Genomic DNA, 55,425 nt, shown 5'->3' with positions numbered 1-55,425 from the left:
TGACGTGGGCGGCTTCGAGGTCCGCCGCGCCCTGCCGGCGCGGGGGCGGCAGATGGTCGGCCCCTTCATCTTCTTCGACCAGATGGGCCCCGGCGAGTTCCTCTCCGGGCGCGGGCTGGATGTGCGGCCACACCCGCATATCGGCCTCTCCACCGTCACCTACCTGTTCGAGGGCGCCATCCAGCACAAGGACAGCCTGGGCAGCGACCAGCCCATCCGGCCGGGCGACGTGAACTGGATGACGGCGGGCCGCGGCATCGCCCATTCCGAGCGCACCGCCCCGGCGCTGCGCGCCAGTGGCAGCCGGCTGTTCGGCATCCAGTCCTGGGTGGCGCTGCCGAAGGCGCAGGAGGAGCGCGCGCCGGATTTCGCGCATCATCCTGCCGCCGCCCTCCCCGTGCTGGAGGAGCCGGGGCTGCGCCTGCGGCTGATCGCCGGCGAAGGCTGGGGCGGGCGCTCCCCCGCCGGCGGCCAGGACGGGCTGTTCTACGCCGATGCGGTGCTCGCCGCCGGGGCCGCCCTGCCCCTGCCCGACCACCATGAGGAACGCGCCGCCTATGTGCTGGAGGGTTCGGTGAGCGTGGCGGGCGAGGCGTTCGATCCCGGCCGCATGCTGGTGTTCCGCGCGGGGGACCGCCTGGCGCTGCGGGCCGGCCCGCGCGGCGCCCGGCTGCTGCTGCTGGGCGGCGCGGCGATGGACGGGCCGCGCTACCTGTTCTGGAACTTCGTCTCCTCCTCGCGCGAGCGCATCGAGCAGGCCAAGGCGGACTGGAAGTCCGGCCGCTTCGCCAAGGTGCCCGGCGACGAGCAGGAGTTCATCCCCCTGCCGGAGGAGCGCCTGCGGGTGCGGGCCGGCGTGCAGTCTCCCGCCGCCGGCTCCCCGACAAGCTAGAGCGGATCGCAAGCGGGCCGCTTCGCCTGACCGCGTGAAGATGCTCGTGGAAACGACGAGCCAAAAGCCTTTTCCGTGAGCCGGTGCGAGCGGAAAAGGCTTCAGGCCGCCGCCCGGTCCGCCGGGGCGGCGTGCAGCGCGATGGCGCCGAAGGGCGCGGCCTGGGACAGCGTTGCCTCGCCCAGCCGCTCCAGCTCGAGCCCGGCCAGGAAGGTGCTGGCCCAGGCCGAACGGCGGCGCAGCCGGCCCGCCGGGCGGCCGGCGGGCGCGGCGGGCGGCAGCGCCTCGGCCAGCGGCAGGGGCATGGGGCGCCCGGCCAGCAGGGCCCGCAGCCGCTCGAGCGCCTCCGGGATGCGCCAGAGGTCGAGCGGCGCCACGCGTGCCGGGGCGGCGGCCTCCGCCCCGCTGCCGGAGCGCGGGCGGCCTTCCAGCAGCACCAGCGTGGCCTCCAGGAAGGCCAGCAGCAGCTCCGGCTGCGGGCGCGCGGCACGCCGGACATCGCCCCGGCCATGCACCTCCTGCCGCAGCTGCGGCCTTGCGGCCAGCCAGGCGGCGGCGGCGCGCATCCGTGCCAGCTCGCTCAGCATCTCCAGTCGGCGCTCCGCCTCCTGCTCCGCCTGTGCCGCCTCGGCCAGGCTCGCCGGGGTCAGCAGCTGCGACCGCAGCAGGATGAGGTCACTGGCCATGACCACCCAGGCGGTGCGCCGCTCCAGCGGCACGCGGCCGGCGCTGGTCTCCAGCGCGGCGACGAACTGGTCGGTCAGTGTCACGATGGACAGCCGGCCCAGATCGACCCGGTGCCGCCGCACCATCTCAAGCAGGAAATCGAGCGGCCCCTCGAAGCCTTCGACGCTGAGCGCCGGCGCATCGGACATGGCCGCCTCGGGAACCGGCGCCTCAGCCATGCCACGCACCGGAGCAGCTTCGCCTCTGTGCCATGCGGCCCTCCTTTGTTCCCATTCTGCCCGCAGGCGGGGCGCGGCGAAAGTCCGTCCGCCTGGCGGGGCGGCTCAGGCGTCGCAGGCCTTCTCCTGCCGTCGATCCTGCTGCGGGCCATGCACGCGGCTGGCCGCCAGCAGCACGCCCACCTGCGCAATGACGGCATCCGGCGAGGCCGGCTTGCGCAGCACCGCGAAGGGGCCGGAGCGCGCCGCATCGGTGAAGGCCGCGACGCTGGCATCCCCGGCGAAGCCGGTGAACAGCAGCGCCGGCAGCGCGGGCAGGCGCTGCCGCACCGCATCCAGCAGGGCGAGCCCGTCCATCCCGGGCATTGCCAGATCGGTGACCAGGATGTCGATGTGCCGCGCGGCGGAAAGCTGCGCCAGGGCGGCGACGCCGGACTCCGCCTCCAGCACCGCATGGCCCTGCTCGCGCAGGCAGGCGGCCAGCGTCTCGCGCAGGCTGGCCTCGTCATCCACCAGGAGGAGGCGCCCGGTGGGCGTTTCCGCCGGCGCTTCCGCGGGGTCCTCCGCCACGTCGCCCTGGCCGGTCAGCGGCGCGCCAGGGGCCGGCCCGGAGGCCGGCACCTTAGGCACCGGCACCTCAGGCACCGGAATCTCGGGCACCGGCAGCCAGAGCCGCACGATGGTGCCACGCCTGGGCTGGCTGTCGATGACGAGCATGCCGCCGGATTGCTCGGCGAAGCCCTTGGCCATGGCCAGGCCGAGGCCGGTGCCCTTGCCCTTCGGCTTGGTGGTGAAAAAGGGCTCCATGGCGCGGCCGAGCGTCGCCGCATCCATGCCGATGCCGGTGTCGGCCACTTCCAGCCGCAGGTAGGGACCGGACCTCAGGCCCGCTGCCTGCGCGCGCGCGGCCGCCAGCGTGTCCATCGAGACCGCCAGGGTCAGCTGGCCGCCGCCCATCGGCTCCATCGCGTCCCGCGCATTCACCGCGAGGTTGATCAGCACCGTCTCGAGCTGCCCGCGGTCCAGCAGGGCGGGGGGCAGGTCCGGGGCGATGGACAGCCGCACCTGCACGGAGGGTCCCAGCGTATGGCTGAGGATCTCGTGCAGCCCGGCCAGCAGCTCGCCCACCTGGACGGGCGTGGCATGCAGCTCGGCCCGCCGCGCGAAGGTGAGCAGGCGGCGCGAGACGGAGGCGCCGCGCTCCGCCGCCTCGGTGATCATCCGCGCCAGCCGCTCGACCTGGGCGGCGTCCTTGGACCGGCGGCTGATCAGCTTGGTGCCGCCCAGCACGGCCTGGAGGATGTTGTTGAAGTCATGCGCGATGCCGCCCGCCAGCCGGCCCAGCGCCTCCATCCGGTCGGATTGGGAGAGGCGCTGCATCGCCGCCTCGTTCTCCCGCCGGGCGCGCTTCAGGTCGCGCAGGGCACGGCGGCGGTCGAGCCACAGCAGGCCGAGCGCCATGGTGGCCAGCAGCAGCGCCGCGAAGGCCGCCGCCGCGACCCGCAGGGAGGGCGCCACGAAGGCCGTCGCCGCCATCTCGGACTCAACATCCATGGCCGCGCAGACAATGATCGGCGCCTCCGCCAGCTTGCGGAAGCCGACGAATTTGGGCCGGCCGTCGATGATGCTGACCGTCTCGAAGCTGCCTGCCGGACGGGCGGAATGGAGCTGGAACAGGGCCGATTTGGCGCCGAGGCTCTTTCCCAGCAGGGGCCCGACATCGTGGCTGTAGGCCAGCACCCCGCCATCCTCGCGCAGCAGGAGCGACGAGCCCTCCGTGCCTTTGCGCAGCAGGGCGAGATCCTCCGACAGCTTCAGCGGATCGATCGAGACCACCACCACGCCGCCGAAGCCGCCGGTCAGGCTCTGCAACGGCCGGGTGAACTGCACGCTCCAGCGCCCCGAGGCGCGCCCGACCAGCGGCTTGCTGACGAACAGCGCCGGAGGACGGTTGAGATGGACGGTGAAATGCTCCCGGTCGCCCAGATAGACGCGGTCCCAGCCCGGCACGGAGGACCAGGCCAGCCATCCATCGGCGCCGATCACCCCCACCTGCAGCAGCCCGAAGCGACCGGCCTCGGCGACGGAGGCGAGGTGCTGCTCCAGCATGACGGCCATCGTCCCCCGGTGCTCCGCCACCAGGTTCTGGCGGGTCTGGGCGAGGTCGTACAGGCCGTGGACGGCCTCCAGCAGCCGCAGCATGTTCTGCTGCACCGCCTCCGCCGCCACCTCCACCCGTGCCAGCGCGGCGCTGCGTGCCTCCCGGTCGATCCGGGCGGCCGAATGCTCCGCAACCCACCAGGCCGCGAGGGAGCAGAACAGCCATCCGCAGAAAGCTCCGCTCCAGAGCAGGCGGCGGGACAGGAGGTTCCGGCTTCTGCTGCCGAGATCAGGCATGTCGCTCCGACCCACACGCTCCACGAGGCATCCCCCTCCCCCAATGGCGGATGAACGCGGATATCACTGCCTATGACAGCAGATTATTCCATCAATGGCCTTATAAGGCAAAACGCGCGCTGTCACAGCCGGCGCTGCGCCTCACCCGGGCGGCGTTGCCACGGAGCCCGGCCGGCGCGGCTCCCGCAGCGCAAAGGTGGCTACAGGGAGCCGCGCATGCGCTCCACGCCCCTGTCATGGTGGCGGCCGACCACCGCGGCCAGCCCGGCGCCGTCGCGCCGCGCGAGGCATTCCATCATCTCCTCATGCTCGGCCATGGCGGCGGCCCATTTGTCCGCCCCCTCATGGCCGATGAAGCGGATACGCTTCATCTGCGCCTGCAGCATGTCGTAATGCCGTGCCAGGGTCTGGTTGCCCGAGGCGGCGACGATGGCTGAGTGCACGGCCTGGTTCAGCTTGAAGTAGGGCAGCCGGTCGCGCGCCGCGTAGCGCTCGCGCATCATCGCGTGCAGCGCGAGGATGCGGCCGATCTCCGCCTCCGGGGCGTGCTCGCAGGCGCGGCGGGCGGCCTGCTGCTCCAGCACCTTCAGCACCTCCATGCTCTCCGCCACGTCCTGCATGGTGAAGGCGCGCACCACGGCGCCGCGCGCCGGCACCAGCTCCACCAGCCCTTCCCCGGCCAGGGTCTTCAGCGCCTCGCGCAGCGGCGTGCGGGAGACGCCGAGCGTCTGGCCCAGCGCCACCTCGTTGATGCGCTGGCCAGGCGCCAGCCGGCCATCGGTCACCATGTCCCGCAGCCGGCTCGCCACCTGCTCGTGCAGCGTCTGCCGGGCGATGGGCGCGTTCTCGGCGGCCCCGGCGGAAGAGGCGGCAGTGCTGGGCGCGAGGTCGGCGTCTTGCATCGATAGGGTCTTGTTCCTGCAGCGGAAAGGGCGCCGCCCGGCGCATTATGCCGCATCGGCGGCGGCGATGCGATGCCTCTTGCAATCATACTACATACAGAGCACAAAACTCCGACAAAAAATTCCTCCGCCACGCACCGGACGAACCGGCCCGGCCGCATGGGAGGAGGGGAGACATGGATGCGTGGTCCGGGGCAGCCATTCCCGCGCCACCCGTCATGAGGAGGAGGAACAAGAATGATCTCACGTCGTGGTCTCGCCGGCCTGGCCGGAGCCCTCGCCTTGCCGGCCCTGCTGCCGGGCCGCGCGCGGGCGCAGTCCTGGCCTAGCCGGCCCGTCACCATGGTGGTGCCCTGGGCGGCCGGCGGCGGCGCCGACACCGTCACGCGCATCCTCGCCTCCGGGCTGGAGCCGGAGTTCGGCCAGCCGGTGAACGTGGTCAACCGCACCGGCGGCAATGGCATCGTCGGCCACGCCGCCATCGCCAACGCCGCGCGCGATGGCTACACCATCGGCTGCGGCACCTCGGAATTCGTCAACTTCAAGACGCTGGGCCAGTCCGACATCGGGCCGCAGAGCTTCGACCTGATCTCGCGCATCGCCAGCATCCCCGCCGGCATCACGGTGAAGGCGGACGGGCCGTGGCAGGACTTCAAGTCCTTCGCCGCGGCGCTGCGCGAGGCGCGCAAGGGACAGTTCACCGGCTCGGGCGTCTCCACCGGCGGCTCCTGGCACCTCGCCGCCGCCGGCCTGGCCAAGGCGCTGGGGATGGAGGCGGACAGCATCCGCTGGATCCCGAGCCAGGGCGGCGCGCCGGCGCTGCAGGACTTGGTGGCGGGCGGCATTTCGGTCTTCACCGGCTCGCCCATCGAGGCCAAGCCGCTGGTCGAGGCGGGGCAGGTGCGCGTGCTGGCGGTGATGGCGGAGAAGCGCGTGACCTCCTTCCCCGACGTGCCGACGCTGAAGGAGCTGGGCGTCGACTGGATCTATGAGAACTGGTTCGCGATGGTGGCGCCGCGCGGCCTGCCCGCCCCGGTGCGCACCCGGCTGATCGAGGCGGCCGGCCGCGGCCATGCCCGCCCCGAGGTGCGCCAGACCATGACCGCGCGCGGCATCGTGCCGGTCTGGGAGACGCCGGAGGCCTTCGCCGAGTTCACCACCCGCTTTGGCCGGACGGCGGCCACGCTGCTGGGCGAGCTGGGCCTGGCGCGGGGCTGAACCACATGCGGCTGAACGACCGCGCGCTGGGCGTGCTGACGCTCGGGCTGGGGGGGCTGCTGCTGGCGGCCTCCCTGCGCCTGCCGGGCGTGCCGGGGCAGGAGCTGGGGGCGGGGTTCTTCCCCGCGCTCCTGGGCGGCGGCGTGATGGCCGCCGGCACCGGCCTGCTGCTGGCCGCCGGCCGGCAGCCGGGGGAGCCGTGGCTGCGCGCCCCCGCCTGGATGCGGGACCGCTGGGCGGCCACCAATGTGGCGCTGCTGGTGGCCAGCATCGTCCTCTTCGCCCTGCTGGCCGAGACGGTGGGCTTCATCCCCCTCGCCATCGCCATCCTGCTGGCGGTGCAGCTCCGCCTCGGTATCGCGCCGGTGCGCGCGGCGGTCACGGCGGTGCTGGGCGCCATCGGCTTCCACCTGCTCTTCGTCATGGTGCTGCGCGTGCCGCTGCCGCCGGGCCTGCTGGAGGGCTGGCTCTGATGGACAGCCTGCTGCTCGCCTTCGGCCATGTGCTGAGCCCCGGCACGCTGGGCGTCATCCTGCTCGCCAGCGGCCTTGGCATCGTGCTGGGCGCCGTCCCCGGGCTGACGGCGGTGATGGGCACGGCGCTGCTGGTGCCCTTCACCTTCTTCATGGAGCCGGTGCCGGCCATCGCCTCGATCGTCGCGCTGACGGCCATGGCCATCTTCTCGGGCGACATCCCGGCGGCGCTGCTGCGCATCCCCGGCACCCCGGCCTCCGCCGCCTATGCCGACGAAGCCTACAAGATGACGCAGCGGGGCGAGCCCTGGCGCGGCCTTGGCATGTGCATGGTCTCCTCCGCCATCGGCGGGGTGTTCGGCACGCTGGTGCTGATCATGGCGGCGCCGACGCTGGCCATCTTCGCCACCCGCTTCTCCTCGCCCGAGTATTTCTGGCTCGGCATGCTGGGCCTCACCTGCGCCGCCTTCCTGGCCGTCGGCTCGCCGCTGCGCGGGCTGCTGGCGCTGCTGCTAGGCCTGTTCCTCTCCTGCGTCGGCATCGACGTGGCGACGGGCGTCACCCGCTTCGCCTTCGGCTCCACCGAGCTGATGGGGGGCGTGGATTTCGTGCCGGCGCTGATCGGCTTCTTCGCCATTCCGGAGCTGATCCGGCTGATGACGGTGCGCGGCGGCGCGACGGTGCGCGTGCCGCCCTACAGCAGCCCGCTGCGCGGCATGATGCGCGACGCGTGGACCTGGCGGAAGCAGATCCTGCGCGGCAACATCGTCGGCACGCTGATCGGCGCGCTGCCTGGCGCCGGGGCGGACATCGCCGCCTGGATCTCCTACGCCATCAGCCGCAAATTCTCGCGCACGCCGGAGAAGTTCGGCACCGGCCATGTCGAGGGGCTGGCCGAGGCTGGCGCCTCCAACAACTCGGCGCTGGCCGGCGCCTGGGTGCCCACCATCGTCTTCGGCATCCCGGGCGATTCCATCACCGCCATCGTCATCGGCGTGCTGGTGCTGAAGGGGATGGAGCCGGGGCCGGCCATCTTCGTCAAGTCACCGGACCTGATCTACGCCGTGTTCATCGTCTTCATCCTGGCCAACCTGCTGATGATCCCGCTCGGGCTGCTGGTCATCCGCGCGGCGCGGCACATCCTGGCCGTGCCGCGCGGCATCATCGCGGCCTTCATCCTGGTGGCCTGCATCGTCGGCGCCTACGCCATCAACAACGCGCTGTTCGATGTCGGCATGATGCTGGCGATGGGCGCGCTCGGCTGGTTCATGGAGGAGAACGACATCCCCGTGGCGCCGGCCATCCTGGGCCTGGTGCTGGGCAAGGTGGTGGAGTTCAACTTCATCCAGACGCTGATGAAGGGCGAGGGCGATCCGCTCACCCTCGTCTCCCGCCCGATCGCGGCCGTGCTGGCGCTGGCCGTGCTCGGCCTCTGGCTCGGCACCGCCTGGAAGACCTTCCGAAGCCGCCCCGCCCATGCGTGACCTGCCGGTCATCGACGCGCACCACCATTTCTGGGACCCGGTGCGCAACGACTACCCCTGGCTGGACCCTCGCCGGCCGATGATCCCCTTCCGCTATGGCGACTATGGCGCCATGCGCGGCCGGCCCTTCCTGCCGGAGGATTACGACGCGCTGACCGGCCACCACCGCGTCGTCGCCAGCGTGACGATGGAGGGGGAATGGAACCCGGCCGACCCCACCGGCGAGAGCCGGTGGATGGCCGGGCTGGCGGCGCGCACCGGGCGGCCGGCCGCGCATGTCGCCCAGGCCTGGCTGGACCGGGCGGATGTGGAGGCGGTGCTGGCCGCCCAGGCCGCGCTGCCGCTGGTGAAGGGAGTGCGGCACAAGCCGCGCGCCGCCCCCTCCCCCGCCCAGGTGGAGCGCGGCGCCCCCGGCTCGATGGGCGACCCGCGCTGGCGCGCCGGCTATGCGCGCCTCGCCGCGCACGGGCTGCACTTCGAGCTGCAGACGCCCTGGTGGCATCTTGACGAGGCGCTCGACTTGGTCGCGGCGCACCCGGAGACGCCGCTGGTGCTCAACCACACCGGCCTGCCCTCCGACCGCAGCGAGGAAGGGCTGGCCGGCTGGCGGGCGGCGATGCGGCGGCTCGCCACGGCGCCGCAGGTCTGGGTGAAGATCTCCGGCCTCGGGCTGCCAGGGCGGCCCTGGCGGCTGGAGGACAACCGCGCCATCATCCGCGAGACGATCGAGATCTTCGGGGCCGGGCGCTGCCTGTTCGCCTCCAACTTCCCGGTGGACGGGCTGTGCGGCAGCTTCGAGACCATTTTCGACGGCTTCCGCGCCGCCGTCGAGGACCTGCCCTGGGCAGAGCAGCTTGCGCTGTTCCACGACAACGCCATCCGGCTCTACCGGCTCGGCCTTCCGGCAGCGGGATGAAGAAAGGCTGGGGGAGAATGAATTCTCCCCCGGTGCCCCCTCTTCTTTTCTCTGCCCGTCTTCAGCGCATCCAGCGCAGCGGGCCGAGCACCAGCCAGGGCATCATCACCAGCGCCAGCAGCACCACGATCTGCGCGGTGAGGAAAGGCATCACGCCCCGCACCACCGCGCCCATGCGGACCCGCCCCACCGAGCAGACCACGTTCAGCACCGTGCCCACCGGCGGCGTCAGCAGGCCGATGGCGTTGTTCATGATGAACAGCACGCCGAAATAGACCGGGTCGATCCCCGCCTCGCGCACGATGGGCATCAGCACCGGCGTCAGGATCAGGATGGTGGGGATGAAGTCGAGCGCCGTGCCCACCACCACCACCAGCAGCATGATCGCCAGCATCAGGAGGATGCGCTCGCCCATGAAGGGCTCGAGCAGGCCGCGCACCTCGCCGGGGATGTCGGCGATGGTGATGAGGTAGGCGGAGACAGCGGCCGCGGCCACCAGGAACATCACCGCCGCGCTGGTCCGCACGGCGGCCAGCATGACCTTCGGCAGGTCGCGCGGGTGCAGCTCGCGATAGACCAGCATGCCCACCGCCAGCGCATAGACCGCCGCGACCACCGCCGCCTCGGTGGGCGTGAAGATGCCGAAGCGCAGGCCGCCGATGATCAGCGCCGGCAGGCCGAGCGCCAGCCCCGCCTCCTTCAGCGCCTGCAGTCGCTCGGCCCAGCTCGCCCGCGGCAGCACCGCCGCCCCCTCGTTGCGGGCGCAGACCGCCCAGGTGACCGCCAGCGCCAGCCCCATCAGGATGCCCGGCACGATGCCGGCCAGGAACAGCGAGGTGATGGAGACATTCGCCGCCACGCCGAAGACGATGTAGCCGATCGAGGGCGGGATGACGGGGGCGATGATGCCGCCCGCCGCCATCAGCCCGGCCGAGCGCGGCACGTCGTGCCCGGCCTGCTTCATCACCGGCAGCAGCACCGCCGCCAGCGCCGCCGTGTCGGCCACCGCCGAGCCGGAGAGGGAGGCGAGGAAGATGGCGGCGATGACCGCCACATAGCCCAGCCCGCCGCGCACATGGCCGACCAGCTTCATCCCCAGCCCGACCAGCCGGCGCGAGAGGCCGCCGGCGTTCATCGCCTCGCCGGCCAGCATGAAGAAGGGGATGGCCAGCAGCGGGAAGCTATCCGCGCCGTTGATCATCTGCAACGCCAGGCCCTGCGCGTCGAAGGCGTCCAGGTGCCACATCAGCGCCAGGGATGAGACCATCAGCGCGAAGGCGATCGGCATGCCGAGCGACATGGCGGCGAGCAGCACGCCGGCGAAGATGAGGAGCGTCATGCCCCCGCCTCCCCTTCCATGTCGCGCGCCGGCGGCTCGCGCCCGGCCAGGGCCGCGGCGAGATCGGCCAGGGCGACGAGGCCGAGGCCGGCCCCAGCCACCACCGCCGCCGCATAGGTCCAGCCCAGCGGCACGCCGGAGACGGGCGCCAGGTTGCCCATGTTCATCGCCGCCTGCGCCCAGGCGCCCCACAGGAAGACGCCGCAGCAGAGCAGCATCAGCAGGTCGGAGACGATGCGGCAGACACGCCGGCCCGCCTTCGGCAGCGCGTTCGTCACCAGGTCGAAGCCCAGATGCCCGCCCTGCCGCAGCACCACCACGGCGCCGAGGAAGGTGAGCCAGACGAACAGCAGGCGCGACAGCTCGTCGCTGACGGTGATGCCGGAATCGAAGGCGTAGCGCAGCACCACATTGCCGAACACCATGATCACCATGGCCCCCAGCGCCAGCACCAGCAGCCACTCCGCCAGGGAGAAGGCGCGGTCGGCCAGGCGCCCGATCATGCGGGAAGGCCCTCCGGCAATCCCTCGATGGCGAAGATCCGCGCCGGCGCGCCATCGGCGCCCGGGATCAGCAGCGGCGCGGCGCAGAGGAAGGTGCGCGGCCCGGCCAGGGCGCTGGTGTTCACCAGGTACTCGATGAGGGTGACGCCGTGGCGCAGCAGCACGTCGTGCGTCACGTGCTGGTCGAAGGGCACCTCCTGCTGGTCCAGCAGCAGGCGGATGGGGAAGTCCTGCGGGAAGTCGAAGGCCACCGCCTTCGGCCGCAGCGTGGCGAGGTGCTCCGCCGCGTCGCGGGTCAGCCAGGGGGCCTCGGTCCAGAATTCGCGGGTGTTGTAGTCCCGCTGGCGGTCCCAGCCGGCGGAGAGCAGCAGGATCTCGCCCTCCGGCCCGCCGGGATCGGCGGCGCGCAGCCGCGCCGCGTCGATCGCCGCGTTGGCCGGCGCGTCGCGCAGGTTCAGGATGCGCGCCGGCCCCACCACGCGGTCGAGCGGCGTGCTCTCGATAGTGGGGGCATCGGCCAGGATGTGCGCCTGCGCGTCGACATGGCTGAAGCCATGGCAGGGGCCATCCAGGCGGCTGATGCGGAACTGGTCGCCGGCGGCGATGTCGCCGGCGATGGCGATCTGCGTACGCCAGCGGAAATGCGGCGCGATGGGCATGGAAAGGTCGATCAGGCGCATCGCGCCGCTACTCCCAGGCTGGTGCGGCGATTCAGGCGCCGGTGGAGAGGATGGCTTCGGGCAGCTCGGCGCCGTAGCGGCCGGCGTAGTCGTCGCGCACCGCCTCGGCGACGATCTTCGCCATGGAATCGCGGTCCGGCGCCTCCACCACCTGCATCCCCTCCTGCTTCAGCTTGGCGATGGAGCCGGGCTCGGCCTCCTCGTTCATCTGCCGCTGCTTCGGCGTGACCTCGGCAGCGACGGCGCGCACCAGATCCTGCTGCGCCTTCGGCAGCGCCTCCAGCCGCTGCTTCGACATCGCCAGGATGCCGGCGGTGTAGGCATGCCGCGTCAGGCTGAGATGCTTCTGCACCTCGTGGAAGCGCGCGTTCAGGATCAGCGTGGTCGGGTTCTCCTGCCCGTCCACGGTGCGCGTCTCCATGGCGGTGAACAGCTCGGTGAAGGGCATCGGCAGCGGGTTGGCGCCGAGCAGCTGGAAGGCCTTGATGTGCGCCGGGTTGGGCGTGGTGCGGATCTTGAGGCCGCGCACATCCTCGGCGTTCTGCACCGCGCGCCGGGAATTGGTCAGGTTGCGGAAGCCGATGTCCCAGAAGCCCAGCGTGACCAGGCCGGAGGCTTCCAGCTCGGGCTTCAGCTTGTCGCCGATCGGGCCGTCCAGCACGGCGGCCACATGCTTGCGGTCGCGGAACTGGAAGGGCAGGTCGAGCACGTTCAGCTTCGGCGCCAGGCCGGTGAAGAACGGGTTGCCCGTCAGCGCGATGTCGAGCGTGCCGCCGCGCGCGGAGGAGATGGTGGTGGGGTCGCTGCCCAGCGCGCCATTTCCGAAGACCTGCACGGTCAGCGCGCCGTTGGAGCGTTCCTTCAGCGTCTGCGCGAAGAGCAGCGCGGCGCGGTGCCAGCTGTCGGATTCGGGGTGGGGGTGGGCGAAGCGCAGGCGGGTGGCCTGGGCGCGGGCGGTGCCGCCCAGCCATGGCAGGGCCAGGCCCGCGGCCAGGGCCGCGCGGCGGGTGATCTTCGTCATGAACGTATCCTCGTCTTTTGGCCTGATACACTCGGCGGTATACAGAATAATGCCATTCTGACGCGGCGATGCAAGCGTGCTCCGGGACCGCGAGGCCAGCCGGCGCCAGGATTCACCAGCCTGTCGCGGCCGGCGGAAGCAAAGTTGATGGAGATGGCGGCGCTGTCATCCGGCCCGCGCCGCCCACCACCTGCCGCCTGCCACGCCGGCAGCGACATGGCGGGGGCGGCGCGAAAGGGCCGCCGGAGGCGGCATGGCCTCTGGCAGCCTCGGGCGGCCGTACGAGAACCGGGAAGCGCGCTTCGCCCCCCGGCGACCCTCTACCCGCGGCCGGCGTGATCCGGCGCGGGCACCGGATGCTCCAGCCGGAACACCGTCACCGGCTCCTGCGCGACGGGGCGCGGCACCCGCAGCAGCTTCGCGGCCGCCTCCAGGTCCATCACCATGCGCTCCAGCGGCGCGATCTCGCTCTCGGGCACGGAGAGGCCCAGGGCGCGCAGGCGCTGCGCGAAGCCGTCGCTCATGCCGCCATCTCCGCCATCGCCAGCGCGGGGCGCCGCGCGCGGGTGCCGAGCGCCCGCTCCACCGCGCTGCCCACCTTCAGCACCAGCGGGTCCTCGAAGGCACGGCCGCCGATCTGCAGGCTCACCGGCAGCCCCTCCGCCGAGAAGCCGCTGCATACCGAGACGGCCGGGCTGCCCGTCAGGTTGAAGGGCCGGCTGAAGAAGGGCGGCAGCGCCGCGCCCAGCATGTCCACCCCCATCGGCCCCGCCACGTCGCGCGCCGAGGGGAAGACCAGCACGTCCACCTCGCGCAGCGCCGCCCGCACCTCCTCCACCAGCCGCCCGCGCTCGCGCTGGGCGTTGATGTAGTCGGCCGAGGAGACGAAGGCGCCGGCCATCAGCCGGCGGCGGCCATAGCTGCCATACAGCTCCGGCGTCGCCTTCAGCGATTCCGCGTGCACGGCGTAGGATTCGGCGCGCGAGATCAGGTTGCCCACCGCGCTCCACAGGCCGAAGGGCGAGAGCCGCACATCGGTGAGGGTGGCGCCGAGGCCGCGCAGCGCGCGCAGCGCATCCTCCACCCCCGCCAGCACCGCCGGCTCGCAGGGCACGTCCTCCTCGTAGAAGTGGCGCACCACGCCGACGCGCAGCCCGGCGAGGCTGCCCGGATCGCCGAGCGCGGCCGAGAAATCCGGCACCGGCACGTCGGCGCTGCCGGGGTCCAGCGGGTCATGCCCCGCCAGCACCGCCATCATCAGCGCGCAATCCTCGGCGGTCCAGCACATCGGCCCGGCATGATCGAGCGAGAAGGCCAGCGGCAGCACGCCGCGCCGGCTGACCAGCCCGTAGGTCGGCTTGTGGCCGGCGATGCCGCACCAGGCGGCGGGGGCGCGGATCGAGCCGCCCGTGTCGGTGCCCATGGCGCCCGGGCACAGCCCCGCCGCCACGGCCACCGCCGAGCCGGTGGAGGAGCCGGTGGGGTCGCGCTCCGTGTCCCACGGGTTGCGCGCCGGCGGCCAGGGCAGGTCGAAGGAGGTGCCGCCGATGGCGAATTCCCAGGTGGAGAGCTTGCCGAACAGCACCGCCCCCGCCTCGCGCAGGCGGCGGATGGTGGTGGCGTCCTCCGCCGGCACATGGTCGCGGAACAGGGCGGAGTGGCCGGTGGTGGGGATGCCGGCCGTCTCGTAGATGTCCTTGATGCCGATGGGAATGCCGTGCAGCGGCCCGCGCCAGCGCCCGGCGGCGATCTCCGCCTCCGCCTGGCGCGCCGCCGCCAGGGCCGGCTCCTCCAGCAGCAGCAGCACACTGTTCAGCCGCCCGTCCAGCGCGTGGATGCGGTCGAGGCAGCTCTGCATCAGTTCGACCGGCGAGAGCCGCCGGTCGCGGATCAGCGCCGAGAGCTCGGCGATGGTCCTGAAGTGCAGCGGGGTCTCGCCGCTCATTTCATGTCCACCCGCGTCAGGTCCTGGAACCAGGACTGGGCCGAGACGAAGCCGGTGACGCGGCTGGACATGGCGCGCGGGTTGAGGTCGTGCACCACGTAGAGCCAGGGGGCGCCATCGACCAGGCGCTCATGCGCGGCGCGGATGGCGGCCTGGGATTCCGCCGGGTCGCTGGTGGTCTCGATGCGGCGGAACGCCTCGTCGAAGGCCGGGTCTATCCAGTGGCCGGCATTCGAGCCGCGCGGCGCGGCGTTGGCGCCGAGGAACCAGCGCGCCATCTGCGACGGGTCGGAGGAGACGAGCGAGATGTTGACCGCATCCGCCCCCAGCCAGGCCGGCTGGTCCGGTGCCGCGCGCTGCGCGCCGAGCAGCGTGTTCCACTCCACCGTGCGGAAGCTGACCTCCACGCCGCAATGCTCGCGCAGCGATTCCTGCAGCGCCTCGTTCATCGGCAGCGGCAGCATCTGGCCGGAGCCGGAGGTGGAGATGCCGACCACCAGCTTCAGCGGCTTCTGCGGGCCATAGCCGGCCTCGGCCAGCAGCGCGCGGCCGCGCTTCGGGTCCAGCGTATAGGCGTTCTCAGGCTTGCCGAAGAGAGGGTTGCTCTTGTTGTAGAAGCCCACCGCCGGCTCGGCCGTGCCGTTCAGCAGGCCCACCAGCCCCTCGCGGTCGAAGCAGTAGTTCAGCGCCTGACGCACCCGCACATCGGTCACCGGGCTGCCCGCCTTGCCGGCGGCGAAGACCCAGGGCCAGACATGCGGGTAGGAATTGGTCACCACCTGGAAGCCGGCCTGCTTCAGCGAGGGGATGCCATCCGGCGGCGGCACCTCGATCCAGTCCACCTGCCCGCTGCGCAGCGCGGCCAGGCGCGCGGTTGCCTCCGGAACGGGCATCAGCACGATGCGGTCGAGCTTCGCGCGGCGCGCCGTGTCCCAGTAGTTGTCGTTGCGCGTCAGCTCGACGCTCTGGCGCGGCACGAAGCGGGTGATGCGGAACGGCCCCGTGCCGGCCGGGGCGAGCGCCACCTTCGCCCAGTCCCGCCCCGCATCCTCCCACGCCTTGGGCGAAGCGAAGAGGATGTAGACGGAGAGGTAGGGGAAGTAGGAGATCGGCCGCGCTGTCTCGATCTCCACCGTGAAGTCGTCGATCTTGCGGTAGGCGGCGAGGCCGGCGACACGGCCGCGCGTGATGGCGGCGCCCTGCGCCTCGGCCTGCGGCGCGCCTTCCCGGAAGAAGCGGTCCATGTTCCAGATGACGGCATCGGCGTCGAACGGCGCGCCATCGTGGAAGCTGACGCCGCGGCGCAGGTGGAACACCCACTTCTTCGGGTCGGAGGGGTCCTGCTCCCAGCGCTCGGCGAGGCCGGGGCGCAGGCCGGCCAGCCTGTCGGGGCTGGAGAGGTCCCACAGCACGAGGCTCTCGAACACCGGGTAGCCGAGGAAGCGCATGCCCTCGTAGCCATTGTTCGGCATGCCGGTGGTGGTCGGCACGTCGGCGGCGGTCATGGCGATGCGCAGCACCTTCTGCGGTGCCTGCGCCTGCGCGCCGCCCATTCCAGCCCAGCTGGCCGCGGCCATCATGGCGGCGGCGGCGATGATGCTCGTCTTCATCACGTGCGGTCTGTCCCTGCATGAGGATACGCAGGGCACAGCAAGTTCCATGCCGCCGGTCGCGGCGCCGCGCGTGAAGCGGCCGTTCATAAACGGCCAAATATATAAGCGCTCCGTTCTGAAACTTGATGCAGCGCAAGGCCCCCGCCAAGCCCAGGTTCTAAAGCAGCGCCGCGCAACCAAGGATGTTCCGGCGTGGCCCCGCGCGAGACCGCCTCCCTCAGCTTCGAAGCCCCTCTCCTGCCGCAGGCGCCGGGGCAGGTCCCGCAGGCCGCGCCCGTGCCCGCGGCGGCCCCCTCCCCCCCGCGTCGGCCGCGCGCCACCCCGCTGCCCGCCGGCGTGCGGCGCGGCGCGCTGCTGCAGGCGCTGGCCGGGCTGCTCTGGCTGCCGCAGGCGGCGCTGCTGGCGCTGGCCGTGGCACGCCTCGCCGAGGGTGGCGGGCTGGCGGAGATGCTCTGGCCCGCCGGGCTGGTGGCGCTGCTCGGCCTCGCCCGGGCGGGGCTTGAGGCGCGCGGCGGGCGCATCGCCTTCGCCGCCGCGCGCGCCCTGCTCGGCACGCTGCGGGCGGAGGCGCTCACGGCGCTGGCCACGCGCTCGCCGCTCGACGCCACCCGCCCCGCCTCCGGCGCCGCCGCCAGCGTGCTGGCCGAGCAGGCCGAGGCGGTTCTGCCCTACCTGCTGCGCTTCCGCGCCGCGCGGCTGCGCGCCACGCTGCTGCCGCCACTCATCCTGCTCGCCATCCTGCCCTTCTCCTGGCTGGCGGCGCTGGCGCTGCTGCTGGCGGCACCGATGATCCCGCTCTTCATGGCGCTGATCGGCCTGCGGGCGAAGGCCGCCAGCGAGGCGCGGCTGCTGGAGCTGGGCGGCATGAACGGCTTCCTGCTGGACCGGCTGCGGGGGCTGGCCAGCATCCGTGCCCTCGGCGCCGTGGAGGCCACCGCCACCCGGCTGCGCGCCCAGGCGGAAAGCCTGCGGGAGCGGAGCATGGCGGTGCTGCGCATCGCCTTCCTCTCCTCGGCGGTGATGGAGCTGTTCTCGGCGCTCGGCGTGGCGCTGGTGGCCGTCTATGTCGGTTTCCACCTGCTCGGGCAGTTGGAGGCCGGAAGCTGGGGCGCGCCGCTCAGCCTCGGCGGCGGGTTGTTCATCCTGCTGCTGGCGCCGGCCTTCTTCGAGCCGCTGCGCGAGATGTGCGCCGCCTGGCACGACCGCGCCGCCGGCGAGGCCGCGCTCGGCGCCCTGCGCGCCCTGGCCGCGCCTGATGCGCTCGCCCTGCCCGGCGCGCTGGAGGCCGCCCCCGCGCCCCGGCCGGCCCCGCCCCCCGCCCTCCTGGCCGAGGGCCTGCGCTTCCGCCACCCCGGCGCGGCGCGCGATACGCTGGCGGAGATCTCCCTCTCCCTCGCGCCCGGCGAGCATGTGGCGCTGCTGGGGCCGAGCGGCACCGGCAAGTCCACCCTGCTCGCCCTGCTGGCAGGGTTGGCGGAACCCGGCGCCGGGCGCATCCGCATCGGCGGCGTGCCGCTCGACGCGGCGAATGCCGCCGCGCTGCGCCGCCGCATCGCCTGGGTGGGGCAGCGGCCGCACCTCTTCGCCGGCTCCCGCCATGCCAATGTGGCGCTGGGCCGCGCCGGGCTCGGCCGCCCGGAGACGGCGCGCGCCCTGCGCCTGGCCGGCCTCGGCGCGGAAGGCGGGGTTGGCGAGGGCGGCGCCGGCCTCTCGGGCGGCGAGGCGCTGCGCCTGGCGATGGCCCGCGCCCTGGCCGACCCCGCCGCCACCCTGGTGCTGGCCGACGAGCCCACCGCGCATCTGGATGCCGCCACGGCGGCCGCCCTCACCGAGACGCTGCTGGCGCTGTGCCAGGGCCGCACCCTGCTGCTGGCGACGCACGACCCCGTGCTGGCGGCGCGCATGGACCGGGTGATCACGCTATGAAGGCACTCCTCCCCCTGCTGGCGCTGTTCTGGCGGGAGCGGCGCGACGCGCTGCTCGGCGGCGCGGCGCTGGCGGCGCTGACCACCCTGGCGGGCGCGGCGCTGCTCGGCCTCTCCGGCTGGTTCATCACGGCCACGGCCCTGGCCGGAGGAGCCGGCGCGCTGGGCTTCGACGTGTTCCGCCCCGCCGCCGGCATCCGCCTGCTGGCGCTGGTCCGCACCGCCGGCCGCTATGGCGAGCGGCTGGTGACGCATGACGCGACGCTGGCCCTGCTGGCGGCGCTGCGCGAGCGGCTGTTCCGCGGCTGGGCCGCGCCCGGCGCCGCGCGCCACCTGCTGGCCCGCCCCGCCCGGCTGCTGTTCCGCCTCACCGCCGATGTCGATGCGCTGGACGGGCTCTATCTCCGCCTGCTGGTGCCGGCCGGCGCGGCGCTGGCCGTGGCACTGGCCACCGGTCTGGCGCTCGGGCTGCTGCACCCGGCGCTGGGGGCGGGCATGCTGGCGCTGCTGCTGGGGGCGGGGCTCCTGGTGCCGCTGCGGGCGGCGCGGGCGGGGGCGCGGCCCGCACGCCGCCGTGCCCTGGCAACCGAGGCGCTGCGCGCCCGCGCCATCGACCTGCTCTCCGGCCAGCCGGAGCTGCTGATGGCCGGCCGCCTGCCGGCGCAGCACGCCGCCACGCTGCGCGCCGAGGCCCGCCTCGCCGCCGCCGAGGACACCGCCCACCGCATCGAGACCCAGGCCGGGCTCGGCTTTGCACTGGCCGGCACGGCGGCGCTCTGCGGCACGCTGCTGGCGGTGGGCGCGCTGGCAGAGGCCGGGCGCATCACCGCGCCGCAGGCGGCGCTGGCGCTGCTGCTGGCGCTTGCCGCGCTGGAGCCCTTCGGCGCGCTGCGGCGCGGCGCGGTGGAGTTGGGCCGCACCTTGCTGGCCGCCCGCCGCCTCGCGCCGCGCCTGGCGCCCGCGGCGCCCCCCGCCCCCCTGCCGCTGCCCGCCACGGGCGAGGCGCTGCGGCTGGAGAGCGTCACTGCCGGACACGAGGGCGCCGCCCACCCGGCGCTGCGCGGCATCAGCCTGCGCGTGGCGCGGGGTGAGCACGTGGCGGTCATCGGTGCCAGCGGCGCGGGCAAATCCACCCTGCTGGCGCTGGTGGCCGGCGAGCTGGCGCCGTGGGAGGGGCAGGTGGCCGCCCTGCCCGCCACCCTGCTGACCCAGCGGACCGAGCTGTTCCAGGACACGCTGCGCGGCAACCTGCTGCTGGCCGACCCCACGGCCGACGATGCCCGCCTCTGGCGCGCGCTGGCCGATGCGGGCCTCGCCGCGCATGTCGCCACCCTGCCCGAGGGGCTGGAGGCGCGCCTCGGCGAGGGCGGCGCCGGGCTTTCCGGCGGCCAGTCCCGCCGCCTGGCGCTGGCCCGGCTGCTGCTGCGCGGCGCCCCCCTCTGGCTGCTCGACGAGCCGACCGAGGGGATGGACGGCGCCCTCGCCGCCGATGTGCTGGCCCGCCTCGCCGCCCGGGCGGAGGGCGCGAGCCTGCTGATCTGCACCCATCTGCGCCGCGAGGCCGCGCTGGCCGACCGGCTGCTGCTGCTGGAGGAAGGCCGCCTCGTGGGCGAGCACCGGCGGGGCGAGGCGGGCTTCGCCGCCGCCCTCGCCGCGCTGCGCCCCGGCTGAGGCGCCGCCCCGGGCTTCACGGCCGACGCGCTCCGGCGCCGGCCGCAACATCGAGAGGACGCCGGCTGCACCCCGGCGGGATCGGATGGAACTCGACGTCGTCGCGTTGTCACGGCTGCAATTCGCCCTGACCGCGCTCTACCACTTCCTCTTCGTGCCGCTGACCATCGGCCTGTCGATCCTGCTGGCCATCATGGAGACGGTCTATGTCATGACCGGCCGCGCCGTGTGGCGGGAGATGACGCGCTTCTGGGGCACGCTGTTCGGCATCAACTTCGTGCTCGGCGTGGCCACCGGACTGACCATGGAATTCCAGTTCGGCATGAACTGGAGCTACTACAGCCACTATGTCGGCGACATCTTCGGCGCCCCGCTCGCCATCGAGGGGCTGATGGCCTTCTTCCTGGAGGCCACCTTCGTCGGGCTGTTCTTCTTCGGCTGGGACAGGCTCTCGAAGCTCGGCCACCTCGCGGCCACCTGGGCCGTGGCGCTCGGCTCCAACCTCTCGGCGCTCTGGATCCTGATCGCCAATGGCTGGATGCAGAACCCCGTCGGCGCCGCCTTCAACCCGCAGACCATGCGGATGGAGGTGGCCGACTTCTGGGCCGTGCTGTTCAACCCGGTGGCGCAGGCGAAGTTCGTCCACACCGTCTCGGCCGGCTATGTCACGGCGGCCCTCTTCGTGCTCGGCGTCTCCGCCTGGTACCTGCTGAAGGGGCGGCACGTGGCGCTGGCGCGGCGCTCGATGACGGTGGCCGCCTCCTTCGGCCTCGCCGCCTCGCTCTCCGTCGTCGTGCTCGGCGACGAGAGCGGCTACCTGGCCACTGAGCACCAGCAGATGAAGCTCGCCGCCATCGAGGCGATGTGGGAGACGGAGCCGGCGCCCGCCGCCTTCACCGCCTTCGGCTTCCCCGACCAGGAGGCGCGCGAGACGCACTACGCCATCCACATCCCCGGCCTGATGGGGCTGATCGCCACCCGCTCGCTCACCACCGAGGTGCCGGGCATCAAGGCGCTGGTGGCGCGGGCGGAGGAGCGGGTGCGCCAGGGCATCCTGGCCTATGACGCGCTCCAGCAGATCCGCGCCCTGCCGCGCGGCGCGGCGGTGCCGGCGGCGTTGCAGCAGGCCTTCGAGGCGCATGGCCGCCAGCTCGGCTACGCCTACCTGCTGCGCCGCTACCTCGACGACCCCCGCGAGGCCACGCCGGAGCAGATCAGCCGCGCGGCCTGGGACACGGTGCCGCAGGTGGCGCCGCTGTTCTGGTCGTTCCGGATCATGGTCGGGCTCGGGATGTTCTTCATCCTGCTCACCGCCACCTTCTTCTACCTCTCTGCCCGGCACCGGCTGGACCGGCACCGCTGGCTGCTCTGGGTGGCGGTGTGCAGCATCCCGCTGCCCTGGGTCGCCGCCGAGTTGGGCTGGATCGTCGCCGAATACGGCCGCCAGCCCTGGATCATCGAGGGCGTGCTGCCCACCGCCATGGCGGTCTCGCATCTCGGCGTCACCGAGGTGCTGCTGACCATCGCCGGCTTCACCCTGATCTACAGCGTGCTGGCGGTGGTCGAGATGGGGCTGATGCTGAAGGCCATCCGCAAGGGACCGGCATCCTCGGCTCCCGCGCATCCCGCAGCTCCCGCGGCGCCGCTGCGCGCCCTGCCGGCGGAGTGACGTGCCATGATCCTGCATGAACTGCTCGACTACCCCACCCTGCGGCTGATCTGGTGGGCGCTGCTCGGCGTGCTGCTGATCGGCTTCGCCGTGGCCGACGGCTTCGACCTCGGCGTCGGCGCGCTGCTGCCCTTCGTCGGCCGCACCGACATGGAGCGGCGCGTCGCCATCAACAGCATCGCCCCCACCTGGGAGGGCAACCAGGTGTGGCTGATCCTCGGCGGCGGCGCCATCTTCGCCGCCTGGCCGCCGCTCTACGCGGTGTCCTTCTCGGGCTTCTACCTCGCCATGTTCGTGGTGCTGGCGGCGCTGATCCTGCGCCCCGTCGGCTTCAAGTACCGCGGCAAGCGCGACGACCCGCGCTGGCGCATGGCGTGGGACTGGGCGCTGTTCACCGGCGGCTTCGTCCCCGCGCTGATCTTCGGCGTGGCGGTGGGCAACGTGCTGCAGGGCGTGCCCTTCCGCCTTACCGAGGAATACGGCATCCGCTACGAGGGCAGCTTCTTCGGCCTGCTCAACCCCTTCGCCCTGCTCTGCGGCGCGCTCTCGCTCTGCATGATGGTGATGCATGGCGGCGCCTGGCTCTCGCTGAAGGCCAGCGGCCCGGTCGCCGAGCGCGGCCGGCGCTACGGCGGCGTGGCGGCGCTGGCGGCGATCGGCCTGTTCGCGCTCGGGGGCGTGTGGGTGGCGCTGATGGCGGGCTACCGCATCACCAGCCCGATCGATCCCGCCGGCCCCTCCGCGCCGCTGCTGAAGGAGGTGGCGCGGGAAGGGGCGGCTTGGCTCGCCAACTACGCCGCCCACCCGTGGATGCTGCTGGCCCCCGCCTGCGGCTTCCTGGGGCTGCTGGGCGCCCTGCTCGGCCTGCGGGCGGGGCGGGAGGTGAGCACCCTGCTGTGCAGCAAGCTCGCCAATTTCGGCATCATCAGCACGGTGGGGCTGTCGCTCTTCCCCTTCCTTCTGCCCTCCTCGCTCGACCCCCGCTCCAGCCTGACGGTGTGGGACAGCTCCTCCTCGCACCTGACGCTGTTCATCATGCTCGTCGCCACGGTGCTCTTCCTGCCGCTCATCCTCGCCTACACCGCCTGGGTCTACCGGGTGCTGTGGGGCAAGGTGGACGAGCACAGCGTGCGCGGCAGCGCCGACAGCTACTGACCGGAAAGGAAACCGCCCGATGTGGTACTTCGCTTGGCTGCTGGGCCTCCCCCTCGCCGCCGCCTTCGCCGTGCTGAACGCCATGTGGTTCGAGCTGATGGAGGAAGGGCGCGGCGCGCCGGAGACATGAGCGGGCGGGAGGCCATGCCGGCGCAGGCCGAGGCCCTCCAGCTGCAGGCCAGCGCCACCCAGGCGGCGGCGCTGCTGCGGCAGCTGGCCAGCGAGCCGCGCCTGCTGCTGCTCTGCCACCTGACGGAGGCGGGCGAGATGACGGTGGGAGCGCTCACGGCACGCCTCGGCCTGTCGCAGCCGGGTGTCTCGCAGCATCTGGCCCGGCTGCGCGAGGATGGGCTGGTGGTGGCGCGGCGGGAAGGCACCACGCTCCACTACCGCGTGGCTGACCCGCGCGTGGCCCGGCTTCTCGCCCTGCTGCGGGACATGTTCTGCACCCCGCGATAACGGCTTCCGAAGCCGCTCCGGCGTCGTCCGGGCACGGAAAGGACTCTTTGTGCCTCTTTAACCAATTGGAGCGGGCACTTGCCTACCCCTGCCTCCTGCACAGCAGGCAGGAGGCAGGTGGTGGCACAGTCCTTCAACGACCCCGGATACGCCGCGCAGTGGGAGCTTCAGGACGGCACGGGCATCAACGCCACACCGCTCTATGCGCAGTACACCGGCGCCGGCATCCGCATCGGCATCGTCGATGCCGGCGTCAACTACGCGTTGCGCGATCTGGGCGGCCAGATGGACGTGGCGGCAGATTACGACGCCCTCGAGGGTGATGACGACGCCAGCACCACCTCCGGCGACCAGCATGGCACCACGGTCGCGCTCATCATCGGCGCGCGGGCCAACAACGGCATCGGCGATATCGGCGCCGCCTTCGGTGCAAGGCTGGTCGCCTACCGCTTCGACACGCGGGATGCGCGCACCGTGGCGCAGGAGACGGCGCTGCTGGCCCTGCAGCATCAGGTCGATATCTCGCAGAACTCCTGGAGCCGCTCGGGCGAGTACTTCCGCGACGATTTCGGTAGCGCGGAGTATGCCGGGGCCGCCGCCGCCATCCTGCACGCGGCGTCGGCGGGGCGTGGCGGCCTCGGCACCGTCATCGTGCGCTCCGCCGGCAACAACGGCGCCACGGGCGACGACGTCAACAGCCACAGCTACCTCAACAACCGCCACAGCATCGCCGTCGGCGCCACGGATTCCACCGGCGCGGTGCAGCCCTTCTCCAACCCCGGCGCGGCGTTGCTGGTGGTGGCCCCGGCCAGCGCCACCTCCTGGGCGGCGCCGCTGGTCTCGGCCACCGTGGCGCTGATGCTGGAGGCCAACCCCGCCCTCGGCTACCGCGACGTGCAGACCATCCTCGCCCTCAGCGCCAGGGTGACGGACGCCGCCGGCGCCGGCTGGCTGGTCAATGCCGGCACCGGCTGGAATGGCGGCGGCCTGCATGTCTCGCGCGGGGCCGGCTTCGGGCTGGTGGATGCGCAGGCCGCGGTGCGGCTGGCCGAAAGCTGGCGCACCGCCCCGGCCACCGAGGCCAGTCTCCACACCGCCAGCGCCACCTCCGGGGGGGTGCTGGACCTGCCCGATCTCGGCACCGCCAGCCAGGGTGTGACGATCGAGGGTGATCTGCTGGTCGAGCGGGCGGAGATCTCCGTGGACCTCCTCCACGCCAGGCCCGGCCAGCTCCGGATCACCCTGATCTCCCCGGGCGGCACGGAGAGCGTGCTGCTCGATCAGCTCGGCCTCGGCCGCTACAAGGAGGTGGATGGCCATCTGGTCTTCACCTTCAGCAGCGTGCAGTTCCTCTGGGAGCAGGCGCGGGGCGAATGGACGCTGCGGGTGGAGGACCTCGCCGCCGGGACGGGCGGCCGGCTGGCGAGCTGGTCGCTGACGCTCTACGGCGCGCCCGCCAGCGACGACACGGTGCATGTCTTCACCGATGAGTATGCCGCGCAGGTGGCCGCCGATCCAGGCCGGACGCTCCTGCAGGATGACGCCGGCACCGACACGCTGAACGCCGCCGCCGTCACCACCGCCTCGCTGATCGATCTCTCGCCGGGCGGGGCCAGCCGCATCGCCGGGCAGGTGCTGGTGCTGGCGCCCGGCACGCGCATCGAGAACGCCGATGGCGGCGATGGCGGCGACACGCTGATCGGCAATGCCGCCGCCAACCGCCTCGACGGCCACCGCGGCAATGACACGCTGCGCGGCATGGCGGGCGACGACACGCTGATCGGCGGCGAGGGCGAGGACCGCCTCGATGGCGGCAGCGGCAACGACCTGATGGCGGGCGGCGCCGGCAACGACACCTACATCGTCGATTCCACGGGCGACCGTATCGAGGAGCGCGCCGGGGAAGGCCTCGACACGGCGGAAGCCAGCGTCAGCCACGTGCTGTCGGCGGGCGTGGAATGGCTGCGCCTGATGGGCGCCGAGCGGCTGAACGGCACCGGCAATGCCGGCGAGAACGTGCTGATCGGGAACGAGGCGAACAATGTGCTGGATGGCGGGGCCGGCGACGACTGGCTGCTGGGCCGCGGCGGCGACGACACGCTGATCGGCGGCGCGGGGAATGACCGGCTGGATGGAGGCGCCGGGCGCAACCGCCTGGCCGGCGGCCCGGGCGACGATCTCTACCTGATCGCCGCCGCCGGCAACGAAGTGGTGGAGAAGGCCGGCGAGGGCACGGACACGGTGCAGAGCTGGGCCAGCTTCGTGCTGCCGGCGCATGTCGAGCATCTCCAGCTGATGGGCAACGCGAAGATCCACGGCACCGGCAACAGCCTGGCCAACACCATTGCCGGCAATGCCCAGAACAACATCATCACCGCCGGCGCGGGCGACGACACCGTGCACGGCATGGCGGGTCACGACACCCTCGATGGCGGCGCCGGTGCGGACCGGCTGGAGGGCGGCATGGGCGACGACATCTACATCGTCGACGACAACGGCGACCTGGTGGTGGAAAGGCCGGGGGAAGGCCTCGATGCGGTGCGAAGCTGGATCAGCCACATCCTGGCGGCGAATGTCGAGCAGCTCCGCCTGATGGGCGAGCAGGCGCTCGATGGCGCGGGCAATGCCGGGAACAACATCCTCTACGGCAATGCGGCCGGCAACATCCTCTCCGGCGAGGATGGCGACGACATCCTCTATGGCGAGGGCGGGAACGACACGCTGTTCGGCGGCGCCGGCAACGACCAGTTCCATGGCGGCGCCGGAACCAACCAGATGATCGGCGGGCTTGGCGACGACATCTTCCACGTCGCGCACTCCAAGGATTCCGTGATGGAGAACGCCGGCGAAGGCTGGGACACGGTGCAGAGCTGGATCAGCCACACCTTGCCCGAGGCGGTGGAGGCGCTGGTGCTGCGCGGCAGCCAGCCCCTGCGCGGCACCGGCAACGCGCTGGACAACCTCATCCTCGGCAATGCCCAGGCCAACCGGCTGTCCGGCGGGGGCGGCAACGACACGCTCGACGGGGGGCATGGGCCGGACATCCTGACAGGCGGCAGCGGCGCGGACCGCTTCATCCTCCAGGCCGGCCAGGGCACGGACCACATCACCGATTTCCGCCCCGCCGAAGGCGATGTGGTGGTGCTGCAGGGCTTCCCGCCGGCGGCGGCGGACGGCTGGCCGGCGGGCTACTGGCTGCAGCAGGCCGGCGCGGACGTGCTGCTGCAAGACGCCAGCGGCACCGCGCTGGTGCTGGACGGCATCCAGCTCTCCGCCCTCTCGGCGCAGGATTTCCTGCTGGGCTGAAGCGGCCGTGGGTCAGGCGGCGATGCGGGGCTCCCGCAGCTTGGTCGACCAGGCGAACTGGTCGTCCGAGCCCTTCTCGTCGAAGCCGGAGGCGAAGCAGCCACGGCGCAGCACGAACTCCGCCGCCCCGTCCTGCAATTCCAGAGGGATCTCCACCCGCTCCTCCGCGGGCCCGGCGGTGAGCAGGCATGGATAGCCCTCCGCCTCCCCGCCGAACACCTCCAGCGCGCGCCAGCCCGTGGCGTTGTGGAGCTGCGGCGCCTCGGCGCGGAAGGACAGGGTGCAGGCGCCGTCCGGGCCGGGCACGGTCCGCCGCAGGCTGCCCAGCACCAGCGGGCCCAGCACGGTGGTGCCGCCGATCTGCCGTGCCTCGGAACTCCGGAAGCTCAGCTCCCAGCCTTCCTCCACGGGGACGGCAACGCTGCGCCCGGGAAGATGGCGCGCCTGCCGGGCCACGGCTTCCACCGCGCTGCCCTGCGGCGCACCGAGGCCGAGGCGCAGCAGGGACAGCAGCGACAGATGCGGCGAGGCCTCCCCCACCGCCCAGCGCGCCAGGTTGAGGCAGTGGTCGGCCTCGACCATCTCGCCGCGGTAGAGATGCGCCCGCGCGCGGAGCATCTGCACCGCGTGGCAGGCGCCATAGGCCGGGTAGGCCCCGGCCACGGCCGCCAGCTCCTCCAGCGGCGCGGCAGCGGCCAGCCGGTCCATGAACAGCGACATGCGGCGCTGGCGCTGCAGCGTGGCGCCGATGTTGTGCTCACCCCCCGGGCAGACGAACAGGCCGGGAAAACCGACCGCCTGGAACCGCTGGAGGTTGAGGATGTCGATCGGTTCCGCATCGCCGAACAGGATGAGGTGCTCGTTCTCGCCGGGCGTGTCGAGGTCGGTCGGCGCATGGAGGGCGTTGGCGTCCAGCCAGCGCTTGTGGCGCACCACGTTGCGCCCGTGCCGGGCGGTGTCCAGCGAGAAGGGCGGCGACATGGCCAGGATGCGCGCGCCCGGGAACAGCCGGCCCAGGCTCAGCGCGCCATAGGCCCCCATGCTGATGCCGAGGAAGGTGACTGTCGCATAGCCGCCCCCGTTGACGATGCCGCGGCAGGCCTCGATCAGCGCGTCCCGCCCGGCGGGATTGTGGAACCAGCTGCGGCTCTGGTCCCGCAGCAGCAGGCTGTCCGCCTGCGGGCGGTTGGTCAGCGTGCGGTAGAAATCGTAGGATTTCAGACGTTCCCGTACGTCGCCGACGCCCGTCAAGGCAACCACGAGATGGGTGGCCGAAGCGGAAGCGAAGTATTCGCCCTCATAATCCCCGAAAGACAGCAGACGGGGCAGGGAAGAACGGGAAGCGGGCAGTGCCATGCGTGGGCATTGCAATGGAATAACGGCAAAAATCAAGTCGCGAAGCTGTGCCCCGTCAACCGCGCGGCGGATTTTTCCCTCACCATGGCAAAGCCAGGGTTGCGATGCGCTCGGCGGCGGCACGCAGGGCGGGTAGCATCTCCCGCCGCATCTGGGCCAGCGAGACCCGCGCCGCCGAGGCGCCGATGTTGAGCGCCGCGACCGTGCGCCCCGCGGGGTCCGGCACCGGCACGGCGATGGAGCGGCTGCCCAGCTCGGTCTCGCCATCGATGATGGCATGGCGCTGCCGCCGCGCCTCCTGGATGCGCTGCCGGAACAGGGCGGGGTCCACCACCGTGCGCTCGGTCCAGGGGGCCAGCGGGTAGCGCGCCATCCAGGCTTCCAGCGCCTCCGGCTCCAGCCCGCCCAGCAGCACCCGGCCCAGCGCCGTGCAATGCGCCGGCAATCGCGTGCCGATATCGATTCGCGAGGAGAAGACGCGCCGCGCCTCGACCCGCGCCACATAGACCACCTCCGCCCCGTCCAGCACCGCCAGCGAGCAGCTTTCGTTGAAGTGGTCGCTGATGGCCTGCAGGTGCGGCCGCGCCGCCTCGCTGCGGCCGAAGGAGGCGAGGTAGCCATGGCTGAAGCGCAGCACCTTCGGCGTCAGCCAGAACAGCTTGCCGTCGCTGGCCAGGAAATCCAGCTCCGCCAGGGTCAGCAGGAAGCGCCGCGCCGTGCCGCGGCTGAGGCCGGTGAGCGCGGCCACCTGGGTCAGCGTCATCCGCTCCCGCCCCGGCCCGAAGGCGCAGAGCACGGCCAGGCCCCGCTCCAGCGACAGCACGAACTCGAGCCCGCGCGCTCCCCCGCCCCCCGCCGTCTCGCCGGCGTCCTGCCCGCCGCTGTCCTGCCCTGTCTCCGCGAGGTCGGGATCCGTTCGCACGCCCTGCCTTTCCGCCACGCGCCGCCCTGTCATGCGCGACAAGGAGCGCCGCCGGATTAACGCCGCCTCATGCGGCGGGGCAAGAGCGAATGCTTGTTGCGCCGCAAAGGAACTTCACTCTTGACAGGCCTTGCGCGAGGGTCCGAGGTTGCGGTCGGAAACGGACACTTGTCCGTCTGCCGGACATTTGTCCGCAGATGGACCATGCGGCGAACAGGCCGCGCGACAACGAAACAGCGTCCCGCGCAGCAAGCGCGGGCGGGGGAGGAAGGTGCGCCATGCGCGGAACCGCAGCGGAAGGAGGCATGGCCGCGTCCGGACGGGATGGCTCCTGTGCCCGCCCCGCCAGGCCCTCTTCCCCCGGCAGACAGCCAGAACACGTCCAGGAGGAGAAGCAGATCATGAACAAGCATGTCCTGAGCCGCCGTGGCTTCGTCGCGGCCGGCGCCGCGGTGCTGACGGCGCCACGGCTCGCCAGCGCCCAATCCGCGCCGCATGTGGTGGGCACGCTCTTCCCCATGTCGGGGCCGAACGCCGAGTATGGCGGCCTGTTCACGAAGGGGATCGAGCTGGCGCTGGAGCATATCCGCGCCGACAACATGCTGAAGCGGCCCATCACCATGGCGGTGCAGGACAGCCTGGCCACGCCGCAGGGCGGCGCGGTGGGCATGACCAAGCTGGCCAATGTGGACAAGGCCGTGTGGGTGATGATCGGCTTTACCGGCGTCTCCAAGGCGGCGGCGCCGATCGGGACGCGGGCCAAGGTGATGATGGTCAATGGCGGCGGCGTCGGCCCCGACCTCGCCGGCCTCTCGCCCTACTACTGGAACGTCATCCCGCTGGTGAACCAGGAGGTGCGCGCCCTGCTGCCCTGGCTGCAGAAGGAGAAGCTCAAGCGCATCGCCCTGATCTATGTGGACGACCCGCTGGGCAACAGCGTGGTGCAGGAGCTGCGCAAGGGCCTGGCCGAGACGGGCGGCGAGCTGGTGGGGGCGCACAGCATCCCGCCCGCCACGCAGCAATTCGCCGCCATCGCCGCGCGGGTGCGGGATTCGAAGCCGGACGCGGTGTACTTCGCCAGCTATGGCGCGCAGCAGTCGCAGATCATCAAGCAGCTGCGCGACAACGGCATCACCCAGCAGATCATCACCTATTCCGCCGGCACCATCCCCTCCGTCGTGGGGCTGCCGGAGAGCGAGGGGCTGATCGTCACCAGCCAGGTCTCCGACTGGGACCAGGGCGACCCGGTGACGCAGCGCTTCGTCAAGGACTGGCGCGCCAAGCACAATGGCGACCCGACCAGCTACAACCAGAACTACTACAACGCCATGCGCCTCTTCGCGCTGCTGGCGCAGGGGCTGGAGAAGGCCGGCACCGAGGTGACGGGCGAGAGCCTGCTGGCCGAGCTGCAGCGCGTGCGGCGCTTCGCGCTGGTCGGCGGCGAGGGCGTGCTGGAGGATGGCGGCACCATGGCCATGCCGCTGCAGATCGGCCAGATCCGCGGCGGCCGGTTGCAGAAGATCGCCTGATTCGATGCTGTTTCTTCAGCTTTTCATCAGCGGCCTGCAGACGGGGGCCATCTACGCGCTCACCGCTGCGGGCTTCGCGCTGATCTTCGGCGCCACGCGGGTGTTCCACGTGGCGCATGGCGCCACCTTCGCGCTGGCGGGCTACGCCTACCTCGCCTGCACCGATGCCGGCCTGCCCTGGCCGGTCGGCATCCTGGCCGCGCTGGCCCTTGCCGTGGCCTTCGGGCTGGCGATGGATGCCTTCGTCTACCGGCCCATCCAGCGGCATGAGGGCTCCTTCTTCACCGTGTTCGTCGCCGCCTTCGGCATGAGCATCGTGGTGCAGAGCGTCATCGAGCTGGGCTTCGGGCGCGGCTTTGTCAGCGTCAGCTCGGAGCTGACGATGGCGCGGCAGGTGGCGCCCGGCATCTATCTCGCCGACATCTTCTGGGTGGCGGCGGGCGTCGCCATCGCGCTGTTCGTGCTGGTCACGCTGTTCCTGGAGCGGACGCGGGCCGGCATCGGGCTGCGCGCGCTCTCGGAAAACCCGGAGCTGCTGCGCGCCTACGGCCTCTCCTCCCGCCGCCTCTCCATGCTCGCCTTCGGGCTGGGCTCGGCGCTGGCGGTGCCGGGAGCGATCCTCACCACCATGACCTCCGGCCTGCAGCCGGCCATCTCGCACCAGGTGATGCTGATCAGCCTCGCCGCCGCCGTGGTGGGCGGCATCGGCAGCCTGCGCGGCGCGGCGCTGGCCGGGCTGCTGCTGGGCGTGGTGGAGAACCTCGTCATCGGCGTGCTGGACACGCAGTGGAGCGCGGCGGCCGGCTTCGTCGTGCTGTTCGCCTTCATCCTCTTCAAGCCCAGCGGCCTGTTCGGCCAGGCGGTGACCCGATGACCGCCTATCTCCTCAACCTCGCCACCCTGGCCACCATCTTCGGCATCCTGGCCGCCAGCCTGAACCTGCTGATCGGCTATGCCGGCATCTTCAGCGTGGCGCACGCGGTGTTCTTCGGCCTCGGCGCCTATGCCGGCGCGCAGGTGGCCATGCTAGTGGTGCCCGACGTGCTGCTGGCCTGCCTCGCGGGCGGAGCGCTGGCCGCGCTGCTCTCGCTCGGCCTCGCCCTGCCGGCGCTGCGCGTAAGGGGCGAGTATTTCGTCGCCGCCAGCCTCGGCCTGCAGATGATGGCGGTCACGGTGTTCTCCGAGGCGCACGGCTTCACCGGCGGGCATGGCGGGCTGGTCGGCATCCCGCTGCCCACCCTGCTCGGCTTCGATGTCTCGGCGCAGGGCACCTTCCTCACCCTCTGCCTCGTCATCCTCGGGCTGATCCTGCTCGCCATCCGCCTGCTGATGCGCGGCAGCTTCGGCCGCGCGCTGATGGCGATCCGCGACAGCGAGAGCGCGGCGGAGGCCTTCGGCAAGGATGTGCGGCAGCTCAAGACGCTGGTGGTGGTGCTGGGCTGCGCCCTGGCCGGCGTCGGCGGCGCGCTGTTCTCCTTCTACATGATGTTCGTCAACGTCGAGAGCTTCACGCTGGAGCAGTCGATCCTGATCATGGCCATGGTCATCATCGGCGGCACGGCGACGCTGGCGGGGCCGCTGGTCGGCGTGCTGCTGCTGCTGCTGCTGCCCGCCGCCCTCTCCTTCCTGCCCTTCATCCCGCCGACGCAGATCGGCGCGGTGCAACAGTTCATCTACGGTCTGGCCATGGCACTGCTGATGATCTTCCGGCCCGCGGGCATCGCCGGCCAGTCGGCGGGGCGCCGATGAGCGCGCCGCTGCTCTCCGTCCGCGGGCTGGACAAGAAGTTCGGCGGGCTGGCCGCGGTGCAGAAGGTCGACATGGACCTGCGCCCCGGCGTGCTCACCGCGCTGGTCGGGCCGAATGGCGCGGGCAAGACCACGCTGTTCAACCTCATCACCGGCAACATCGAGGCCGATTCCGGCGAGGTGCTGCTCGACGGCGCCTCGATCCGCGGCCGCTCGCCGCACCACATCGCCCGCATGGGCGTGGCGCGCAGCTTCCAGGACCTGCGGCTGTTCGGCCGCATGACGGTGCGGGAGAACGTGCTCGCCGCCATCGAGCACACCGCCTGGCTGTGGCAGCCGGGCGGGCGCTCCGCCCGCCGCGCGCGGGAGGCGGCGGTGGACCAGGCGCTGGAGCGGACCGGCCTCACCGCGCAGGCCGGGGCGCGGGCCATGGACCTCGCCTATGCCGAGCGGAAATTCCTCTCGGTGGCCCGCATCCTGGCGACGGGCTCGCGCATCTGGCTGCTCGACGAGCCGGCCTCGGGGCTCGACGTGAACTCGCGCGCCCGCTTCGTCTCGCTGGTGCGGCAGGCGGCGGCGGAGGGCGTCACCATCTGCCTGATCGAGCACAACCTCGACATCGTCACGGAGCTCGCGGACCGCATCGCCTTCCTCGACCGTGGCGCCAAGCTGGCCGAAGGCGAGCCGCAGGAGATCCTGCGCGATCCGGAGCTGATCGGCATCTATTTCGGGGAGCGCCGCACATGAGCGCCTCACTCCAGCCGCAGGCGGCGCCGCCGGCGCTCGCCGTGCGCGGCCTCGGCGCCGGCTATGGCGGGCGCGAGGTGCTCTCGGGCCTCGACCTGGAGGTGCCGCAGGGCGAGGTGCTCTGCCTCGTCGGCCACAACGGCGCCGGCAAGTCGACGCTGATGAAGCTGCTGTTCGGCCTGCTCACGCCGAACAGCGGCAGCATCCATCTGCGCGGGCAGACCATCGTGCCGCGCCCGGACCAGATGGCGCGCGAGGGCGTGGCCTTCGTGCCCGAGGGGCGCGGCGTCTTCCCCGGCCTCGCGGTGCGGGAGAATTTCGAGCTGGCGCTGTGGTCCGCCCGGCTCGACGCCGCCGAGGGCGCCCGCCGCACCGAGGAGGTGCTGGAGGTGCTGCCGCGCATCCGCGAGTTCTGGACGCGGCGCGCCGGCACCCTCTCGGGCGGGCAGCAGCAGATGGTCTCGATCGGCCGCGCGCTGCTCTCCCGCCCTTCCATCCTGCTGCTGGACGAGCCCTCCATCGGCCTGGCGCCCAAGACCTTCCAGGACCTGATGACGCCGATCCGCGCGCTGCAACAGCGCAGCGGCATGACGATCCTGCTGGTGGAGCAGAATGTGGGCGAGGCCTTCGCGGTCTCCGACCGCGTGGCGGTGATGAAATCCGGCCGCATCATCTTCCGCGGCGTGCCGGCCGACCTGTCCGACCATGCGAAACTGATGGAAATGTTCTGAGGAGACGACGCGATGCTGTTTCATGTGCAGATGGAAGTGCGCCTGCCGCACGACATGCCCGCCGCGCAGGCGGATGACATCAAGGCGCGCGAGAAGGCCGTGGCGCAGGACCTCCAGCGCCAGGGCAAGTGGCCGCATCTGTGGCGCGTGGCTGGCCGCTACGCCAACATCTCGATCATCGACGTGCCGGACGCCGATGCGCTGCACGCGCTGCTGAGCAGCCTGCCCCTGTTCCCCTACATGGACATCCAGGTGACGCCGCTGGCCCGCCACCCCTCCGCGATCTGAAACTTGCAGAAAGAAGATGGGGGCGCGGGGGAATTCCTTCCCCCGCACTTTGACTGGCTTGAGGAACGTCGAACATGTCTGAGTTGAAGGTTCTGGCCGAGGGGCTGCGCTTCCCCGAGGGCCCCGTGGCGCTGCCCGACGGCTCCATCGCCCTGGTGGAGATCGCCGCCCAGGTGGTCAGCCGCGTCGCGCCGGACGGCACGCGCAGCGTCATCGCCCGCCCCGGCGGCGGCCCGAACGGCCTGGCGATGGGCCCGGACGGCCAGCTCTACCTCTGCAACAATGGCGGCTTCGGCTGGCACGAGGAGCCGGGCATCCTGCGCCCCACGCACCAGCCCGAGGATTACTCGGGCGGCCGCATCGAGCGCATCGACCCCGCCACGGGCGCGGTCACGGTGCTCTACACCGAATGCGATGGCCGCCCCCTGCGCGGCCCGAACGACCTGGTGTTCGACAACCAGGGCGGCTTCTGGTTCACCGATCTCGGCAAGGTGCGGGCGCGGGACCGCGACCATGGCGGCGTCTACTGGGCGGCGGCGGATGGCTCGCGCATCGTCGAGGCGGCGCACCCCATCCCCGGCGGCGGCAACGGCATCGGCCTCTCGCCCGATGGCCGCACCCTGTACGTGGCGGAGACGGAGACGGGACGCCTCTGGTCCTGGGAGATCCTCGGCCCCGGTAAGCTGCGCAAGAACCCTTGGCCGGTGGTGCATGGCGGCACGCTGGTCTGCCAGTTCCCCGGCTTCCGGCGGCTGGACAGCCTGGCCGTCACCGCCGCCGGCAATATCTGCGTGGCGACGCTGGTGAGCGGCGAGATCACCACCGTCTCGCCCGCTGGCCAGATCCTGCATGTCGAGAAGATGCCAGAGGTGATGCCCACCAACATCTGCTTCGGCGGCGCGGACCGGCGCACCGCCTACATCACCCTCTCCACCACCGGCAAGCTGGTCTCGATGCCCTGGCACGAGGCCGGGCTGGTGCTGAACCACGAGACGGCCTGAGAGGACGACACCCCCTTGCCCCCGCTTCCCACCGAGCAGGTTCCCGGCCTGCACCACCTGCGTGTCGGCGAGATCGTCGTCACCGCCGTCAGCGACGGCTTCCTCAACGCCTCCAACGCGGTGCTGCAGAACATCGCGCCGGAGGAGATCGACCGGCTGCTGACGGAGAGCTTCCGGCCGACGCCGCGCCGCACCTCGGTCAACACCTTCCTCATCCGCGCGGGCGGGCGGGCGGCGCTGGTGGATACCGGCTGCGGCGGCAGCCTCCAGGCGAGCGCCGGGAAGATGCTCGGCAACCTCGCCGCCGCCGGCGTGGCGCCGGGCGAGATCGACACGGTGCTGCTGACCCATCTCCACCCCGACCATTCCAACGCGCTGGCGGATGCCTCGGGCCAGGCCATCTTCCCCGGCGCGACGCTCGGGATGCACGCGGCGGAGCTGGCCTACTGGGAGGATGACGGCGCCGCCAGCCGCGCCGGCGCCAGCGGCCAGGGCGTGCCCTATTTCGCCGCCGCCCGCACCCAGGTCGCGCCCTACCGCGACCGGCTGGCCCTGTTCGCGGACGGGGCGGAGATCTTCCCCGGCGTCACCGCCGTGCATCTTCCCGGCCACACGCCGGGGCATTGCGGCTACCTGATTGCCTCCGGCGAGGACAGCCTGCTGATCTGGGGCGACATCGTGCATGTGCCGGAAGTGCAGGTGGCGCGGCCGGAGGTGACCATGCAGTTCGACGTGGACCCGGCCCAGGCCGCCGAGACACGGCGCCGCGTCTTCGACCGGGTGGCGGCCGACCGGCAGCGCTTCGTGGGGATGCACGTGCATTTCCCGGGCTGCGCCCGGCTGGCGAAGGACGCCCAGGGCTACCGGCTGGTGCCGGAGGCCAGGGACCTCGCCTTCTGAGGAAGACCAGGGAGAGAAGGAATTCTCTCCCCGGACCCCTCTCATCTTTTTCTGTCAGTTCAGCCGCGGCGTTCCAGCAGCTCGATGCGCACCTTGTCGGGGGCGTCGATGAAGGCAATGCGCAGGCCGGGGCGCACCTCGCGCGGGCCGGAGGTGAGCGGCACGCCCTTCCCCGCCAGTTCGGCAATGGCGGCATCCAGGTCCGGCACCGTCAGGCCGATATGCTCGATGCCCTGGAAGGGCGCCGGCGGCGGCTTCGGCGTCTCGGGCGGCACGGCCTCGATGAACAGCATCAGCCCGCCGAGATCCAGCATGATCCGCAGCGCGCCATTGACGTCCTGGCGGCCGGTCTCCCGTGCCTCCAGCGCCGAGACGTAGAAGCGGGCGGCCGCCTCCGGGTCGGGGCTGCGCAGGTGCAGGTGGTCGATGCGGCAGGCGGTCATTCCCGCGTCCTCCTTGGATGAGCCTCCACTTGTCCGACAAGCACGGCCCAGCGTCAAACCGCCGCGGCGGGGCTGACGCGGGGCGCGGAAGCGTGTAGCTGCTGCCGCTCCGCTCCCGACTGGAAATCCACCCTCATGTCCCAGCCCCGCCTCCGCCTCGTCACCCACAGCGGCAAGTTCCATTGCGACGAGGTCTTCGCCTATGGCGTGCTGCGCCTGGCGCTGGGGCTGGGCAAGGCGGGCGAGGACCATGAGCTGACCCGCACGCGGGACGCCGCCCTCATCGCCGCGGCGGATATCGTCTGGGATGTCGGCGCCCGCTACGATGCCGAGGCCCGGCGCTTCGACCATCACCAGCGCGGCGCCCCCACCCGCGCCGATGGCACCCCCTACAGCGCCGCCGGGCTGATCTGGCAGACCCATGGCCATGCCGCCGTGCGGGCGATCCTGCCGCCGGAGGCCGCCGGCCTCGCCGCCGCCATCGCCGCCGAGATCGACCAGGCGGTGGTCCGCCGCATCGACGAGATCGACAACGGCACGGCGCCGGAGCGGGACGTGCTGGGCCTCGCCGCTCTCGTCGGCGACTTCAACCCGGGCTGGGATTCCGCGGGCGGCGACGCCGCGGCCGATGCCGCCTTCCTGGAAGCCGCCGCCCTGGCCGAGGGCGTGCTGCGCCGCCGGGTGGAGGTGCTGCGCGGCCGCATGGCGGCCGATGCCGAGGTGCTGGCCGCCCATGCCCGCTCCGCCGACCAGCGCGTGCTGGAGCTGGAGCGCGGCATGCCCTGGAAGGGCGCCGTCTTCACCCACAACCTGCCGGTGCTCTTCGCCCTCTACCCCGCCTCGAACGGCAACTGGATGGTCGATGCCATGCCGCCCGAGCCGGGCTCCTTCGCCCAGCGCCTGCCGCTGCCGGAGGCCTGGGCCGGGCTGCAGGACGCGGCGCTGGCCGAGGCGAGTGGCGTGCCGGATGCGGTGTTCACGCATCTGCGCCGCTTCGTCGGCGCCGCCCGCACGCGGGACGGCGCGCGGGAGATGGCGCGCAAGGCCATCGCCCTGGGAAGCTGAATCCTGGGGAGCTGAATGCGGAAAGGGCCGGGGCGTCCCCGCCCCGGCCCTTTCCCGTCCGCTGCGCGCAGCCTCAGGGATGCTTGTGGATCGGGTCGATCCAGGGGACGTTCTCCGGCTTCTCCGCCGGCTCGATGTCGAGGTTCACCACCACCGCCTCGTTGTCCGAGCGCACCAGCACGCATTCCAGCGTCTCGTCGGTGGAGGCGTTGATCTCCTGGTGCGGCACATAGGGCGGCACGTAGATGAAGTCGCCCGGGCCGGCCTCGGCCACGAATTCCAGCTTCTCGCCCCAGCGCATCCGGGCGCGGCCCTTGACCACGTAGATCACGCTCTCCAGCGGGCCGTGGTGGTGCGCGCCGGTCTTGGCGTTGGCATGGATGTGAACCGTGCCAGCCCAGATCTTCTGCGCGCCCACGCGCGCCGCGTTGATGGCGGCGGCGCGGTTCATGCCCGGCGTGCTGGCGGTGTTGGTGTCCAGGCTGTCGCCCGGGATCACCCGGACGCCGCTGTGCTTCCAGCCATCCTCGGGGACGTCATGGCTGTGGTCGTGGCCGTCATGCGGCATGGTGTCTGGCTCCCTCTCGATCCGGCGGCGGGTCTCAGGCCGCCGCGTTGCCCGCGGCAGGTGTTATGCCGCCGCGTTACCCGCGGCGATCGCCGCCGCGAAGCTCCGGTCGAGGATATCCTCGGCGCGAACCCGCCGGCGCACCAGCCCCGCGCGGGTATAAAGATCGATATTCCCCTGCTCGTCCGCCACCACCGCGTCGTCGATCGGCACCACGCGGGTGCGGGCGCGCTCGAACCATTGCAGGGCCACCGGCTCCGGCACCTTCATCAGCTCGGACCAGCTCTTCGCATAGGCCGGGATGTTCCCATTGGCCCAGGCCCGCGCCCGGGCGAGGCGGCGGACGAAATCCTCCAGCTCCGGACGGCGGGCGGCGATGGCGTCGTCCCGCGCCGCCTGGAAGCTGAGGCCGGGGGTGATGCCGTTGCCGTCCTGCACCCGGCGGGAGCCGGCCAGCACCTCCTCCTGCGAGACATAGGGCTCCCAGGTGGACCAGGCCTCGACCGCGCCGCTGCTGTAGGCCGCCTTGGCATCCGAAGGCAGCAGGAAGACGAAGGTCACGGCATCCTGCGGCAGCTTGTTCGCCTCCAGCGCCGCCAGCACCAGCTGGTGGCCGATCGAGCCGCGCCCCGTGGCGATGCGCTTGCCCTTCAGGTCGGCGAAGGAGCGTGCGGGGCTGTCCTTCGGCACCAGGATGGCCAGCCCGTCCTGCTTCTGCCGCGTGGCGGCGATGGCCTTGGCCGGCACGCCGGCGGCGGCGCCGAAGGTGAAGGGCGCGTCCCCCACCAGCCCGGTGTCGATGGCGCCGGCGTTCAGCGCCTCCACCAGCGGCGCGGCGGCGGGAAATTCGCTCCAGGTGATGAGGCCCTCAAGGTCCTTCAGCACGCCGGCGGCCTCCATCACCGCGCGGGCATTGCCGCGCTGGTCGCCGACGCGCAGCGGGGACTGGGCGCGGAGGAGGCGGGGGGCGGCCAGCGGCGCCGCCAGCGCGGCGGCGCCCAGCAGCAGGGCGCGGCGGTTCAGGTGCAGGCTCATGCCGCGAGGTCCTTCTTCTTCAGCCGCTCCGCCAGCAGGCGGCGCGTGGCGGGCAGCAGGGAGCGGCCGTATTCCACCGCATCCTCCAACGGGTCGAAGCCGCGGATGAGGAAGGTGGAGACGCCGAGCTCGTGGTATTCGAGGAAGGCTTCCGCCACCTGCTCCGGCGTGCCGACGAGGGCGGTGGTGTTGCCCCGCGCCCCGGTCTCCCGCGCGATGGCGGTGTAGAGGCGCCCCTCCGGCCGGTCGCCCAGCGCGGCGGCGTCCAGCAGGCGCTGCGAGCCGGCATTCTGCGGCGCCGTACCGCCGGCACCGAGCGCCGCCTGGCCGCGTACCTGGCGGATGCGGTGCAGGATGCGCTCCGCCTTCTCCCAGGCCGCGCTCTCCGTCTCCGCCAGGATCGGGCGGAAGGAGAGGCTGAAGCGCACCTCCTTCTCGCGCCCGTGCTTCGCCGCCTCGGCCCGCACCCGCGCCACGATCTCGCGCACCTGGGCGCGGGTCTCGCCCCAGAGGGCATAGACATCGGCGTGGCGGCCGGCCACGCGCAGCGCCGCCTCGGAGGCGCCGCCGAAATAGAGCGGGATGCGCGGCTGCTGCACGCTCCGCACCTCGGGCGAGGCACCCTTGATGCGGTAGTACTCCCCCTCGTGGTCCACCGGACCCTTGGCGGTCCAGATGGCCTTCAGGATGGAGAGATACTCGTCCGTGCGGGCGTAGCGGTCATCCTTGTTCAGCCAGTCGCCGTCGCGCGCCTGGTCGGTGTCGTCGCCGCCCGAGATGGCGTGCAGCGCGGCACGGCCGCCGCTGAGCTGGTCGAGCGTGGCGAAGGCGCGGGCCGCCGTGCTCGGCGCCTGGAAGCCGGGGCGGTGGGCAACGAGGAAGCCCACCTTCTCGGTGTGCGCGGCGGCATGGGTGGCGAGCTGCAGCCCGTCCGGCCCGTTGCTGTACCAGCCGATCAGGATGCGGTCGAAGCCGCCCTGGTCATGCGCCTGGGCGGAGGCGCGCAGATAGCCGGGGTCAATGGCCGGGCCGCTGGCCGGGTGGATTTCCGACTGCTGGCGCGGCTGGATCATGCCGATGAATTCGAGCGGATGGCTCATGGCGGTCCTCCGGTGTTCAGGCCAGGCCGAGGGCGAGGCGCCCGGCGAGGGTGTGGGCGGCGTCGGGCTGGGGCGTGTGGATGCGGGCGCAGAGCACGTCGCGCAGGTGCCGCTCCAGCGGATTGGCGCGGGCGAGCGCATGGTTGCCGCAGAGCGCCACGGCCTCCTGCACCACCTGGATGGCGTTCTCGGCGGCGAGCGTCTTGATCAGCCCGCTCTCGGCGGCGGAAGGCCCCTCCCCCGCATCCTGGGCGGCAGCGGCCGAGGCGATGATCCGGTCATTGGCCAGCAGCAGCGCCTCGATGCGGCCCACCGCCTCCTGCATCCGCGGCAGGGTGGCGAGCGGCGCGCCGAGGCTGCCTGGCACGCGATCGCGCAGGAACCGCACCAGCCAGTCGCGCGCCGCGCGGGCCACGCCGGTGTAGAGCGCGGCGATGGGCAGGGTGTTCCAGGCCGCCACGGCGGCATCCGGGCGTGCCCAGTCGGCCGGCGGGCGCAGGTCCGGCGCCTGGGCCAGCGGCAGGGCCACCTCCTCGAACACCACGTCGTGGCTGCCCGAGGCGCGCAGCCCCGCCTGGTCCCAGCTTTCCTCGATCCGCAGGCCGGGGGTGCCGGCCTCGACCAGCGCCAGGCCGGTGCGCGGGCTGGCCTCGTCCGTGCGGGCCCAGACCAGCATCCAGCGCAGCGCCGGCGCGCCGGTCGAGTAGATCTTGCGGCCCGAGAGGCGCCAGCCTTCCGGCGAGCGGCGCAGGATGGTGGCGGGCAGGCCGCCGCGGGCGGGGGTGCCGAGCTCAGGCTCCACCCGCAGCGCGTTGAACAGCGCACCCTCCTCCACCGCCTCGCGCGCCAGCCGGGCGCGCAGCGCCTCGGGCCAGGCGGGGTCGGCCAGCAGGGTGCGGAGCTGGATGAGCTGCATGGCCAGCACCAGCGCGGTGGCCGGGCATCCCTCGGCGAGGGTGCCGATGACGGCGGTGCAGCGCGCGAGGCCCGCCTCCTCGCCGCCCCAGCGGCGCGGCACGGTCAGGCCGGGCAGCCCGGCCTCGCGCAGCAGCGCGAAATTCTCGTGCGGGAAGCTGCCGGCGCGGTCATGCGCGGCGGCGCCAGCGGCGAAGGCGCGGACCAGATCGGCCAGCGGCGCGGGCTGGGCCAGGCCGTCCATCACGCCGCCTCCTCCAGCGAGACGCCCAGCGCCTCCAGCAGCCGCCGGCGCAGCGCGGCGAAGCCGGGGTCGGCATGGCGGCGCGGGCGCGGCAGCTCCACCGCCACATCCTCGGCGATGCGCCCGTGCTCCAGGACCAGCACGCGGTCGGCCAGCAGCACGGCCTCGTCCACGTCATGCGTCACGATCAGGGTGGTGGGGCCGTGGCGGCGCCACAGCTCCAGCACCAGCGCGTGCATGCGGATGCGGGTCAGCGCGTCGAGCGCCGCGAAGGGCTCGTCCAGCAGCAGCAGGCGGGGCGAGCGCACCAGGGCGCGGGCCAGGGCGGTGCGCTGCGCCTCGCCGCCCGAGAGGGTGGCGGGCCAGGCCTCGACGCGGTGGGAGAGGCCCACCTCCTCCAGCGCGGCCTCGGCGCGGGGGCGGGCGTCGCGGCCGGGCAGGCCGAGCGAGACGTTCTGCCACACCGTCTTCCAGGGCAGCAGGCGCGGCTCCTGGAAGGCCACGGCCACCGGGCGGGGCAGCTCCAGCCGGGCGCCCTCCGGCGCCGGGTCCAGCTCGGCCAGCGTGCGCAGCAGGGTGCTCTTGCCGGAGCCGCTGCGGCCGAGCAGCGCGGTGAAGCTGCCGGGGGCGAGGTCGAGGTCCAGCCCGTGCAGCACCGTGTTCTCGCCGAAGCGGCGGGTCAGGTTGCGGACGCGGAGCGGGGCGGCATTGTTGTTCTGCGGCGCCATGGCGGCGGTCACTCCTTCACCAGGCTGGGGCGCCAGGCCAGCGCCCGGCGCTCGACGAGGCGGACCAGCGCATCGGCGCCGAGGCCGAGCAGCGCATAGACCAGCAGCCCCACCACGATGACGTCGGTGCGCAGGAACTCGCGCGCGTCGTTGACCAGGAAGCCGATGCCGGCGGTCGCGTTGATCTGCTCGGCGATGACGAGGCTGAGCCAGGCGCTGCCCAGCGCGTAGCGCAGCCCGACCAGCGCAGAGGGCAGCGCGCCGGGCAGGATGACGTGGCGTATCAGCCCGCGCCGGTCGAGGCCGAAGATGCGCCCCGCCTCCACCAGCTTGGGCTCCACGCCGCGGATGCCGGAGAACAGCGTGAGGTAGACCGGGAAGGCGGCGCCGAGCGCCACCAGCGCGATCTTCGGCGTCTCGCCGATGCCGAACCACAGGATGAACAGCGGCACCAGCGCCAGGAAGGGCATGGTGCGCAGCATCTGCATCGGCGCGTCGACGATCTCCTCGCCCAGCTTCGAGAGGCCGGCGACCAGCGCCAGGGCGATGCCGGCGGAGAGGCCGATGCCGAGCCCGGACAGCACCCGGCCGAGCGAGACCAGCAGGTGGGAGGGCAGCTCGCCCGAGAGGGTCAGCTCCCAGGCGCTGGCCAGGATGGCGGTGGGCGCGGCCAGGGTGCGGGGCGCGATCAGCCCGGCCATCGAGGCCGCCTGCCACAGCAGCACCAGCACCAGCGGCGAGAGGAAGCGGCGCAGCTTCGGCGGCAGCGCGGAACGGCGCAGGGTGGGGCGGCGGAGGCCGGCGGCGGCGCCGGGCAGGAGGCCACGCGGCGCGGGAACCGCCTGGGTGTCGGACATGCTGGCTCCTTCGCGGCCCGGGTGGGGCCGTCGGCAGGCGGGATCGTGTTGCGTAGGCGAGGTGGCGGGGGCCGGCTCAGCCCCGACAGCGCGCGGCGCGGCGGCGGCCGGGCATTCGGCCCGGAGCGACGGGGCGCGGCGGCGGGTTGATCGGGTGCTGAATCATCGCCGGAAAGCTAGGACCGCCGCCGGCGGCGGGAAAGAGTTGTGTTTCCCAAAGTTGCCGCCCGCGGGAGCATGCCCGTCCCGCCGCCGGGGCGTTGCGGGGAATGCTATTCCTCGGCCGCCGGCGGCGCCGTGCGGTCGCGGAAGGCGGGGCCGTTCAGCGGGTAGGCGGTGGTGTGCTTGATGCGCTCCATGGCGAAGCGCGAGGTGACGTTGCGCAGCGGCACCGCGTTGATCAGGCGCTTGTAGAAGCCGTCGAAGGCGGCCATGTCGGCCACCGCCACGCGCAGCATGTAGTCCACCTCGCCGGCCATGCGGTAGACCTCCATCACCTCCGGCATGGCGGAGACGGCGGCGTTGAAGCGGGCGAGCCAGTCCGGCGTGTGGTCCCCCGCCTCGATGGCCACGAACACGCTGAGGCCGAGGCCCACCGCCTCCGGCGCCACCAGCGCCACGCGGCGGGTGATCACCCCCTGCGCCTCCAGCTTCTGCACCCGCTTCCAGCAGGGCGTGGCGGAAAGCCCGACGCGGTCGGCGAGCTGCGCCACGGAAAGCGTGGCGTCCTCCTGCAGCAGGCCGAGGATGCGCCGGTCCACTTCGTCCATGCTGGGGCCTCCCGCTGTTCCGGCCGGTGGTGTCGCGCGGGCCGCCCCGGCTGGCAAGGGTCACATCTCCATGGCCCGGCCCCGCCGCTCCGCCCGCAAGGGCGCCGAGGAAGGCCACGAAGCCGGCGGCCGCCGCCAGGGCGGGGCCGGGGCCGATGGCCGGCGAGCGCCGCGCACAGCGCGCCCAACGCCATCTGGCTGCAGCCATGGAGCCCCGCCGCCGCCCGCGGCAGGGCCGGCACCAAGATGTGGCTGCCGAGCGTGCCGGAGGTGGTGATCAGCACCAGCAGCCAGAGCGGCGGCCGAGGCGGGGCGGTCTCACCCCGGAGCGCGGCCGGGAATGCAGCGATGTCCTGCATGGCGGCGATGTCGTGCCCGCCACAGGGGCAGCGTCACCCCCCCTCGCGCCGGCCGCCCCGTGCCGGCGGGTGCGGGGCCCAGGCTGTTGACAGGTCTGCGATATCTCCATCTGATCCAGGGGCTGCGCACCGGAGCGCACGGTCTGGAAGAGAGGAGCGCCGCATGGCCATTCCGAGGCAGGCGCCGGAGACGGTGCTGCTGGCCACGGATCTGAGCGCGCGCTGCGACCGCGCGCAGGACCGCGCGGTGCAGCTGGCGGGGCAGTGGGGGGCGCGGCTGGTCGCGGTGCACGCGCTGGAATCGATCGACATCGTGCTGCCCCGCGCCCCGGACGGCACCGCCCCCGAATGGCGCCGCCCGCGCGACCCGGATGCCGAGGCCCGCACCCTGCTGGAGGCGGAGCTGGCCGGCACCGGGGCGGAGGTGGTCGTCGGCCATGGCGACCCGGCGGCGCTGGTGCTGGCGGTGGCCAGGCGGCAGGCGGCGGGGCTGGTCGTCACCGGCCTGGCCCGCGCCGAGCCGCTGGGCCGGCTGCTGACGGGGGCGACGGTGGAGGAGGTGGTGCGCCAGTCCGCCGCGCCGGTGCTGGCGGTGCGGCAGCGCGCCCGCGCCCCCTATGCCCGCGTGCTGGTGGCGACCGATTTCTCCGACTGCTCGCGCCATGCGCTGCTGGTGGCGGCGGCGCTCTTTCCCGCCCTGCCGCTGACGCTGTTCCATGCCTATGAGGCTCCCTTCCCCGCCCTGCTGGGCCGCGCCGCGAGCCGGGAGGAGGCCGCCGCCGCGGCCGCCGCGGAAGGCCGCGCCTTCCTGGCGCATGCCGACATCCCGCCGGCGCTGCGCGGCCGGGTCGAGACGGTGGTGGAGCCGGGCAATATCGGCTGGCTGCTGCAGGATTATGTGCGCCATGCCGGGATCGACCTGCTGGTGCTGGGCACCCATGGCCGCAGCCGGCTGATGGAGATGCTGGTGGGCAGCACCGCCGGCTGGCTGCTGCAGGCCGCGCCCTGCGACGTGATGCTGGTGCGCGAACCCGCCCCCGCCTGACGGCCGCCGCTGCAACCCCGCGCGGGGGGCGCCGCGTTCCGGACCTGGGGCGCGGAGACGCCCCCCGTCCCGCCCGAACCGCCGGAGTGCCCCGCCCATGCCGCGCATCACCACCCTGACGCTGAACCCGACCATCGACCTGGCGAGCGAGGCGGCGGCGGTGCATCCCATCCGCAAGATCCGCACCTTCGCCGAGCGGCAGGACCCGGGCGGCGGCGGCGTGAATGTGGCACGGGTGGTGCGCGAGCTGGGCGGCGAGACACTGGCGGTGATCCTGGCCGGCGGCGTCACCGGCCGCTTCCTGGAGGAGCTGCTCGACGAGGGCGGCATCCCGCGCCAGACTGTGCCGATCGCCGGCCGCACCCGCATCAGCCAGACGGTGCTGGACCGCTCGACGGGCCAGGAATACCGCTTCGTGGCCGAGGGGCCGCGCGTGGCGGAGGCCGAGTGGCAGGCGGCGCTGGAGGCGCTGGCGGCGCTGCGCGAGGGCTGGCTGGTGGCCAGCGGCAGCCTCGCCCCCGGCGTACCGGAGGATTTCTACGCCCGCCTCTCGGCCCGTGCGCGGGAGGCAGGGCTGCGCTTCGTGGTGGACACCTCCGGCGCCGCGCTGCGCGCCACGCTGGAGGCGGGCGGCCTCACCCTGATCAAGCCGAGCCTCGGCGAGTTCGAGACCCTCATCGGCCGCAAGCTGCCCGAGGCGGCGGCGCAGGAGCAGGCGGCGGCGGAGCTGGTGCGGAGCGGCAAGGTGGAGATGGTGGCCCTCACCCTGGGCCGGGACGGCGCCATGCTGGCCACCGCCGAGGGCACGCTGCGCCTGCCGGCGCTGGAGGTGGAGGTGCGCGGCGCCGTCGGCGCCGGCGACAGCTTCCTGGCGGCGATGACCCTGGCGCTGGCCCGCGGCCGCACGCCGCGCGATGCCTTCGCCTGGGGCGTGGCGGCCGGCGCCGCGGCGGTCTCCAACGCAGGAACGGCGCATCCCGGGCGGGCGGAGGTGGCGGCGCTGCGCCGGCGCATCGCCGGCGTGCCCATGGAAGGAGACAGCCTGTGAGCCTGAGACTGGTCGGCGATATCGGCGGCACCCATGCCCGCTTCGCGCTCTGCGGCGCGCCGGACGGGCCGGATGGCCTGCCGCGCGCGGAGCGCAAGCTGGTGGTGGCCGAGCATGTCGGGCTGGTCGAGGCGGCGCAGGCCTATCTCGCGGCCCTTCCGGCGGCGGAGCGCGCGGCGGTGACGGAGGCGGTGCTGGCCGTGGCCACGCCGGTGCTGGGCGATGCCGTGGCCTTCACCAACAGCCCCTGGCGCTTCTCCGTCGCCGCGGCGAAAAAGGCGCTGGGGCTGGAGCGCCTGACCGTGATCAACGACTTCGTGGCGCAGGCCGCCGCCGTGACGGTGCTGGGCCCGCAGGACCTGGTGGAGCTGCGCCCCGGTAGCGCAAAACCGGGCAGCACGAAGCCGGGCGACGCGAAAACGGGCGGCGCGGCCGTGGTGCTGGGGCCGGGCACCGGCCTCGGCGTCGCCTTCGTGCTGCGCGAGCCGGGCCGGCCGCCCCGCATCCTGCCCAGCGAGGGCGGCCATGCCTCCTTCTCGCCGCAGGACGAGACGCAGGACGAGATCCTGCGCCGGCTGCGCCTCCGCCATGGCGGGCATGTCTCGGTGGAGCGGCTGCTCTCCGGCCCCGGCCTGCTGCACATCGCCCTCGCCCTGGGGGAGATGGCGGGCCAGGACCTGCCCCTGCGCGAGCCGGCCGACGTCAGCCGCCGCGCCGCGAGCGGCGAGTGCGCCATCTGCCGCCGGGCGCTCGGCCTGTTCTCCGCCATGCTCGGCGCGGCGGCGGGCGACCTGGCGCTGACGCTGCTGACGGAGGGCGGCGTGTTCCTGACCGGCGGGCTGTGCCGCAACCTCGGCCCGCTGCTGGACCGGGAGGCGCTGGCCGCCGCCTTCCTCGCCAAGGGGCGCTTCGACGGCTACCTGTCCGGCATTCCCGTCTGGCAGGTGGTGCGCCCGCATGCCGGGCTGCTCGGCGCCGCCGCCTATCATCCGCCGGGCTGAGGCCGGAAACGCCGCTCACGGGTTGCGGAGCGTGCCGCCCTCCTGTCTGATGCGCCCCGGGACGCATGAACGACAGGAGGGGAAGCACATGACCTTGCAACGCCGCGGACTTCTGGCGGGCGCCGCCGCCGGCCTCGCCGCCGGGGTGGCCGCCCCGCCGCTCTCGCGCGTCGCCATCGCGCAGCCGGCGCGCAACCGGGTGCTGAAGCTGGTGCCGCAGGCCAACCTGACCAGCCTCGACCCGGTCTGGACGACGGCCAACATCACCCGCAACCACGCCTACATGATCCACGACACGCTGTTCGGCATGGACGGGCAGTTCAACCCGCAGCCGCAGCTGGCCGAGGGGATGGTGGAGGAGGAGGACGGAAGGCGCGTCGTCATCACCCTGCGCGACGGGCCGCGCTTCCACGATGGCGAGAAGGTGCGGGCGCAGGACGCCGTGGCCAGCCTGCAGCGCTGGATGAAGCGCAGCCCCATCGGCCAGAAGCTCGCCACCTTCGTCGAGGAGGTCTCGGCGCAGGACGACCGGCGGCTGGTGTTCCGGCTGAAGCAGCGCTTCCCCATGCTGAAGGCGGCGCTGGCGCAGGTCAGCAACAGCCCGGCCTTCATCATCCCCGAGCGGCTGGCCAAGACCGACGCCTTCACCCAGATCCGCGACACCACCGGCTGCGGCCCGTTCCGCTTCAAGGCGGACGAGTTCAACTCGGGCAGCATGGTGGTCTATGAGCGCAACGCCGACTACAGCCCGACGCCGGTGGGCCAGCCCAGCCTGACGGCGGGGCCGAAGCAGGTGCATTTCGACCGCGTCGAGTGGCACATCATCACCGACGCCTCCACCGCAGCGGCCGCCTTGCAGACGGGCGAGATCGACTGGTTCGAGCAGCCGCCGCCGGAGATCCAGGAGCTGCTGAAGCGCAGCCGCCAGCTCTCCATCGAGGCGATCGACCCGCTGCCGCTGGTCGGCATCCTGCGCGTCAACCACCTGCACGCGCCGTTCAACGACAAGAAGGTGCGGCAGGCGCTGCTGCCGGCCATCAGCCAGTCGGACTTCATGAGTGCGGTGGTGGGCCCCGACCCCTCGCTCTTCTTCGACGAGGTGGGCGTCTTCACCCCCGGCACGCCGCTCGCCACCAAGGCGGGGCTGGAGCCGCTGATGGGGCCGCGCAGCATCGACCGCGCCAAGGCGCTGCTGAAGGAGGCCGGCTACACCGACCAGCTGATGCGGCTGATCGGCCCCACCGACATCCTGGCGCCCTCCGCCATGTCGCAGGTCGGCGCCGACCTGGTCCGGCGGCTCGGCATGAACGCCGACATCGCCTTCAGCGACTGGGGCACGGTGGTGCAGCGCCGCACCTCGCGCGAGCCGGTGGACAAGGGCGGCTGGAGCATGCTGTTCACCGCCTTCTCCTCCTTCGACTTCGTCGACCCGGCGGCGCATTTCCCGCTGCGCGGCAACGGCACGGCGGCCTGGCCGGGCTGGCCGGACATCCCGAAGCTGGAGGAGCTGCGCGACCGCTGGTTCCTGGCGCCCGACCTCGCGGCGCAGAAAAGCCTCGCCGAGGAGATGCAGCGCGTGGTGATGGACGAGGTGCCCTACATCCCCGTCGGCGCCTACAAGTCGATGACGGCGATCAACCGCAACCTGCAGGGGCGCGTGCCGGGCTTCGCCATCATGTGGAACATCAGGCGCGCCTGAGAGGGTGCGGCCGGCGCGGGTGGAACTCCCGCGCCGGTCCGGGTGTTCTCCTGGCGGTCAGCAAGGAGAACACGCATGAACCCGGTCCCCCACTCCCGCGAGTATTACAGCCCCGCGCAGTCGCAGCAGCGCGGCAATCTCAGCGTTGCCGAACAGGCGATGTATGTCGTGGGCGGGCTGGCGCTGGCGGCCGCCGGCACCAAGCCGCGGCCCAATTTCCTGCTCAACATTGTGGCGCTCGGCGCCGGGGCCTATCTCGCCTGGCGCGGCACGCAGGGCTACTGCCCGATGAAGGCGGCGATCGACGGCCACACCAGTTGAGGCCACCGCATGAAAAAAGCCCGGGGAAATCGCTTTCCCCGGGCTTTCCGCATGGTCTCCGGCCTCAGGCGCGGCGGCGCGCCACCATGCCGTAGATGGCCAGCACGATGATGGCCCCGACCACGGCGCCGATGAAGCCCGCTCCTTCTCCCGCACGGTACCAGCCGACCGCCTGGCCGAGATAGGAAGCGACGAAGGCGCCGATGATGCCCAGCAGCGTGGTCAGGATGAACCCGCTCGGCTCCTTGTCGCCCGGCATGATCCACTTCGCGACGAGGCCCGCGAGGAAGCCGATGATGATGGTCCAGATAATGCCCATGGCGCTGCGCCCTGTTCCGCTCGGGTTTTGGCCGCCGCGCGGCAGGCTTTCCCTGCCGCGCCGGATCGGCCCGATGGGTCAAGAAGCTCCGGGAGGCCGGCGGGTTGCACCGGTTGCACCGGAAGGCAGGCTGAACGGCGTTATTCCGGGCGGATGTTGCCGCGCCGTATCAGCTCTCCCCACAGCCTGGTGTCCTCGGCCAGGATGCGGCGCATGGCCTCGCCATCCCCGGTTTCGATGGCGACACCCTGTGCCGCCATGCGGGCGCGCAGGTCCTGGTCCTCCGTGGCGTTGCGCAGCGTTTCGGTCAGGCGCTGCGCGATCGGCGCCGGCAGGCCGCGCGGCGCGAACAGCCCCTGCCAGAACACCGCCTCGAAGCCCGGTAGGGTGTCGGCCACCGGCGGCACGTCGGGGAAGAGCGGCATCCTCTCCTTGCTGCTGACGGCGATGGCGCGGGTGATGCCTTCCTGCACCACCGGCAGGGCCTCCAGCGCCGCCTGGAACATCGCTTGGATCCGGTTGGTCCGCAGGTCGGTCAGCGCCGGCACGCCGCCACGATAGGGCACGTGCAGCACGTCGATGCCCGCCTGCTGCCGGAGCAGTTCCAGCGCCAGGTGGTTGACCGCGCCCGTGCCGCTGCTGCCGAAGTTCAGCTTGCCGGGATTGGCCTTCGCATAGGCGATCAGCTCCGGCACCGACTTCACGGGCAGGCTGGGATGCACGTGCAGGACAAAGGCGGTGCGGTAGGCAAGGCCGAGCGGCAGCAGCTCCCGCATCGGCTCGCGCGGCGTCAGGTCAGGCTGCAGGGCCGGGTTGATGGCCAGGGAGGATGCGCCCATCAGCAGGGTGTACCCGTCGGGCGCGGCCTGGGCGACATGGGTGGAAGCCACCGAGGTCGCTCCCCCGACCCGGTTCTCGACCACGATGGGCTGCCCCAGGTCGCGCTCCATGCGCTGTGCGATAGCGCGGGTGGTCACGTCGGTCAGGCCGCCGGGGGCGTAGCCGGTGACGATCGAGATTGCCCGTGTCGGCCAGGATGGCTGCGCAAGGCCCGGCCGGGCCAGAAGCAGGGCCGGGGCCGCCAGCAGGCCGCGGCGGCCCAGCAGGTGTCGCACCAAGTTCGTTTCCTCCAGGTTGTTCTGCGGCGAGCTTGGACACAAGCGCGCCGCGGCGCAACCTTGCCCGCCCCCCCTGCCGGGCGCGGCGGGCGGTGCGGGGGAAACGAACCAGACCGCGCGGCTCAGTCCTTCTTGGACTGCTCCGGCCGGTTGGCACCGGTGATGGCGGCCTGTTCCGCGACCTCGGTGTTGTAGGCCTTCTCCGGCTGCCGCCGCGTCGTCGCCTCGGTTTTCTCATCCTTCTGCACGTCGTGCGGGCCGACATTGTGCGGGCGCACCGAGCGATATCCTGATGTGTCGGCCATGGAGCGGGCCTCCTTTGTTATGAACCTCTCGTTGCAAGCCCTGAACGGGGGATGAGGTTGCACGAAGGCGGGAACCTTGCCCCCCGCCCGGATGTTCTGGCCCTGGCGACATCGCGCTGCGCCCCGCCACGGGCGCGGCGTCAATCAGGAGATCAGACATGGCCACTATCAAGACGTTGGACGACCTCTTCCTGCACACGCTGAAGGATGTCTACTACGCTGAACGGCAGATCCTGAAGGCGCTGCCGAAGATGGCGAAAGTCGCCCAGGACGAGGCGCTGAAGGCCGCCTTCCTCAAGCACCGCGAGCAGACCCAGGGCCAGATCGAGCGCCTGCAGCAGGTCTTCGAGGCGCTCGGCAAGCGCGCCCAGGGCGTGACCTGCGAGGCCATCAACGGCCTGGTCGAGGAATGCGAGGAGCTGATCGAGAGCGCGCAGGGGCCCGGCCCGGTGCTGGATGCGGGGCTGATCGCCTCCGCCCAGGCGGTGGAGCACTACGAGATGGCGCGCTACGGCACGTTGCTGGCCTGGGCCAAGGCCCGCGGCGACAAGGAGGTGCTGGGGCTGATCGAGGCGACGCTGGCGGAGGAGAAGGAGACCGACAGCCTGCTGAACGAGATGGCGAATTCCGCCATCAACCCGCTGGCGGTGAAGCAGGCGGCCTGAAGGCTGGCCGTGGGCGGCAGCCATGTGGCGGCTCCGCCTGCGGGCCGCGCGCCCGGCAGCGCCCACCGTTTGTAAACAGTTCGGGAACCGGCACGGGCGCTTTCCTCCGTGCCGGCCTGCCGCGGCGGGCCACGCAGCCCGCCGCGGCCGCTTTTTCCCAGGGCGAGAGCCAGAAGCGTGGTCTTGACGTCACGCGCGAATGTCCGTTGAAGGGACGGAGCATCACCGCACTGGCCGGGCATGGTCCAGAGGACCGGGCCGTGGTCGCGCCCGGGCGGTTCCAGAGGATCATATCCCATCCGTTTCGCGAATGATCCGCCCTCCGGACTCTCAGCAAGGCGAACCCCATGGAACAACTTCCCCGGATCGAAAGTGGGATCGCCGGCCTCGATATCCTGCTGAAGGGCGGGCTGGTCGCCGGCTCATCCTATATCATCCAGGGGCGTCCCGGCTCCGGGAAGACCATCTTCGCCAGCCAGATCGCCTTCCACCACGCCAGCCGCGGCGGGCGCGTCCTGTTCGCCACCCTGCTCTCCGAGACGCATGAGCGGCTGTTCCAGTTCCTGTCGACGCTGAGCTTCTTCCGGCGGGACCGGGTGGGCGCGGAGATGCAGTTCGTCAGCGCCTTCGACACGCTGGAGAATGAGGGGCTGGACGAGGTGGTCAAGCTGCTGCGGCGCGAGATCAGCCGGCAGAAGGCCTCGGTGATGGTGGTGGACGGGGTGCTCAACGCCCGTTCCCGCGCCGAGACGCAGCTCGACACCAAGCGCTTCATCGCGGAGCTGCAGGGCCATGCCGCCTTCGCCGGCTGCACCGTGCTGTTCCTCACCAGCGCCCGGCTGGATGATGGCAGCCCGGAGCACACCATGGTGGACGGGGTGATCGAGCTGGGGGAGGAGCTGGTCGGCAGCCGCTCCCTGCGCCGCATCCACCTGCGCAAGACCCGCGGCAGCGGCGCCCTTGCCGGCCTGCACGAGTTCGAGATCAACAGCCAGGGCGTCGTGGTATATCCCAGGCTGGAGACCGTCTGGGGGCAGATCGCCTCGCAGGAGCCGGTGAGCGTGGCGCGGGAGAGCAGCGGCATCCCGGTGATGGACGAGATGCTGGGCGGCGGCCTGCCGCCTGCCTCCATCACCCTGGTGCTGGGGCCTTCGGGCAGCGGCAAGACCTCGCTCGGCCTGCATTTCCTGTCACGCTGCACGCCGGAGGAGCCGGGGCTGCTGTTCGGCTTCTACGAGACGCCGGAGCGCCTCTGCCTGAAGGCCGCCAACCTGGGCATCGACCTGCGCGGCCTGGTCGCCTCCGGCGCGGTCGAGATCATCTGGCAGCCTGCCTCGCAGCGGTCCCTGGACCGGCTGGGCCATCAGCTGCTCGGGGCCGTCGAACGGCGCAAGGTGCGGCGCGTGATGATCGACAGCCTGAGCGGCATGGCCCGCGCCGCCGCCCGCCCGGACCGGCTGATCGACTTCTACACGGCCCTGACCAACGAGTTGCGCGAACGCGGCGTCACCACCGTGTCCACATGGGAGATGCGCGGCCTGTTCGGAGCGGAGATCAATGCGCCGGCGCCGGAACTCTCCAGCCTCATGGACAATCTGCTGATGCTCCGTTTCGTCGAGGTGGAAGCGGATGTGAGGCGGGTGCTGACCATCCTGAAGGTGCGCGACAGCGACTACGACCCCTCCCTGCGCGACGTCACCATCACCAGCGATGGCATCCTCCTCAAGCCGAGCTTCGAGAAGATGTCCATGGTGCTTTCCGGCTCCCCTACGAAGAAGGGGAGCTGACCGCGCGAGCGTTCAGAGCGGTACCACATCATGACAACGATCTTGGTCGCGGACGACGAGTTCCTCATCACGGACGTGCTCGCCTTCGCCCTGGAGGATGAAGGGTTCATGGTGGTCCGTGCCAGCAACGGCAGGAAGGGGCTGGACGTGCTGGACCGCGAGCGCCCCGATCTCGTCATCACCGACTACATGATGCCGGTCATGAACGGCGTGGAGTTCGCCCAGGCGATCCGGGGCCGCCTTGGCACCGGCATGCCGATCATCCTGATGAGCGGCGCGCATGCCGACCTCGCCCGCGAGAGCGGACATTTGTTCGCCCGCATCTTCGAGAAGCCCTTCATCATCGGCGAGGTGATCGAGGCGGTGATCGCCCTGGTGGGCCGCCCGGGCTGAGGCAAGGCGCCGCCGCGCCGCCCCCTGGTCAGCCTCCGGCGGGCGCCGGGGCCAGGCGGGCGGAGGCGGCCAGGGCCGGTGCCTCCAGCGCATGCAGCGCGTCGAGCAGCGCGACCTGGAAGCTGCCGGGGCCACACGCCTGCCCCGCCGCCCGCTCGGCCGCCACGCCCAGCGTGGCCAGCCCGGCCACCGCCGCCGCCATCCCCGGCAGCCCGGCGCCCAGGAAGGCGCCGATCAGCGCCGTCGCGGTGCAGCCCATGCCGGTGACGCGGGTGAGCAATGGGTGGCCATTGGCCACCGCGACGGCCCTCTCCCCGTCGGTGACATGATCCACCGCCCCGGTGACGGCGACCGTGATGCCGAGCGCGCGCGCCAGCCGCGCCGCCGCCGCGTGCGCCATCGCCGTGGGATGCGCGCTGTCGACGCCGCGGGAGGCGAGGCCGGCCTCGCCGGCCACGGCCAGGATCTCGGAGGCGTTGCCGCGCAGCACGGCGGGGCGCAGCGCCGCCATCTCCTGCGCCGCCGCCAGCCGGAACGGGGTGGCGCCGGCCGCCACGGGGTCGAGGACCCACGGCACGCCCGCCGCCCGCGCCGCCGGGACGGCGCGGCGCATGGCCCGCAGCTGCGGCGCGGTGAGGGTGCCGATATTCACCACCAGCGCGGCGGCGTGGGGGGCGAAATCGGCCACCTCCTCCTCCGCCTGCACCATGGCCGGCGAGGCGCCCACCGCCAGCAGGGCATTGGCCGTGACATTGGCGACGACGACATTGGTGATGTTGTGGACCAGCGGCGTGGCGAGGCGCAGCCGTTCCAGGGCGGCGGCGGCCTGCCGGGGCAGGTCCGTCGCGGTGGTCTCCGGCACGGGTGGAACTCCCTTGGCAATCCGGCGGGCAGGCCACGGCGGGCAGGCCGTGGCGGGCCGGCATGTTGCGGCGGCCGCGGGCCGGCCACAAGCGGCGGGGCCGCCGGGCAGCGGCGCAAAAAAGGCCGGGGAAGCGGATGCTCCCCCGGCCGGCCTCCGGCGCGGTCCGGGGCTGGTCGCCCCGGCGCGCGCGGCGCGTCACTCGGCCGGCTGCGCCAGCCCGATGGCCTCCGGCGCCTCCGGCAGCGCCTTGCCGCTGAGCGCCAGGCGCAGCTGCTTCTGGTCCAGCTCGCCTTCCCAGCGGGCGACGACGATGCAGGCCACCGCATTGCCCACCAGGTTGGTCAGCGCCCGGCACTCGGACATGAAGCGGTCGATGCCGAGGATCAGCGCCATGCCGGCCACCGGCACCGCCGGCACCACCGAGAGGGTGGCGGCCAGGGTGATGAAGCCCGCGCCGGTGATGCCCGCCGCGCCCTTCGAGGAGAGCATGGCCACCAGCAGCAGCAGCACCTGGTCCCACAGGCTCAGCTCGATGCCCGTGGCCTGAGCGATGAACAGCGCCGCCATGGTCATGTAGATGTTGGTGCCGTCCAGGTTGAAGCTGTAGCCGGTGGGCACCACGAGCCCCACCACCGACTTGCGGCAGCCGGCGCGCTCCATCTTCTCCATCAGCGTCGGCAGCGCCGCCTCGGAGGAGGAGGTGCCGAGCACCAGCAGCAGTTCCTCCTTGATGTAGCGGATCAGCGCCAGGATCGAGAAGCCGTTGTAGCGGGCGACCGCCCCCAGCACGACCAGCACGAAAATCAGCGCCGTGAGGTAGAAGGTGGCGATCAGCAGCGCCAGGCTGGCAATGGAGCCGATGCCGTAGCGGCCGATGGTGAAGGCCATGGCGCCGAAGGCGCCGATCGGCGCGGCCTTCATCAGGATGGCCACCAGCTTGAACATGCCGGCCGAGGCGGAGTGCAGCACGGCCATGACCGGCTCCGCCTTGTCGCCCACCGAGGCGAGGGCGATGCCGAACAGCACCGAGAAGAACAGCACCTGCAGAATGTCGCCCGAGACGAAGGCGGCTACCGGCGA

The 55,425-nt window shown here is 72.4% G+C and carries 54 protein-coding genes (2 of these 54 cut by a window edge); 29 read left to right on the top strand and 25 right to left on the bottom strand.

Annotated elements, in window-relative coordinates; genetic code table 11:
* On the top strand, positions 1-892 hold the 3' portion of the coding sequence (locus CR165_RS12615) for a pirin family protein (protein WP_109517346.1). The gene continues 80 nt to the left of window position 1, outside the view; 892 of the gene's 972 nt are visible here — the last part of the coding sequence; its start codon lies beyond the left edge, outside the window; the stop codon is at positions 890-892.
* A 101-nt stretch (positions 893-993) separates the two neighbouring features.
* Here CR165_RS12615 and CR165_RS12610 read toward each other — a convergent pair whose 3' ends face one another.
* From CR165_RS12610 to CR165_RS12600, 3 genes are all read right to left on the bottom strand, one after another.
* Entirely contained in the window at positions 994-1,797 is an 804-nt protein-coding gene (locus CR165_RS12610) for a segregation/condensation protein A (protein WP_109517345.1), read from the bottom strand.
* Positions 1,798-1,902: 105 nt separating this feature from the next.
* Positions 1,903-4,194, bottom strand: a complete 2,292-nt coding sequence (locus CR165_RS12605) for a hybrid sensor histidine kinase/response regulator (RefSeq protein WP_109517344.1) — start codon at positions 4,192-4,194, stop codon at positions 1,903-1,905.
* Between the two features lie 200 nt (positions 4,195-4,394).
* The gene (locus CR165_RS12600; RefSeq protein ID WP_109517343.1) at positions 4,395-5,096 is read right to left on the bottom strand and encodes a GntR family transcriptional regulator; all 702 of its coding nucleotides are present in this window, start codon (positions 5,094-5,096) and stop codon (positions 4,395-4,397) included.
* Between the two features lie 237 nt (positions 5,097-5,333).
* Here CR165_RS12600 and CR165_RS12595 point away from each other — a divergent pair, with 237 nt between their 5' ends.
* Genes CR165_RS12595 through CR165_RS12580 form a run of 4 tightly spaced genes read left to right on the top strand, consistent with a single transcriptional unit; the run spans position 5,334 to position 9,187 of the window.
* Complete coding sequence (locus CR165_RS12595) at positions 5,334-6,314, top strand: tripartite tricarboxylate transporter substrate binding protein (RefSeq protein WP_109517342.1); 981 nt, start codon at positions 5,334-5,336, stop codon at positions 6,312-6,314.
* Between the two features lie 5 nt (positions 6,315-6,319).
* A complete protein-coding gene (locus CR165_RS12590; RefSeq protein ID WP_109517341.1) occupies positions 6,320-6,787 on the top strand; it encodes a tripartite tricarboxylate transporter TctB family protein in 468 nt (155 codons plus the stop codon).
* Positions 6,787-8,271 carry a tripartite tricarboxylate transporter permease gene (locus tag CR165_RS12585; RefSeq protein WP_109517340.1) on the top strand — a complete coding sequence of 495 codons (1,485 nt, stop codon included), beginning with the start codon at positions 6,787-6,789 and terminating at the stop codon, positions 8,269-8,271. Before CR165_RS12590 ends, CR165_RS12585 begins: the two co-directional genes overlap by 1 nt.
* A complete protein-coding gene (locus CR165_RS12580; RefSeq protein WP_109517339.1) occupies positions 8,264-9,187 on the top strand; it encodes an amidohydrolase family protein in 924 nt (307 codons plus the stop codon). Before CR165_RS12585 ends, CR165_RS12580 begins: the two co-directional genes overlap by 8 nt.
* A gap of 61 nt (positions 9,188-9,248) precedes the next feature.
* Here CR165_RS12580 and CR165_RS12575 read toward each other — a convergent pair whose 3' ends face one another.
* The 7 genes from CR165_RS12575 to CR165_RS12545 form a co-directional block, all read right to left on the bottom strand.
* Complete coding sequence (locus CR165_RS12575) at positions 9,249-10,526, bottom strand: TRAP transporter large permease (protein WP_109517338.1); 1,278 nt, start codon at positions 10,524-10,526, stop codon at positions 9,249-9,251.
* The gene (locus CR165_RS12570) at positions 10,523-11,029 is read right to left on the bottom strand and encodes a TRAP transporter small permease (protein WP_109517337.1); all 507 of its coding nucleotides are present in this window, start codon (positions 11,027-11,029) and stop codon (positions 10,523-10,525) included. Before CR165_RS12570 ends, CR165_RS12575 begins: the two co-directional genes overlap by 4 nt.
* Complete coding sequence (locus CR165_RS12565; RefSeq protein ID WP_109517336.1) at positions 11,026-11,709, bottom strand: cyclase family protein; 684 nt, start codon at positions 11,707-11,709, stop codon at positions 11,026-11,028. The genes CR165_RS12570 and CR165_RS12565 overlap by 4 nt, the downstream gene beginning before the upstream one ends.
* Positions 11,710-11,740: 31 nt before the next feature.
* A complete protein-coding gene (locus tag CR165_RS12560) occupies positions 11,741-12,730 on the bottom strand; it encodes a TRAP transporter substrate-binding protein (RefSeq protein ID WP_109517335.1) in 990 nt (329 codons plus the stop codon).
* Positions 12,731-13,050: 320 nt separating this feature from the next.
* The gene (locus CR165_RS12555; protein WP_109517334.1) at positions 13,051-13,254 is read right to left on the bottom strand and encodes a hypothetical protein; all 204 of its coding nucleotides are present in this window, start codon (positions 13,252-13,254) and stop codon (positions 13,051-13,053) included.
* Positions 13,251-14,675 carry an amidase gene (locus CR165_RS12550; protein ID WP_109517333.1) on the bottom strand — a complete coding sequence of 475 codons (1,425 nt, stop codon included), beginning with the start codon at positions 14,673-14,675 and terminating at the stop codon, positions 13,251-13,253. Before CR165_RS12550 ends, CR165_RS12555 begins: the two co-directional genes overlap by 4 nt.
* Complete coding sequence (locus CR165_RS12545) at positions 14,672-16,285, bottom strand: ABC transporter substrate-binding protein (RefSeq protein ID WP_109517332.1); 1,614 nt, start codon at positions 16,283-16,285, stop codon at positions 14,672-14,674. The genes CR165_RS12550 and CR165_RS12545 overlap by 4 nt, the downstream gene beginning before the upstream one ends.
* Positions 16,286-16,480: 195 nt before the next feature.
* Here CR165_RS12545 and cydD point away from each other — a divergent pair, with 195 nt between their 5' ends.
* The 7 genes from cydD to CR165_RS12510 all read left to right on the top strand — a co-directional run bounded on the left by cydD (position 16,481) and on the right by CR165_RS12510 (position 26,473).
* Positions 16,481-18,214: a thiol reductant ABC exporter subunit CydD gene (gene cydD, locus CR165_RS12540; protein ID WP_245906381.1), complete on the top strand. Its 1,734-nt coding sequence runs from the start codon at positions 16,481-16,483 to the stop codon at positions 18,212-18,214.
* Complete coding sequence (locus CR165_RS12535; protein WP_109517331.1) at positions 18,211-19,884, top strand: ATP-binding cassette domain-containing protein; 1,674 nt, start codon at positions 18,211-18,213, stop codon at positions 19,882-19,884. Before cydD ends, CR165_RS12535 begins: the two co-directional genes overlap by 4 nt.
* Positions 19,885-19,969: 85 nt before the next feature.
* Positions 19,970-21,553: a cytochrome ubiquinol oxidase subunit I gene (locus CR165_RS12530; RefSeq protein WP_109517330.1), complete on the top strand. Its 1,584-nt coding sequence runs from the start codon at positions 19,970-19,972 to the stop codon at positions 21,551-21,553.
* Positions 21,554-21,559: 6 nt separating this feature from the next.
* Complete coding sequence (cydB, locus tag CR165_RS12525; protein ID WP_109517329.1) at positions 21,560-22,708, top strand: cytochrome d ubiquinol oxidase subunit II; 1,149 nt, start codon at positions 21,560-21,562, stop codon at positions 22,706-22,708.
* A gap of 19 nt (positions 22,709-22,727) precedes the next feature.
* Positions 22,728-22,838 carry a cytochrome bd-I oxidase subunit CydX gene (gene cydX / locus CR165_RS12520; RefSeq protein WP_109517328.1) on the top strand — a complete coding sequence of 37 codons (111 nt, stop codon included), beginning with the start codon at positions 22,728-22,730 and terminating at the stop codon, positions 22,836-22,838.
* Entirely contained in the window at positions 22,835-23,167 is a 333-nt protein-coding gene (locus tag CR165_RS12515) for an ArsR/SmtB family transcription factor (protein ID WP_245906379.1), read from the top strand. The genes cydX and CR165_RS12515 overlap by 4 nt, the downstream gene beginning before the upstream one ends.
* Positions 23,168-23,287: 120 nt before the next feature.
* On the top strand, positions 23,288-26,473 hold the full coding sequence (locus CR165_RS12510; RefSeq protein WP_181378139.1) for a S8 family serine peptidase: 3,186 nt from the start codon (positions 23,288-23,290) through the stop codon (positions 26,471-26,473).
* A 12-nt stretch (positions 26,474-26,485) separates the two neighbouring features.
* Here the strand turns inward: CR165_RS12510 and CR165_RS12505 are convergent, their stop codons facing one another.
* Both CR165_RS12505 and CR165_RS12500 read right to left on the bottom strand, forming a co-directional pair.
* On the bottom strand, positions 26,486-27,733 hold the full coding sequence (locus tag CR165_RS12505) for a hypothetical protein (protein WP_146201897.1): 1,248 nt from the start codon (positions 27,731-27,733) through the stop codon (positions 26,486-26,488).
* A gap of 175 nt (positions 27,734-27,908) precedes the next feature.
* The gene (locus CR165_RS12500) at positions 27,909-28,751 is read right to left on the bottom strand and encodes an IclR family transcriptional regulator domain-containing protein (RefSeq protein ID WP_245906377.1); all 843 of its coding nucleotides are present in this window, start codon (positions 28,749-28,751) and stop codon (positions 27,909-27,911) included.
* Positions 28,752-29,152: 401 nt separating this feature from the next.
* On the opposite strand from CR165_RS12500, the gene CR165_RS12495 reads away from it, so the two are divergent.
* From CR165_RS12495 to CR165_RS12460, 8 genes are all read left to right on the top strand, one after another.
* A complete protein-coding gene (locus CR165_RS12495; RefSeq protein WP_109517324.1) occupies positions 29,153-30,280 on the top strand; it encodes an ABC transporter substrate-binding protein in 1,128 nt (375 codons plus the stop codon).
* Between the two features lie 4 nt (positions 30,281-30,284).
* A complete protein-coding gene (locus tag CR165_RS12490; RefSeq protein ID WP_109517323.1) occupies positions 30,285-31,154 on the top strand; it encodes a branched-chain amino acid ABC transporter permease in 870 nt (289 codons plus the stop codon).
* Entirely contained in the window at positions 31,151-32,029 is an 879-nt protein-coding gene (locus tag CR165_RS12485) for a branched-chain amino acid ABC transporter permease (RefSeq protein ID WP_109517322.1), read from the top strand. The genes CR165_RS12490 and CR165_RS12485 overlap by 4 nt, the downstream gene beginning before the upstream one ends.
* Positions 32,026-32,775 (top strand): ABC transporter ATP-binding protein, encoded by a 750-nt coding sequence (locus CR165_RS12480; protein ID WP_109517321.1) that lies wholly within the window; start codon positions 32,026-32,028, stop codon positions 32,773-32,775. The genes CR165_RS12485 and CR165_RS12480 overlap by 4 nt, the downstream gene beginning before the upstream one ends.
* Entirely contained in the window at positions 32,772-33,506 is a 735-nt protein-coding gene (locus CR165_RS12475) for an ABC transporter ATP-binding protein (RefSeq protein WP_109517320.1), read from the top strand. The genes CR165_RS12480 and CR165_RS12475 overlap by 4 nt, the downstream gene beginning before the upstream one ends.
* 12 nt (positions 33,507-33,518) lie before the next feature.
* Complete coding sequence (catC, locus tag CR165_RS12470; protein WP_109517319.1) at positions 33,519-33,794, top strand: muconolactone Delta-isomerase; 276 nt, start codon at positions 33,519-33,521, stop codon at positions 33,792-33,794.
* A 74-nt stretch (positions 33,795-33,868) separates the two neighbouring features.
* On the top strand, positions 33,869-34,795 hold the full coding sequence (locus CR165_RS12465) for an SMP-30/gluconolactonase/LRE family protein (protein WP_109517318.1): 927 nt from the start codon (positions 33,869-33,871) through the stop codon (positions 34,793-34,795).
* A gap of 15 nt (positions 34,796-34,810) precedes the next feature.
* Positions 34,811-35,695: an MBL fold metallo-hydrolase gene (locus CR165_RS12460; RefSeq protein WP_109517317.1), complete on the top strand. Its 885-nt coding sequence runs from the start codon at positions 34,811-34,813 to the stop codon at positions 35,693-35,695.
* A gap of 59 nt (positions 35,696-35,754) precedes the next feature.
* On the opposite strand, the gene CR165_RS12455 is transcribed toward CR165_RS12460, so the two are convergent.
* On the bottom strand, positions 35,755-36,138 hold the full coding sequence (locus CR165_RS12455) for a VOC family protein (RefSeq protein WP_109517316.1): 384 nt from the start codon (positions 36,136-36,138) through the stop codon (positions 35,755-35,757).
* 135 nt (positions 36,139-36,273) lie between these two features.
* Between CR165_RS12455 and CR165_RS12450 the strand changes: the two genes are divergently transcribed.
* Positions 36,274-37,203 carry an MYG1 family protein gene (locus CR165_RS12450; protein WP_109517315.1) on the top strand — a complete coding sequence of 310 codons (930 nt, stop codon included), beginning with the start codon at positions 36,274-36,276 and terminating at the stop codon, positions 37,201-37,203.
* A 73-nt stretch (positions 37,204-37,276) separates the two neighbouring features.
* Here CR165_RS12450 and CR165_RS12445 read toward each other — a convergent pair whose 3' ends face one another.
* From CR165_RS12445 to CR165_RS12415, 7 genes are all read right to left on the bottom strand, one after another.
* A complete protein-coding gene (locus CR165_RS12445; RefSeq protein WP_109517314.1) occupies positions 37,277-37,771 on the bottom strand; it encodes a cupin domain-containing protein in 495 nt (164 codons plus the stop codon).
* A 63-nt stretch (positions 37,772-37,834) separates the two neighbouring features.
* The gene (locus tag CR165_RS12440; protein ID WP_109517313.1) at positions 37,835-38,806 is read right to left on the bottom strand and encodes an ABC transporter substrate-binding protein; all 972 of its coding nucleotides are present in this window, start codon (positions 38,804-38,806) and stop codon (positions 37,835-37,837) included.
* Positions 38,803-39,906, bottom strand: a complete 1,104-nt coding sequence (locus CR165_RS12435; protein ID WP_109517312.1) for an LLM class flavin-dependent oxidoreductase — start codon at positions 39,904-39,906, stop codon at positions 38,803-38,805. Before CR165_RS12435 ends, CR165_RS12440 begins: the two co-directional genes overlap by 4 nt.
* 16 nt (positions 39,907-39,922) lie before the next feature.
* Positions 39,923-41,065, bottom strand: coding sequence for an acyl-CoA dehydrogenase family protein (locus tag CR165_RS12430; protein ID WP_109517311.1), 1,143 nt, complete (start codon positions 41,063-41,065; stop codon positions 39,923-39,925).
* Positions 41,065-41,793: an ABC transporter ATP-binding protein gene (locus CR165_RS12425; RefSeq protein WP_109517310.1), complete on the bottom strand. Its 729-nt coding sequence runs from the start codon at positions 41,791-41,793 to the stop codon at positions 41,065-41,067. The genes CR165_RS12430 and CR165_RS12425 overlap by 1 nt, the downstream gene beginning before the upstream one ends.
* Before the next feature lie 8 nt (positions 41,794-41,801).
* Positions 41,802-42,650: an ABC transporter permease gene (locus CR165_RS12420; RefSeq protein ID WP_109517309.1), complete on the bottom strand. Its 849-nt coding sequence runs from the start codon at positions 42,648-42,650 to the stop codon at positions 41,802-41,804.
* A gap of 272 nt (positions 42,651-42,922) precedes the next feature.
* Positions 42,923-43,420 (bottom strand): Lrp/AsnC family transcriptional regulator, encoded by a 498-nt coding sequence (locus tag CR165_RS12415; RefSeq protein ID WP_109517308.1) that lies wholly within the window; start codon positions 43,418-43,420, stop codon positions 42,923-42,925.
* A 522-nt stretch (positions 43,421-43,942) separates the two neighbouring features.
* On the opposite strand from CR165_RS12415, the gene CR165_RS12410 reads away from it, so the two are divergent.
* The 5 genes from CR165_RS12410 (at position 43,943) to CR165_RS12390 (ending at position 48,893) form a co-directional block, all read left to right on the top strand.
* Complete coding sequence (locus tag CR165_RS12410; RefSeq protein WP_181378138.1) at positions 43,943-44,824, top strand: universal stress protein; 882 nt, start codon at positions 43,943-43,945, stop codon at positions 44,822-44,824.
* A 97-nt stretch (positions 44,825-44,921) separates the two neighbouring features.
* Complete coding sequence (locus CR165_RS12405; RefSeq protein WP_109517306.1) at positions 44,922-45,872, top strand: 1-phosphofructokinase family hexose kinase; 951 nt, start codon at positions 44,922-44,924, stop codon at positions 45,870-45,872.
* Entirely contained in the window at positions 45,869-46,873 is a 1,005-nt protein-coding gene (gene glk / locus CR165_RS12400) for a glucokinase (protein ID WP_109517305.1), read from the top strand. The genes CR165_RS12405 and glk overlap by 4 nt, the downstream gene beginning before the upstream one ends.
* A gap of 94 nt (positions 46,874-46,967) precedes the next feature.
* A complete protein-coding gene (locus CR165_RS12395) occupies positions 46,968-48,572 on the top strand; it encodes an ABC transporter substrate-binding protein (RefSeq protein WP_367604214.1) in 1,605 nt (534 codons plus the stop codon).
* Between the two features lie 75 nt (positions 48,573-48,647).
* The gene (locus CR165_RS12390; RefSeq protein ID WP_109517303.1) at positions 48,648-48,893 is read left to right on the top strand and encodes a hypothetical protein; all 246 of its coding nucleotides are present in this window, start codon (positions 48,648-48,650) and stop codon (positions 48,891-48,893) included.
* 64 nt (positions 48,894-48,957) lie between these two features.
* Here the strand turns inward: CR165_RS12390 and CR165_RS12385 are convergent, their stop codons facing one another.
* The 3 genes from CR165_RS12385 to CR165_RS24525 form a co-directional block, all read right to left on the bottom strand.
* Positions 48,958-49,212, bottom strand: coding sequence for a GlsB/YeaQ/YmgE family stress response membrane protein (locus CR165_RS12385; protein WP_109517302.1), 255 nt, complete (start codon positions 49,210-49,212; stop codon positions 48,958-48,960).
* Between the two features lie 140 nt (positions 49,213-49,352).
* The gene (locus CR165_RS12380) at positions 49,353-50,327 is read right to left on the bottom strand and encodes a Bug family tripartite tricarboxylate transporter substrate binding protein (RefSeq protein ID WP_219929736.1); all 975 of its coding nucleotides are present in this window, start codon (positions 50,325-50,327) and stop codon (positions 49,353-49,355) included.
* A 125-nt stretch (positions 50,328-50,452) separates the two neighbouring features.
* Entirely contained in the window at positions 50,453-50,635 is a 183-nt protein-coding gene (locus CR165_RS24525; RefSeq protein ID WP_146201896.1) for a hypothetical protein, read from the bottom strand.
* Between the two features lie 158 nt (positions 50,636-50,793).
* On the opposite strand from CR165_RS24525, the gene CR165_RS12375 reads away from it, so the two are divergent.
* From CR165_RS12375 to CR165_RS12365, 3 genes are all read left to right on the top strand, one after another.
* Positions 50,794-51,300 (top strand): YciE/YciF ferroxidase family protein, encoded by a 507-nt coding sequence (locus CR165_RS12375; RefSeq protein WP_109517300.1) that lies wholly within the window; start codon positions 50,794-50,796, stop codon positions 51,298-51,300.
* A 347-nt stretch (positions 51,301-51,647) separates the two neighbouring features.
* On the top strand, positions 51,648-53,087 hold the full coding sequence (locus CR165_RS12370) for an ATPase domain-containing protein (RefSeq protein WP_109517299.1): 1,440 nt from the start codon (positions 51,648-51,650) through the stop codon (positions 53,085-53,087).
* A 30-nt stretch (positions 53,088-53,117) separates the two neighbouring features.
* On the top strand, positions 53,118-53,480 hold the full coding sequence (locus CR165_RS12365; RefSeq protein ID WP_109517298.1) for a response regulator: 363 nt from the start codon (positions 53,118-53,120) through the stop codon (positions 53,478-53,480).
* Positions 53,481-53,508: 28 nt separating this feature from the next.
* Here CR165_RS12365 and thiM read toward each other — a convergent pair whose 3' ends face one another.
* Both thiM and CR165_RS12355 read right to left on the bottom strand, forming a co-directional pair.
* Positions 53,509-54,342: a hydroxyethylthiazole kinase gene (gene thiM / locus CR165_RS12360; RefSeq protein WP_245906374.1), complete on the bottom strand. Its 834-nt coding sequence runs from the start codon at positions 54,340-54,342 to the stop codon at positions 53,509-53,511.
* A 198-nt stretch (positions 54,343-54,540) separates the two neighbouring features.
* Positions 54,541-55,425, bottom strand: partial view of a dicarboxylate/amino acid:cation symporter gene (locus CR165_RS12355; protein ID WP_109517297.1) — the 3' portion only. Its footprint extends 456 nt past the window's final position; the window shows 885 of its 1,341 coding nt (coding positions 457-1,341); the start codon falls outside the window, past its right edge — the gene reads right to left on this strand; its stop codon occupies positions 54,541-54,543.

This window comes from Teichococcus aestuarii (assembly GCF_003116135.1).
GTDB lineage: Bacteria > Pseudomonadota > Alphaproteobacteria > Acetobacterales > Acetobacteraceae > Pseudoroseomonas > Pseudoroseomonas aestuarii.
The sequence above is the reverse complement of the archived record's forward strand: the minus strand, read 5'-3'. Positions and strand labels throughout refer to the sequence as shown.

Coding starts and splice junctions, on each gene's coding strand:
- CR165_RS12610 (WP_109517345.1), bottom strand. CDS start 1,797: ATGGCTGAGGCGCCGGTTCCCGAGGCGGCCATGTCCGATGCGCCGGCG.
- CR165_RS12605 (WP_109517344.1), bottom strand. CDS start 4,194: ATGCCTGATCTCGGCAGCAGAAGCCGGAACCTCCTGTCCCGCCGCCTG.
- CR165_RS12600 (WP_109517343.1), bottom strand. CDS start 5,096: ATGCAAGACGCCGACCTCGCGCCCAGCACTGCCGCCTCTTCCGCCGGG.
- CR165_RS12595 (WP_109517342.1), top strand. CDS start 5,334: ATGATCTCACGTCGTGGTCTCGCCGGCCTGGCCGGAGCCCTCGCCTTG.
- CR165_RS12590 (WP_109517341.1), top strand. CDS start 6,320: ATGCGGCTGAACGACCGCGCGCTGGGCGTGCTGACGCTCGGGCTGGGG.
- CR165_RS12585 (WP_109517340.1), top strand. CDS start 6,787: ATGGACAGCCTGCTGCTCGCCTTCGGCCATGTGCTGAGCCCCGGCACG.
- CR165_RS12580 (WP_109517339.1), top strand. CDS start 8,264: ATGCGTGACCTGCCGGTCATCGACGCGCACCACCATTTCTGGGACCCG.
- CR165_RS12575 (WP_109517338.1), bottom strand. CDS start 10,526: ATGACGCTCCTCATCTTCGCCGGCGTGCTGCTCGCCGCCATGTCGCTC.
- CR165_RS12570 (WP_109517337.1), bottom strand. CDS start 11,029: ATGATCGGGCGCCTGGCCGACCGCGCCTTCTCCCTGGCGGAGTGGCTG.
- CR165_RS12565 (WP_109517336.1), bottom strand. CDS start 11,709: ATGCGCCTGATCGACCTTTCCATGCCCATCGCGCCGCATTTCCGCTGG.
- CR165_RS12560 (WP_109517335.1), bottom strand. CDS start 12,730: ATGACGAAGATCACCCGCCGCGCGGCCCTGGCCGCGGGCCTGGCCCTG.
- CR165_RS12555 (WP_109517334.1), bottom strand. CDS start 13,254: ATGAGCGACGGCTTCGCGCAGCGCCTGCGCGCCCTGGGCCTCTCCGTG.
- CR165_RS12550 (WP_109517333.1), bottom strand. CDS start 14,675: ATGAGCGGCGAGACCCCGCTGCACTTCAGGACCATCGCCGAGCTCTCG.
- CR165_RS12545 (WP_109517332.1), bottom strand. CDS start 16,285: ATGAAGACGAGCATCATCGCCGCCGCCGCCATGATGGCCGCGGCCAGC.
- CR165_RS12535 (WP_109517331.1), top strand. CDS start 18,211: ATGAAGGCACTCCTCCCCCTGCTGGCGCTGTTCTGGCGGGAGCGGCGC.
- CR165_RS12530 (WP_109517330.1), top strand. CDS start 19,970: ATGGAACTCGACGTCGTCGCGTTGTCACGGCTGCAATTCGCCCTGACC.
- cydB (WP_109517329.1), top strand. CDS start 21,560: ATGATCCTGCATGAACTGCTCGACTACCCCACCCTGCGGCTGATCTGG.
- cydX (WP_109517328.1), top strand. CDS start 22,728: ATGTGGTACTTCGCTTGGCTGCTGGGCCTCCCCCTCGCCGCCGCCTTC.
- CR165_RS12515 (WP_245906379.1), top strand. CDS start 22,835: ATGAGCGGGCGGGAGGCCATGCCGGCGCAGGCCGAGGCCCTCCAGCTG.
- CR165_RS12495 (WP_109517324.1), top strand. CDS start 29,153: ATGAACAAGCATGTCCTGAGCCGCCGTGGCTTCGTCGCGGCCGGCGCC.
- CR165_RS12490 (WP_109517323.1), top strand. CDS start 30,285: ATGCTGTTTCTTCAGCTTTTCATCAGCGGCCTGCAGACGGGGGCCATC.
- CR165_RS12485 (WP_109517322.1), top strand. CDS start 31,151: ATGACCGCCTATCTCCTCAACCTCGCCACCCTGGCCACCATCTTCGGC.
- CR165_RS12480 (WP_109517321.1), top strand. CDS start 32,026: ATGAGCGCGCCGCTGCTCTCCGTCCGCGGGCTGGACAAGAAGTTCGGC.
- CR165_RS12475 (WP_109517320.1), top strand. CDS start 32,772: ATGAGCGCCTCACTCCAGCCGCAGGCGGCGCCGCCGGCGCTCGCCGTG.
- catC (WP_109517319.1), top strand. CDS start 33,519: ATGCTGTTTCATGTGCAGATGGAAGTGCGCCTGCCGCACGACATGCCC.
- CR165_RS12465 (WP_109517318.1), top strand. CDS start 33,869: ATGTCTGAGTTGAAGGTTCTGGCCGAGGGGCTGCGCTTCCCCGAGGGC.
- CR165_RS12455 (WP_109517316.1), bottom strand. CDS start 36,138: ATGACCGCCTGCCGCATCGACCACCTGCACCTGCGCAGCCCCGACCCG.
- CR165_RS12450 (WP_109517315.1), top strand. CDS start 36,274: ATGTCCCAGCCCCGCCTCCGCCTCGTCACCCACAGCGGCAAGTTCCAT.
- CR165_RS12445 (WP_109517314.1), bottom strand. CDS start 37,771: ATGCCGCATGACGGCCACGACCACAGCCATGACGTCCCCGAGGATGGC.
- CR165_RS12440 (WP_109517313.1), bottom strand. CDS start 38,806: ATGAGCCTGCACCTGAACCGCCGCGCCCTGCTGCTGGGCGCCGCCGCG.
- CR165_RS12435 (WP_109517312.1), bottom strand. CDS start 39,906: ATGAGCCATCCGCTCGAATTCATCGGCATGATCCAGCCGCGCCAGCAG.
- CR165_RS12430 (WP_109517311.1), bottom strand. CDS start 41,065: ATGGACGGCCTGGCCCAGCCCGCGCCGCTGGCCGATCTGGTCCGCGCC.
- CR165_RS12425 (WP_109517310.1), bottom strand. CDS start 41,793: ATGGCGCCGCAGAACAACAATGCCGCCCCGCTCCGCGTCCGCAACCTG.
- CR165_RS12420 (WP_109517309.1), bottom strand. CDS start 42,650: ATGTCCGACACCCAGGCGGTTCCCGCGCCGCGTGGCCTCCTGCCCGGC.
- CR165_RS12415 (WP_109517308.1), bottom strand. CDS start 43,420: ATGGACGAAGTGGACCGGCGCATCCTCGGCCTGCTGCAGGAGGACGCC.
- CR165_RS12410 (WP_181378138.1), top strand. CDS start 43,943: ATGGCCATTCCGAGGCAGGCGCCGGAGACGGTGCTGCTGGCCACGGAT.
- CR165_RS12405 (WP_109517306.1), top strand. CDS start 44,922: ATGCCGCGCATCACCACCCTGACGCTGAACCCGACCATCGACCTGGCG.
- CR165_RS12390 (WP_109517303.1), top strand. CDS start 48,648: ATGAACCCGGTCCCCCACTCCCGCGAGTATTACAGCCCCGCGCAGTCG.
- CR165_RS12385 (WP_109517302.1), bottom strand. CDS start 49,212: ATGGGCATTATCTGGACCATCATCATCGGCTTCCTCGCGGGCCTCGTC.
- CR165_RS24525 (WP_146201896.1), bottom strand. CDS start 50,635: ATGGCCGACACATCAGGATATCGCTCGGTGCGCCCGCACAATGTCGGC.
- CR165_RS12375 (WP_109517300.1), top strand. CDS start 50,794: ATGGCCACTATCAAGACGTTGGACGACCTCTTCCTGCACACGCTGAAG.
- CR165_RS12370 (WP_109517299.1), top strand. CDS start 51,648: ATGGAACAACTTCCCCGGATCGAAAGTGGGATCGCCGGCCTCGATATC.
- CR165_RS12365 (WP_109517298.1), top strand. CDS start 53,118: ATGACAACGATCTTGGTCGCGGACGACGAGTTCCTCATCACGGACGTG.